Source organism: Actinomadura alba, from assembly GCF_014323705.1.
In the GTDB taxonomy this organism is placed as follows: Bacteria; Actinomycetota; Actinomycetes; order Streptosporangiales; family Streptosporangiaceae; genus Actinomadura_C; species Actinomadura_C alba.
In genome coordinates, this window is the sequence record NZ_JABVEC010000022.1 from 1 (window position 1) to 55,934 (window position 55,934).

The following is a 55,934-nucleotide window of genomic DNA, read 5'->3' on the forward strand; positions in this document are numbered from 1 at the left end:
GGCGAGGGCTACCCGGACGCCTGCGTCGCGGTGGTCGAGGACAACGGTCCCTACATCATCTTGACGAAGGGCCTGGCTCTCGTGCACGCCCGCCCGGAGGACGGCGGGCTGGACGTCGGCGTGGCCGTGACGCGGCTGGCCGCCCCGGTGGAGTTCGGCCACCCGGACAACGATCCGGTCGACCTCCTCCTCGCGTTCTGCACCCCCGGGCAGGACGCGCACGTCGGCACGCTCGGCACGCTCGCCCGCGCGCTGTCGTCAGGCCTGGCCGACCGGCTGCGCACGGCCCCCGACGGCGACGCCCTGTCCGTGACTCTGCACGACGCCCTGAAGGAGGCACTGCCCGATGACTGACCTCGGCGACCGGGTGCGATCCCTGCTCGACGACCTCGACGCGCGGTCGGCCCCGGCGATCCGAGCGGCGGCGGAACTGCTCCTCGACGCGATCGAGGCCGACGGAATCGTCCACGCCGCCGGTGCCGGCCACTCCCTCACGCTGGTCTGCGAGACCTTCTACCGCGCCGGCGGGGTGGCACCCGTCCGGCCGCTCTGGGACCCCTCCGTACTGCCCCTGGCCGACGCCCTCGGCAGCACCGAGGCGGAGCGGCGGCCGGGGCTGGGCCGTTCGGTCGTCCAGAACGCCGCACCCACGCCCCCGGACGTCGCGGTGGTGTTCTCCACCAGCGGGCGCAACCCGTACCCGGTCGAGATCGCCCAAGAGTGCGCCGCACGTGGCATGGCGGTGATCGCGGTGACCTCTCCGGACGCCTCAGTGCGCGCGGACGCGCGCGCCGAGACCAGGCTGGCCGACCATGCCACGGTCGTCATCGACACCGCGGTCCCGCCGGGCGATGTCGTGTACCCGCTCGGATCGCCGCACACCGCCGCGGTGTCCACGATCCTGGCCTCGTACGCCTGGTCGCGGCTGCTCGCCGAACTCGACGACCTCGCCACCGCGCGCGGCGTCGACCTGCCGCGCTGGGTGAGCGCCAACATCCCCGGTGGGGACGCGGTCAACGAGCGGCTGCTGGCCCGCTACCGCGATCGCATCCCCGAGCTCTCGCCCCGGCCCATGTAGAACGCCGAGGACAACCGTCCCGCTGCCGGGTCAGGTGACCACCAGCGTCGCGGACACCGGGCGGGGATCCTTCGGTGCGCAGGTCGCCGTATGGCTGCCGAAGCGTGAGATGTTCGCCCTGATCGTGACGTCGCCGCTCCTCAACCGGTGGACACCGCGTGCCCTCGGGGTCCAGACGCCCGTGAGGTCGGCGGTGATCGGCTGATGTGGGGGCACGGAACCGCCGGATCCCGTCAGCCGGAACGAGGAGGTCCGCGGACCCGTGACGTCGATCCCGGCGGTGGCGTTCCAGGAGTCGATGGGCACCGGTGACCGCAGGGTCAGGCTCGAGATGCGCAGTCGAAACCGGGTCGCGGTGTCGGTGGTCGGGCGGCTCGGCGACGCGGTCAGCGTGCCGTTGATGGTGACGGATTTCGCTCCCAGCACGGGAACGCGGCAGATGTAGCCCGCCGAGAAGGCAGCGGGCTGGGCGTGCGCCTGGACGGCACCGACGCCGCCCAAAGTGACCAGCGTCGCGGCCGCCAGGCCATGCGGGCCGAGGGACTCCATCATCTGCTGTTTCCTCCCCGTTCGGGCGGTGGCAGAGCACATCCTGTTCAGGAGCCCCCGTCGCCGCAGCCGCACTCACCCGACCGGCGACATGGCGGTGAGCTCCTCTCAGTGATGACGCCATCACGCGCGAGGGGTTGGACGGGGCCTTTGAACGACAGCGACAACGATCTCTACCTCGCGTTGAGGATCATTTCGCGATTCCGTTGATGTTGCTCTTGACCGCGAACCGACTCGACCCTAGCCTCCATTCTCAGGACATAGGACGTGGGACGTCCAAGTCTGGCCATCCACTGTCGGGAGTACGGCTCTACTTGGGAGACCCATGACCAGAGGCGGTCACACCCTCGAACGACGTCGGCGGTGGGTCGGCGCAGCGCTCGCCTTGCTGACCGTCAGCGGACTGCTCAATACCGGTCAGGCCCGAGCCGAGCCGGCGCCCGCCTCCGCGGCGGCGCCCCCCGCGAGGTGGGTCGCGTCGTGGACCACCGCGATGGCGGTTCCGGTCAGCGGACAGCCGCTGGAGGGCTTCACCGATACGACGCTGCGCCAACGGATCCACCTCTCCATCGGGGGTACCGAGGTGCGGCTCCGGCTGACGAACGTCTATGGCCGGACGCCGCTGGTCGTCCGGTCGGCGAGCCTGGCCCGACCGGGTGCCGAGCCCGGGGACGTCGACGTCGCGAGTCTGGTGCCGGTCACCTTCGCGGGCTCGACGACCGTCACCCTGCCGGCCGGTGCCGAGTTCGTTTCGGATCCGATCAGGATTTCGGTTCCGGACGACGGTGACCTGCTGGCCAGCCTCTACCTGCCCGGACCCACCGGGCCGGCCACGTTCCACCGGACCGCGCACAGTACCGGTTTCGTGGCGACCGGCGACCGGACCTCCGACCCGACGGTCGGCTCCTACCCGAATCGCACCACGTCGTTCTGGTTCCTCGACGGCCTCGATGTGCGGACCAGAGCCGACGGTGCGGTGGCGTTTCTCGGCGACTCGATCACCGACGGCGACAGGTCGACCCTCGACGCCGATCACCGCTGGACGGACTATCTCGCCGACCGGATGCTGGCCGGTCCGGCGCCACACCGGTTCGGTGTCGCCAATGCCGGCATCGCCGGGAATCGGCTGCTGCTCGATCACAGCAGTTTCGGGGGCGTGAACGCGCTCGCCCGACTGGAGCGCGATGTCCTCACCCAGACCGGCGTACACGCCGTGTTCGTGTTCGAGGGCGTTAACGACATCCAGAGCTCACCGTCACAGTACGACCCGGCTCAGATCGTCGGGGCGTACCGGCAGATCATCCAGCGGGCGCACGACCGTGGTCTCCGGGTGATCGGTGCCACCATCGGTCCCTTCCAAGGTTGGCCGACCTGGACGCCTGAACGCGAGGCGGTACGCGTCACGGTCAACGAGTGGATCCGGACGTCCGGCGAGTTCGACGGCCTCGTCGACTTCGACGCCGTACTGCGCGACCCGGCACAGCCGCAGCGGATGCGGGCGGCCTACGACTCCGGTGACCACCTGCACCCCAAGGACGCGGGCTATGCGGCCATGGCCGCCGCTGTGGACCTCAGGTTGCTCCGGCCGTAACGTTCGCTCGCGGCGTATGTGCGCGGTGGGGCGCAACTCGTCGAGTTGACCGGGCCCTCCAGACGAGTCTGTCCAATCGCCTGGGTTCACGGTTTCACCGTCGCGAGGTCGGTGCCAGTGGTTCGGAATCGTCTCGGGCCTCGTATTCGTCGTGCAGCCGCCACCACTCGTACGGCCGGGTCTGCGCCCGGCCCGCGGGCGAGTCCTCCCACGTCTCCTGCCGGCCGTACGGTGTCAGGTCGAGGAAGGTCCAGATGCTGCCGAGCCGTTCGACACCACGGCCCGAGGTGAAGTAGGTGCGGTGGACGTCGTCGCCGTCACGCACGAAGACGTTGAGCGCGAACCCGCCCCCGGCGCCCATGTCGTCGTTGAAGTCGTTGCCCAGCGACGAGTACCACGGGATCGGCCAGCCCATGCGCTGCTTGAACGGGGTGATCTCGGCGAGCGGACCGCGGGAGACCAGTGCCATGGAGGTGTCGCGGGCGCGCAGGTGGGCCAGGTGCCCGACGTTGTCGGTGAACATCGAACACCCCTCACAGAAGTGATCGGCACCGAGCCACATGAAGGTGTAGACGATGAGCTGGCGTCGCCCGTCGAACAGGTCGAGCAGGCTCGCCGGCCCGTCCGGGCCCTGGAACACGTACTCCTTGTCGATCCGGACCATCGGCAGCCGGCGGCGTTCGGCGGCGAGCGCATCCAGCGCACGGGTGAGTTCTTTCTCCTTCACCAGCAATGAGTCCCGCGCGGCCTGCCACTCCTGCGCCGAGACGACCTGGGGTCGGTTCATGACACGCTCCTCCTGAAGCTTCCCTTAAGAAAGGATGTCCCGGCACCATAGCAAGTAACTTCCCTAAGGGAAGGCTGTTGCCTAAGATGACCGCATGCAGCGAACCCGGTTCGGCGAGATGGCCTGCTCGATCGCCCGCACTTTGGACGTCATCGGAGAGCCGTGGTCACCGCTGATCCTGCGCGACGTCTACGTCGGCATCACCCGCTTCGAGCGACTCCAGGAGGACCTCGGCATCTCCAGCAAGGTGCTCACCGAGCGGCTGAAGTGGCTGGTCGACAACGACGTACTGCAGCGGGAGGAGTATTCGAGCCGGCCGCCGCGGCACGAGTACAGGCTGACCGCCAAGGGCCTGGAGCTGTGCGACCTGCTGCTGGTGATGGTGCGCTGGGGAGACCGGTGGACGGCGGGCGGGGCCGGCCCGCCAGTGCTCTACCGGCACCATGCCTGCGGCCAGATCGGGCACGTGGAGCTGCACTGCTCGGTATGTGATCGGCCCATGCGCGCCACGGACATCGACGTGCTGCCCGGCCCCGGGGCCGACACCGGGGCGACCTCGGTCTGAGCCCCCCGCGTGCGCCGGCGGTCGGCCCGCGGCCGAGCAGCGAGGTGCTCGGTGCGGGTGCCGACCGCCGTCTCGGTTCGGGCCTGACCGATCAGCGCTCGCTGCCGGTCGCCTTGGAACCGAGCCCGCCATCAAGTGGTGACGCGGTAGCCCTATCCGTCCTTGCCGGAACGGTCTCCGCCGTCGGTCTTGCTGCCGACGACCTTGAAGTCGCGGTCGAGTTGCACGTCGGTCTGGCGGCCGCCGGGGCGGGTGACCTCGACCTCGTAGTAGCTCTCCTCGTCGCCCACCTCGGTCCCGGTGACCTTGCCACCATGGGTGTAGGCCAGCGCCGCTGCGCCGGCCCTGGCGAGGGCTGGTCCGGTGATCGGCTTGTCGGCGCCGTCGTCGCCACCGCCGGATGCCATCGCGACCCCGGCGCCGCCGCCGGCGAAGGCGAGGGTGAGCGTTCCGATGGTGATCCACCGGGTCCTGCGGTTCATCGCGAACTCCTCTCGGTTGCCCGATGCAAAGGCCTGCTGATGCAAGGCCTGCTTGCTGCACAGGCTGCCGGGTGGTGGCTGAGCGGACGCTGAACGCTGCTGAAGATGGGTTCAGCCGGAGCCCGTACGGGGTAGGACGACCCTCGCCCGGGCGCCGCCGAGATCGCTGCCGGTCAGGGTGAACGTGCCGCCGTGTGCGGCGACCAGTTCGGCGACGATGGCCAGACCCAGACCGCTGCCCCCTTCGTCGCGGGTCCGAGCGTCATCGAGCCGTACGAACCGCTCGAGCACCCGCTGCCTCTCCTCCTCGGGAATGCCCGGCCCGTCGTCGTCCACGGTGAGCAGCACGCGCCCGTCCGCCTCGGTGAGCGTGAAGGCGACGCGGTGACGCGCGTGCCGGGCGGCGTTGTCCGCGAGGTTGCGCAGTACCCGCCGGAGCCCCATCGCGTCGCCGTCCACCCGGGCGGCGGACACGCCGCTGCTGTCGATCCGCAACGTGTTCGCGGCGCGTAGCCGGCGGGCCTCCTCGAACACCAGATCGTCGAGATCGACCGGCCGCCGGGCCACGCGCAGGGTGTGCTCGTCGGCCCTGGTCAGCAGGAGCAGATCGTCCACCAGCCGTTGCACCCGTAGCCCTTCGGCCAGCACCGTCTGCGCCAGCTCTCCCGTGATGGCCCGGCCGGGATGGGCGAGGGCGACCTCGGCGTGCTGGCGGATGGACGCGACCGGCGAGCGCAACTCGTGGGAGGCATCGGAGACGAAACGTCGCTGACTCGCCTGCGCACGTTCGAGCCGGTCGAGCATCCGGTTCATCGTCGTCGCCAGCCGGCCGATCTCGTCGGTCCGGGCCGGCTCGGGGACCCTGCGGTGCAGGGCGGCGGCGGAGATCTCGTCGACCTCGCGCCGGATCGCCTCGACCGGCGCGAGCGCCCGGCCGACCATCGTCCAGGCGGTGAAGGCCACCACCAGCAGCAGCGGTGGCACGCCGATCAGCAGCAGCCGGGTGACGATCTGGGTCGAATCCGCCACGCCGGTCAACGCCCGGCCCACGATCACCGTGAAGCGGCCGTCCTCGGTACCCGCCGCCACCGCGAGGAAGGCGTCGTCATCGACGGGTGTCTTCACGCGGGCCGACCGGCCCGGCCGCAGGCGCGTCACCGCCGCCGGCCCGGCGGCATCGGGGCTCGACACCACCACCCGGCCGCGGGCATCGAGGATCTGCACGAACTGCTCGTCATCGCGCTCGGCCCCTGCGGCGGCGGACTCCGGCTCGCCTCCGGAGTTCAGGAACGCCGCCACATCCCGCGCCCGCGAGCCGGCCGCCGAGTGAACCTCGTTGGTCAGCGTGCTCTCCAGCACGAAGACCAACCCGATGGCCCCGGCGACCAGCGCCAAGCCGACCACCGCCACCGCCGCCAGTGTCAGCCGCACCCGGACGGTGCCGGACCTGGCCGCCGACGTATCCGCCTTGTCATCCGCCATTGGCCGCCAGCCGATACCCCGCCCCCCGGACGGTCTCGATGGCCGCACGACCGAACGGGCGATCGAGCTTGTTGCGCAGATGCCGCACGTACACCTCCACGATGTTGGGATCGCCCTCGAAGTCGTAGTCCCACACGTGCGCCAGAATCTCCCGCTTGGCGACGACCTCCCCCCGACGGCGCAACAGGAACTCCAGCAACGCCAGCTCCCGCGGCGTGAGCTCGATCTCGACCCCGCCCCGCCAGGCGCGCCGGGCCGCCGGATCGAGCCGCAGGTCGCCCGCCTCCAAAATCGCCGGCCTCGGCTTCGCACCCCGGCGTAGCAGTGCCCGCAGCCGGGCGACCAGCACAGCGTACGAGAACGGCTTGGTCAGATAGTCGTCCGCGCCATTGTCGAGACCCTCCACCTCGTCCCACTCGCCCTCCTTGGCGGTGAGCATGAGGATCGGAGTCCAGACGCGCTCCGCGCGGAGCGTGGCGCAGATCTCGTAGCCGTCGACGCCCGGCAGCATGATGTCGAGAACGATCACGTCGTACGGGAACTCACGGGCCATCCACAGCCCGTCCGTGCCGTCCAGAGCGACGTCGACGGCGAATCCCTCGGCCTCCAGCCCGCTGCGGAGCCCGGCTGCGAGCCGTCTCTCGTCCTCGACGACCAGTACTCGCATGGTGCTCTTCTCTTCACGCATCCTGATCTTCACGTGTCGCAAGGCGCACGCCGAACCCATCATCGCGGGTGGCGACTGAAGACCGGCTGAACGCCATAGGCCGCTCGGGTCGTCGATGATCTCGGCCGGGCCGCTGTCAGCGATATAACGTCCGGTACGGGAGAATGCCGCCATGGCACGGCTTCTCGACGACGGCACGCTCGAGGCCTCGTCGGTGGTGGCCAACTGCGCCATGAACCGCGAACGGTCGCTGACCGGTTCCAACGGATACGGTCGTGAGCTCGGACTGGACGTCCTGGCGGAGATCACCGACCGGCTGGGGCGTACGGGTGAGCCCGTGCGATGGCTCGACCTGTGCTGCGGCAGTGGGCGGGCCCTGTCCGAGGCGGCGGCCCGGCTGCGCGACCGGGGCCTCGCGGACCAGGTCGAGATCACCGGCGTCGACCTGGTGGACCACTTCGTCGTGCCGCAGCGTCCACCGGGACTGCGGTTGGTGGTCGCGTCGGTGACGAGCTGGACGCCGTCCGACCGCTTCGACCTGATCACTTGCGTGCACGGCCTGCACTATGTCGGCGACAAACTCGGCGCGCTGGCGCGCGCCGCGTCCCGGCTCACCGCGGGCGGACTCCTGGTGGCCAACCTCGACCTGCGGGGGATCCGGCCGGCCGGTGGCGCGCCCGCCGGCCGCCGGCTCACGACCGCGCTGCGCGCGCAGGGCTTCGGTTACGATCCGGCTCGCCGCCGGATCTCGCTTCGCGGCGCGTGCACCGTACGTCTCCCGTATCGCTATCTCGGCGCCGATGACCGGGCGGGCCCGAACTACACGGGCCAGCCGGCGGTGGAATCGCACTATGAGTACACCGGTCGCTGAACCACTCGTCGGCGTTCTGGTGACGCAAAGTTCGTGGTCCAGCGCCGCAGCGGTCGCCGGTGGACGGGTGGCGTCACGGGGGAACGAGCCTCATCCATGCGGTGGTGCTCGTCTCCTTCGCGCTCACTCTCACACGTTCGAAGTCGGCCGCGGGCCCGACCACCGTTTCGTAGACGGACGCCGAGACGATGAGTCCCAGGTCGGCTCCGCCGGCGGCGAGCCGCCGCTTCAGTTCGAGCGAGTCCAGCAGCCGGGCGGCCTGGATGAGCGCCGATCCGGAGACCCCCAGCGTGTCGGCGACGACGGGGCCCACATGGACGGCGACTCTCACCTGGAAGCGCTGGGCCTCGCCGGCCTGGCGGTTGTGCCGTCCCATCCCAGCGGAGAACTGAGGAATCAGCGAGTCGAGCACGACGTTCGTCGAGATCCCGGGCGGAATGACGATGAGGACACCGTCGCCGCGGTCCTCCCGATGGCAGGCCGCCCAAGAGACGGCGGCATCGTCGAACGCCTGCTGAAGTACCTCGTAGAGAACCGTCCGGATGACGCGGCGGTCGGTCTCGGTGCGGGTCGGGGCCCCGAACCCGGCGATATCGAGGAACATGATGGTGCAGTTCTGCCCAGTCCAGAATGGCGAGGCGGCGGCGGTCTCCGACGGGATCGGCGGGTTGTCGGTGAGCCGCTCGAGCTGACCGGGGTCGAGGACGTCGATCGCGTCCGTGTTTGTGCGGACGATGCCCTGATCCCGCCATGAGGTGAGGACGCTTCCGACCACGGCGGGCGAGGAGGACGTCCAGCCCGCCAGCTCGTGGCCGGTGACCGGGAGGGTGGTGGGCTGCGCTCCGCCGAGAGCAGTGATCAATGCGGCCAGGCGCTGTTCGGTGTCGATCAGTTCGTTGGGCGTCGAGAGTGTCGGCTCCTCGGCGATCCGGTCGTGGACCTGCTTCTCCAGGACCGACAGCACGCCCGGATAGCGTGAAACGAGAGCCGAGAAGTCCTCGGCCGCGATGACGAGCGCGTCGACGGCGTCCAGCGCTATCACGGTGGCCGACCACGCGCCGTCCCTGAGTAGCGCCCGTTCGCCCACGAGATCACCTGGTCCGCGGACCGCGACGATCCGCTCCTCGCCCGCACGATCGACGCGGACCTTGGTCCAGCCGGACCGAATGATCACTACGTAGTCGGCGGGATAGCCCTGTCGCAGAAGTGGCACACCCGCGGCGAATACACGTTCCTGGGCGATCTCATGGAGATGGCGCCGCTCTGCGGGCTCGAGCGCGTTCCAGAAGCTCTCCCTGAACTCGTCGGGGTGCCGGGCCGGCGTTGTGCCGCGACTCCGCGGGCTCTGTGAGTGGCCGAGCAACCGCGCGAAGACGGCTGCGTCGCTCGCCTTCAGGGCCCGTACATCGTCGACCGTCCCCGCGAACGCGAGACCGGCGCGGGTCAAGGCCGCCTGGCCACGGGCGTATTGCACGATGGGCGTGAGAAACAGGGCCGGCACGGCGAAGGTCAGTGCGGCGACCACTCCCGCGCCGCCTGCGCTGGTCGCGATGGCGGCCCACGTCGTGCACGCGGCGCCGAGGACACTGAATCCGAGCAGCCCCGCCACCGTGCCACGCGTCAGGCTCGGAACCTGGACCTTGTCCCACTGAGCGGGCGTGGGAACCGTGACGACTCCGGCGGCCGCCGTCGGCTGCTTGGTGAGTACGCGGGTTCGGGTGTGGGAGCCGATGGAGCCGATGCCCGGCGTGGCACCGGAAAACGCCTCCAGAAGTCGCCGCACCGAACCCGCGCGGAGCGAAGGAGGGGCCGCCCGGCTCATTTCGAAAGCGGCGGACGCGTCGGAGAATGCGATCAGCAACCGGTGCAAGGCGTGGTTACGGTACGACATCTTGATTCCCGCCTCCGTTGCCCCGGCCAGATCCGTCTACATCGTTGTCATAGTCGTCATCCGCGGGGAGCGCCGCGAGCGCGTACCGGCCGACCTTGGCCATCGCGGTAGGCGCGGTCGCGCCGAGTCCCAGCGCGATCAGGGGCGTGGCGATGACCCCGGTCGCCGCCGCCGCGGACGTGAGCGCCGCGCCGATTCCGCAGTGGAGCAGGCAGGCGACGAGAAAGTATCCGCCGCCCGGCCCTTCGGGAAACCGCCAGGCCACACCCTTGACACGCCGGTTCGCCTCAAGAAAGACCAGTGCTCGGTTGGCAGCGGCCCCTAAAAGTCCCCACAAGGCGTACTCCCACATGACCGCACGGTAGGACATGTCGCGCAGGCGTTTAGTGCCGTGTCGTACATTCCCGCCACAGAGGCGCCGCTACGGCGGGAACCGGGGGCACCCCGGACCTCCTGACAGCGATGGTGACATGTGACAAGTAGCGCTGTCAGTATCTGCAATTTCTGACAAACCATCTTAAGCGGGTATTCGGGATTGGCGGCGGCCTCTAGCCTGACATCTGAGTGCCGTGTGGTGGATATGTCCCGAGGTTCGCCATGCGCGCAGGTCGCCATGGGTCGCAGGCACCGAATACCCCAGCCGATGCGCGCGCCACGGACTGGCAAGGGGACGAGTCGGCGGGCGGGGTGTGGCGTTGGGCGATGGAGTGATCGATCCGGGTGCGATTCCGATCCCTCAGGTGAAGCCGAATGCGGTGGAGGCGGCGGGGAGGGCGCTCAAAACCGATGGTGCGAACATCGCCGAGACCGGCTCTGACATCCATTCCGGCTGGCAGGGGCTGGCGGCGTTCTATCGGGCGCCGGAGGCCGCGCGGTTGTTCGCTGCGACCAGGCCGGTCCGCCAGGCAGGTGAGGACCTCGATAGAGCGGCGACGACGGCCGGGGACGCGCTGATCACGTTCGCTGACGAGGTGCGCCCGATCGTGCAGCGGCTGAACAACCTGCACGCCGATGCGACCCGATTCCGCGGCGAGATCGCCGGTGACGAGGATTGGCGCGGCGACGAGGACAAGATCGAGCGGCACAACATCCTCATCGGTGCCGTGGAACACGCGGTGGCGCAGTACCAGGCGGCCGAGCGGACGTGCGCCAACAAGATCACTGCGATTTTCGGGGGGACGCGATTCGTGGCGGCGGGTTCGGCTCCGCCCGGTGCCGGTGAGCTCGCCTACGGGGGCACCTACACCCCTGAGGACAACCCCACTCCATGGGGCAGCCCGCAACAGCACGACAAGCCCTGGTACCAGGACGCCTGGGACGGCGTGTACGACTTCGGCAGCGGCATCGTCACGGACCTGGGCGGACTGACCGGGCTGTACGGCGAGAACGGCTGGGTGTGGGCGGGCGGCGAGTGGGGCGATTGGTGGGGCAATGCCAAGGACTCCTGGGTCGGCATGGGCAAGGGCCTCGCCGGCCTCGCCGGTTTCTACGGCCCGGACGGCTGGGGCTGGCAGGGCTGGGGCAACACCTGGAACAACTGGAAAGAGGTCGGCCACGCCTTCGTCCCCTGGCGTGAGTACGGCGACCGGCCTGGTTACGTCTGGACCCAGAGCCTTCTCAACATCGGCAGCTGCTTCCTCGGCGGTGCCGGCCTCATCAAAGGCGGCGCGCAAGCCCTCAGCAGGATCGGCCGAAAGGCCGACGTGGACGCTCCCGAAATCGATCTCACCCGGCCCGATGCCGACCTGAACCTGCCCAACACGCCCGGCGACAGGATGCCCACCACCCAGGACATCCGGGATGCCTTCGATGACCTTGATTTCGACAACGTCTCGCTCGATCTCGACAGAGCCCTCGACGACGCCGACAGATTGGACGACCGGCAGCCCGTGCACGTCGGCGGCCGAGATGAGAACTCCGGCGGCAACGGACACGAGCCGGACACGGGCTCGTCCGGCTCGGATGGCCGCGACACCGAACCTTCGTCAGGACCGGACAAGACCCAGCGGAACCCACGGATCGATGAACAGCTCAACGACGGCAACTGGCGCGAGACCCACTACCGCGAGTCATCGGATCACGAGTTGTGGCGTCGGAGCGTCCACGCCGTGGACGAGGACGGCTACCGGATCCCCAAGGCGTACTACAACGAGACCACCCACCGGTACGAACCGGCTGGGGAGGACTACGAACCGGCCGAGTTCAAGGAAGACCCATCGCCGGATCGGCAGCGTCCCAGTCCGGAGGTGCGGAAGGATTATCAGGGTCTGGTCGACGAGCGCAAGCAGGCGATCGAGGACGTCAAGCTGGCCAATCAGCGGTACGACTCCGAGGCTCCCGACCCGAGTGCCGAGGCCATCGAAGAGCGCCGGAGGGCATACGAGGAGCAGACCAGGATCGGTGAAGAGCTCGGCGAACGTGCAGCCGCCGATGCGGTTCGCGATCACTTTGGCAAGGACGGCCACATCGTCGAGCAGATTCCGCTCCCGCCCACCAAGAACGGCTCAGGGTGCTTCGACCAGATCTGGACGGTGAAGGATCCCGCCACCGGCGAGAAGCGGTACGTTGTCGTCGAGGCCAAAAGCCCCAACGCCGACCTCGGGCTCCGCCGCGGTCCAGACGCCAAGCTTCTCGAACAGGGCCACCCTGACTACTTCAAGAGCATCTTGCGGGAAATGCGTCGGCGAGGTGGCGACGAACGCGCGTTGGCAGATGACCTGCAGGAGGCTCTTGAAGATCGTAAGCTCGACTATGTAATGTCCCGGGCGCACGTAAAAATAGACCCTAAGACTGGTAATCATGCGTACGACGGTTATACGCTCAAGCACTTCGATATCAGCGATAAGGACTGAGGATTGTGCGCGTCGTTGCACGACATTCGGTTGACTCTAACTTTGCGAAAGAGCAAGTCGCAGGGCTTGGTGAAAGTATCGAGAAGGCGCTTGGCCGACTCGAACGATTCCCTCAGAGGCTGAGCTCTTTGCTGGATACGATTTTGATGGAGACTGGCTACCGCTGCGCTCTGGACGCTAAGGCGCAGTATCTGGAGACGTGGGAGAGCGTTGTCTCGACGATGCAGGTCGGATCGGCGATCTTCGAGACGGGCTCGCGGTCAGAAGGTGTGGTGGAGTGCCGTATCGCTCACAAGATCTGGCAGGTTCCGGCTACCGGCCCGCAGTACTGGACCAACGTTCACAACTGGCTGACCGCGTTGTGGTTGGCGATGATCTGCCGCGAACGTGGCCGGGCTCGTAGGCTGGCGGAGATGCCGCTGGAACTGTTGCGTGCCTCGAGTGAGCAATTCGACGACTTCGAATTTCCCTGGGTTGAATCACTGCAGATGTTCTGGCGTAACGAACAGGGTCTGTTCGACAAGCTCATGCCGGCGATGAAGGCCACCGCTCCCGAACAGATCCGAGTGACGACGACGGAATACGCGCTGTTGCAAGTGTGGCCCACTATGCGGACCTTCTATCATCTGGTCCAGGGCGAGAACGAGCAGTTCAACGACGTCCTCGCTGAGGCGGTGCAGTTGCACAAGGACTACTGGACCGCCGATGAGGAACGCGCGAAGGATCCCGACGGGTTCATCGCCCTTGGTCCGTTGGCCATGGCATGCCTGGCCCGTGACTGGGACGTCGCCGTAGAGGTCGAATCCGAATACCTGCCTGAACACCTCATCAATGGGGCCTGGGTCGGAGAGTTCCGCACCTGACCGGCCTCCTCACGGAGTGGGCGGACTCGGCCGCGAGCCGCCGCGCCGCACGTTGGCGGACCCGGGCGATCGTTCCTTGTCCGGTGGACGTAGCGGCAGGCCCCAGCGGCCAAGACGGTAGGCACAGGTCGCGTGGCGACTCGATTGGGTCAGAGTTCCCGCCTTCGGGCACGGCGCTGGCCGATGACCACCCAGGCCGCGGCCATCACACCGCCGGCGAGGAGGCCGATCAAGAACCAGTTCTTGAGAGCGTCACCGCCGAGGGCAAGCCGTCCGAGGGCGATGGCGCCCAGGAACGCCGCGTAACCAGCGAAGAACACGTAGAACCGTTTGCTCCAGAAGATGCGCCGTCCCGGACCGTCCGGAGCCTCGTCGAGTTCTCCGGCCGGCCCCAGGCTGGCGGACTTCGGGCGCTTGAAGTACTCGAAGACGACCCAGGTGCCGCAGGGCTCCCAGCCGTCCGGAGCGAGCCGGTCGGCGGTCTTCGCGCGGCCCCCGACGACCACTGTCTCGCGCCGGTACTCCCAGCGCTGCGGTCGCGCGGGGTCGCGGTGGCTGACGAAGTGCCCGAGTGCGTCGACGCGCTCGACCTCCCAGCCCTGGTCACCGAACTCGTTGAGCCGTTTCCTCTCATGGAAGGCGTCGGCCGTCCACCGCCAGGTCTCCGGGGCCGGGTCGATCTCCGGGCTCGGTGCGCTGTCGGCTCCCTGTGCATGTCCGGCCGTGAGCTGTTCGGCGAAGTCGGCGGCCGGCCCGAACTCCTCCTCCGGGGCGGCGCCCGACTCGGTGACATAGGTCGCGAGGTCGTCGATGGTGCTCGCGATCTGCTCGTCGGAGAGTCCGCTCTCGCGCAGCCGCTCGGCCAGCGTGTCGAAGTAGGAGGTCATCCAGCCGCTCCCTTGTCGAGTACGGAACGTACGGATTGATCGAAGGCCAGCCACAGTCTGGTCTGTTCGGCGAGGGTCTCGCGGCCCTGCTGCGTGAGCCGGTAGTACCGGCGGCCGGGTCCCCGGTCGGCGACGCGGAACTCGGCGGCCACCAGGCCTGCCTCTTCCAGCCGGTTGAGCACGGGATAGAGCGTGCCGCCCTTGATCTGACCGAGCCCGGAGCCGGCCAGTGTCTTGGCGATCTCGTAGCCGTAGCTCTCGCCCTCGGTCAGGCCGGCGAGCACCAGCAGATCGAGTACGCCCTTGAGCCAGCTCGCGCGGCGGTCAGTAGCCATGCCTCAAGGGTAGCCATGCGACCTAGACGCCATGACGAACTATGGCTGGGTCGCTGCGGTGACGGTGAAGCCGCACCAGGCGCTCCAGGCCGAGGCACCCTCGTTGTTCTCCGCGCGCATGCGGAACTGGTAAGAGCCGGGAGTGAAGGTCCCGGCGCTGACGCCGAAGCCCCACACGTAACCGCTCGGCCAGGTCGCCTCCGTCCGGCGAAGGAACGGCTCTTCGCCCGCGCGAGCGATCTCGAGCGTCGCTTTCAACCCTGGTTGCGGCTTGGTGCCGGCCGGTGACGCCGAGAACTGCGGGCCGGACTCCGCGCTCAAGGTCGGAGTGGTCCCGGTGAAGCAGTGCTGGAATCCGGCGTACGGGGACTCGGAGATCCGCAACGCCTGGGGGACACCGGGGGTGGCGGCCCAAGCGGCGGAGGGACCGCTGAGCACGGCTGCGGCTGATGCGGCTACCACGATCGCTGAACGCACCAATTTCATGCTGACTCCTGCTCATGATCCATATTCGTCATCAGGAGTGCACACCATCGACAGTCCGGACGTCAGCCCCGGGGGCAATGACGTAAGGATTCGGTCATATCTGGCAGAGCCACGGCACGGCGGATCGGATCACCGACGGCGGATACAGATCCCCTACTTGTCAGATCTCCGCGTGCCCGCTCGCCGACGCGGGTATCGGGTCGTCATTCACCCGGTCATGTTGCCATGTCGGCAATTCCGTTTGTCGCCGCTGTCGTTGAGGATGCATAGTCCTGCGAACAGGTGGTCGTCGTGACCTCACGGCGGCCGCGCGGACGAGCGGAGGGGAGCGCACGTGGCGGGCCTGTGCACAACTACCTGGCCGTGACGGCTTGACCACCGGCGCCCCGCTGGCCGCCGCTCGCGTTGACGACAAGGAGCGCAGTGAGCATGTTCGACGAGCAGTCCTGGGAGGAGCGCTACCGCTCCCACTCAGCGGTCTGGAGTGGGCGGCCCAACCCGCAACTCGTGGCAGAGGCTTCCCATCTTGCCACCGGCGTAGCGCTCGACGTGGGCTGCGGCGAAGGCGCCGACGCCCTCTGGCTCGCCTCACGCGGCTGGCAGGTCACCGCAGTGGACTTCTCCACCACCGCCCTGCAGCGCGGCGCCGAACACGCCGACGCCCTCGGCGCCGAGGTGGCCGGGAACATCCGCTGGGTGCACGCCGACCTGATTGCCTGGGTACCTGCCGAGGGGTACTTCGACCTGGTCTCCGCCCAGTTCATGCACCTGCCGGAGGTTCCGCGCAAGGCGCTTTTCGCCCGGCTGGCCACCGCGGTGGCCCCCGGCGGAACCTTGCTCATCGTCGGTCATCACCCCAGTGACATGCAGACCACGATGCCCAGGCCACCGATGCCCGAGCTCTTCTTCACCGCGGAGGAGGTCGCGGACTCGCTCGACCTCGGCCAGTGGGACATCCTCGTCGCCGCCGCCAGACCACGCCCCGCCACGGACCCGGAGGGTCAGGAGGTCACCATCCATGACACCGTCCTACGAGCCGGCAAGCGTCGGTGACGATGTGTCCGCGAGCCGCGTTCGTGAACATGCCCACGCAGATGGCTGGGTGCATCGGCCGCTCACTCACGTCGCTTCACTGAGCCTGAGCGAGAATCCTTAAGCTCGATCATTCAGCTTCTCGGATCGTTTACGCCCGGTCCCCCGGTACTCCCCGTCGCAGCATCGGGATCAGTACGGCGGCGACGGCGAGGTGAATCAAGGACAGCATGGTCTTTGTGCCAGAGGCGGCCCCAACACTGAGAATCGGCACGAAGGAAATCAGCAGTACCGAGCCGGCGAGCAAGCTCCAGATGATTCTGGCCCGGCGGATGTACCGCTCCAGTACGGCGAGCGCACCCCAGCCGAGCAGGGACAAGGCAAGTGTGAAGCCAATGATGAGCGGCAGGCCGACGGTCATTGGTGGTTGCCCGTCGCCCGGCTGGTCGACCCGCAGATCGATGTCCAGGATCTGGGCGGCGAGCCACAGCAGGCTGGTGGCCAGCACCGCGCCACCGACCGCGAGGGCTCTGAAACGCCGAGTGGTGGTGTTGGTTGTGACGGATCGGTTCGTCTGGGAGGGAGTGGTCATGGTCTCTTCCGCTGATGAGGTGTGGTGTCGGAAACGATTACTTGCGGAGTGGCCGCAGCGCCTCGCCCCAGGCGACGACCTGGTCCAGCACGGCGGTGGCCGCGTCCTCCTGCTGGGCCGCCGGATTGAGGACGCTGAGGTTCTCGAAGTCGGTGAACAGCGACAGCGCGACCTCTCCTGATATGGCAAGAAGGGGGTCGCACCCTGCAGGAGAGGTGATTACCTCTCTCGCACATGACCGTATGGCGATCAGCGGAGATGCTCCATGCTTTGACATCTTGGATTCATACGCCATCGTCTCTGTGGCTGGATGATGGCGATACGCTCCTCTCATGGATGTGCTCAGTGACGTGATCGCGGCCATGCGCGTCGGACGCCCCGCTTCCGCGCGCGTGCGACGACACGCCCCCTGGGGGCGGCGCTATCCGCCCGTGCCTGGGGCCGCCTTCCATGTGATCCTCCAAGGGGCGTGCTGGCTGCTCCGGCCGGACGGCGCCCCCATCGCGCTGGGCCCAGGGGACGTGGTGTTCCTTCCCCGGCCGGCCGATCACGGGCTGGCGGACACGCCCTCCACCCCCTTGACCGAGCCCTTCTGCGTCCCCGGCGAGGACGGCCTCCACTTCGGGCAACGCGAGGAATTCCCGCCGGACGTGGCGGGACAGGGCTCGGGGGTCCCTAGTGTGACCCTGTGCGGCGCCTACCAGTTCGACGCCTCCCGGGCGCACCCGCTGCTGAACGACCTTCCCGAGATCGTTCACCTGCCGGCCCGGCTTGGCCACCACCCCGAGCTTCGCGCCGCCGTCGATCTCCTCGGCGGCGAGCTGGAAAACTCCCGCCTCGGCGCGGACGCCGTCGTGCCCGCCCTCCTCGATGTGCTCCTGCTGTTCATCCTGCGCGCCTGGTTCGCTGAGCAGCCCGAGCAGCGCACGGCTACCGGATGGGCGGCGGCGCTGGGCGACCCGGCGATCATCGCGGCGCTGAGCGGCATCCATCGCGATCCCGCCCGGCAGTGGACGGTCGAGGAACTCGGGGCGCAGGGCGGACTGTCCCGGGCGGCCTTCTCCCGCCGGTTCACCGCACTGATCGGCCAACCACCGCTCACCTATCTCACTTGGTGGCGGATGACCACCGCGCTCCGGCTCCTACGCGACTCAGACGCGCCCCTGAACACTGTGGCCCAGCAGATCGGCTACACCTCGGAGTTCGCCTTCGCCACCGCCTTCAAACGGCAGTACGGGACCGCACCCGGCAAATACCGGCGACAAGCCCGAACAGCGACAACGTAAGAGCGGCGTGACGACCCCCCTGCGCTGGGCGAACCTCACGAGGGGACCGGCGAACCCCACAATGCCCGACAAGGCCGCATCGCAGGCACGCTACGCAAGGATGATTCCGTCCGGATTACATGGCTGAACCTCGAGGTCAGCCGGTAGATGGCCCCAGACGACGCCTCGGGGGCGGGAGGCGTTTCCGCGGAAACGTTCTGTCGCGAATCTAGAATCCAGGCGCCACAAGGGACATCCCTAAGAGCGCGCCGTAGGTTGTTCAGTCTTGGCCTGGTGTGCCCGAAGTGAGCCGGCGTGCGCCTTGGCTGAGGGATCACGCCGCGTCTTGATCAAACTCGCAGCGGTCACGATCACCAACACGATGACGATCACCCCGAGGCTCAGGGGTGTGGGGATCTCGGGGACGCGCTCGTCGATGTCGACGTGCGCCCAGTGCAGGATCAGCTTGACCCCGATGAACGCAAGGATCAGTGAGAGGCCGGTGGAGAGGTACACCAGTCGGTCCAGAAGTCCCTTCACCAGGAAGAAGAGTGCACGCAAGCCGAGCAACGCGAAGGCGTTGGCCGCGAAGACGATATAGGGCTCCTCGGTGACGCCGAAGACCGCGGGGATGGAGTCGAGTGCGAACAGCAGATCGATCCCGCCGATCGCGAGCAGTACGACGAACAGCGGCGTGACCATTCTGCGGCCCACAACGCGAGTGACGAGCTTTCCGCCCACGAAGTCGTCGGTGATCGGAAGGACGCGGCGCGCGGCCTTGACCACGACGTTGTCCTCGACATCGGGGTCCTCGTCACGGTGGCGGAACAGTTGCACCGCCGTATAGATCAGCAACAGGCCGAACAGGAGGAACGCGAACGAGAACAGCGACAGCAGCGTGGCACCGACTGCGATGAAGATCGCGCGCATGACCAGCGCGAGCACGATGCCGAACGTCAGGACCTTGTGCTGATGCTCCTCCGGCACGGCGAACGTGGTGATGATGATGACGAAGACGAACAGGTTGTCGACCGAGAGACTCTTCTCGACGAGGTAACCGGCGAAGTACTCGGTGCCGAACTCACCACCGTGCCGGATCGCGAACCACACGCCGAAGGCGATCGCCACAAGGATGTAGAACACCGACCACGCGGTGGCCTCGCGGAACCCGACCCGATGCGGACGCGCGGCCGCCAGAATCAGATCCACTGCGAGCAGACAGGCGACCAGGCCGACCGTCGCGCCCCACATCAGCCCGCTGACTTCGAGCACTGATACCTCCGACTCCGTTTCGGCACGGCTGTGTCAACCGTCGCGATCAACCCGGATCATCGGTCCAGAGTCATCCATCCCAATGGGGGCAACCGGATGCCAGCGTAGTTGATCTCGTCTAGGTCGTGTCCCGTGGATCTTCGGCTTGTTCTAGGTCGGTGCGGTGCCGGTCGATGATGTGCCGAACGGGGTCTCGATGCCGATGTTGCAGGGGTCTTCTCTGGTCTTTACCACGACCGTCATGAGGACTCGTGCTCGGAGAGGTCGGCCATCAGCAGCGCGGCCTGATCCAATGAGGGCTCTCCGCGGCCGGTGTCGCGGGGGCCGCGCCGGTCCGGTGGAGTCGCCACAGGAACAGGCCGCCGGCCTGGTCGCCCGCGGCGGCCAGGCCGAGTCCGGCATCGACGGCCCAGACCGTGCGTCCGGCCGGTTCGTCGCCGCCGATCAGCTCGGCCAGCGGCACCGGGGCCGGGTCCGTAATGGGCAGGGGATCATCCGAGGCCGTCAGGACGGTCCACCGGCTCTGATGGGTCGGACTCTCCGGCCCGGAGCGACAGCGGCTCGGGGCCCGCCCGTTCCTGCTCGGCCGCGGGTTCCTCGAGCTGGTCGGTCCAGTCCACGCCGAGCGTGCCGGCGACCCGCTCCAGGGCCGCGCGGGTACGGGCGTGCACGATGAACGGGAAGTCGCTGAACTCCCGCACGTCGTGATAGATGATCGCGTCCGGTGCGCCGTAGGTGACCGTCTCGGTGCCCAGTTCCCTCCAGGGCAGCAGACCCAGCTCCGGGAAGGTCCGGCGGACCCGCTCGACGAGCTCCGGCTCCGCCTCGTACAGGTGCACCGACCACCCATAGTGCGCGGGCAGCCGTTCCACGGCGAGCTGCAGGAAGAACTCCGTGACCGATCGGGACTGCGTCACCCAGCCGTCCTCGATGCTGACCAGCACCTTCGGGTCGGCGAGCGCGGATTCCGCGGCGAGGTAGCCCCACTCGTTGCAGTACTGGTACTCGGCCTTGAACACGCAGACGCGGCGTTCATCACCGGGCCCGGCGAGCGGGCTGTCCTCGGGAATTCCGTCCGCGACGCCGTAGCCGGTCGGGTCCGGCCGGACCGTGGGCGGCCACTCCGGGTTGGTCCAGTAGAGGGAAGGCCGGTGGGTGAAGGAGTTGAAAGGCAGATCCCACCACTCGTCCAGCGCCCTGGGGATCGGGAGCGTCATGTCGACCGCGGCGAAGCGGTCGTCCTCCTCGCCGGTCGCCGCGGCCTTGAGCCGCCGCAGATACGCCTTGTGCTCGTCCTCGGACCAGCGTGGCCAGACCGGTCCACCGTCGGGCGTCTCGTATCCCCATTCCTCCTGGAACTCGCGCAGTAGCGTCCAGCGCGGGCTGGTGTCCGCCAAGTGCTCGGCGAACTCCTCCGGGGATGTGCGTTCGCGTACGTCCCAGCGGGGCATCACCCGTCGCAGCCGTTCCGCGAATCGCCCGTAGTCGATGATCTCGGTCATGGAGGAGATCGTATGGTGCAGATCACGAACTGGACGTCCAGGACGCCCGGCTGGACCCCTACCGCGACCACGTCGAGCTGCGCTGAGCCCGCCCCTGGCGGTTGGGGACGACGCGCCACCAGGTGAGGCAGCGCCATACCCATTCCATGGGGCCGTGCTGGAAACGGCGCAGCCAGAACGTGCCGAAGACGGCCTGCGCGGTGAGGACGGCGATGCCGAGGGCCATCACGGTTCCGTACCGCGGGTCGTGTTCGAGCCGCAGTACCTGATCCGCGGCGACCACCAGAAGCGTGGCCGTCAGGTAGTTGGTGAGCGCCATCCGGCCGAGCGGCTCCAGTACCGCCGACAGCGGCCGCCGCATGGCCGTGCGCAGCAGCGCCAGCAGGCCTGAGGTGTACGCGGCGGCCGTCACCACGCCGGCGGTCGCGGCGAGCGGGGAGCCGGACGGCTCGGTGCCCGAGCGGACCTGCCAGGTGTTCAACGCGGTGGCGAGCACCGTGCTGACACCGAACACCAGGGTGAGCGCGCGACCGCGCCGGTCCAGGCCGCGGTGCAGGTCGTACTGGGCGGCGGCCATGCCGAGCAGAAAGAGGCCCGGGATGAGCCGCGCACCGCCGCCCTGGACGAGGAGCGCGTAGACCGTCGCGGCGACCCCCGCGGTCAGCGTCGCCCACGGGGGCAGGAACGACGCCGGAAGCAGGACGGCGATGCCGACGATGGCGTAGACCAGCAGTACCTCACGCGGCTGGAGCGTCTGGTGGACCAGGCCGATGGGGATCAGAAAGCCGAACCGGGTCAGCAGCGCGAGCCTCGGCCGGTCGGTGCGGCCCGCCGCGGCCCGCAGGAAGAGCGCGGCGCTCAGCCCGAAGAGCAGCGAGAAGACCGGAAAGAACCGCTGGTGGAGCAGGGTCTCGTACGCGTGGTGGCGGAGCGAGGACGCCGCCCCCGAGCCGGTGGGCATCCCGGTGATCCCCACGATGTTGACGAACAGGATGCCGCACAGCGCGAGTCCCCGGACCGCGTCGATGTCGCGGACGCGCCCATCCCGCGCCGTGTCCGTCGGCTCCCGCGTCGTCCTCATCGCCTCTCCCGCCGGGCACCGCCGTACGCTCCCACGCCGGCTTCGGTGAGGATGTGTGAGTGCGGATACGGCCGATCTCCCCATCGCTGCTGGTCGACGAGCTCGCGGACCGGATCGCCCGGACGCCCCGGTCGTCCTGGGCGCGGGTGGCTGTCGACGGCGCGCCGGCGGCGGAGCCGGGTGGGCTCGCGGATGCGCTGGTGGGCCCCTTGCGCCTGCGCGGCCGTGAGGTTCTCCGGGTGTCCGCCGACGACTTCCTGCGCGCCGCGTCGCTTCGCTTGGAGTACGGGCGGACGGACCCGGACGCGCTCTATACCGGCTGGCTCGACGCCGGAGCGCTGGTGCGGGAGGTTCTCGGCCCGCTGGAACCCGGCGGCTCGGGCCGGGTGCTGCCGTCGCTGTGGGACAGTGTCGCCGATCGGGCCACCCGCGCTCCGTACGTCACCCTGTCGCCGGGCGGGGTGCTGCTGCTCGACGGGGCCCTGCTGCTGGGCCGCGGGCTGCCGCTCGACTTCGCCGTACATCTGTGGCTCTCGCCGGGGGCACTGCTCCGTAGGACCCCCGACGAGCTGCGGTGGACGCTGCCGGCGTACGAGCGGTACGAGCGGGAGACCGGGCCCGCGCAGGTGGCGGATGCCGTCGTGCGCGTCGACGACCCCAGGCATCCGGCGCTGGCCGAGGAGCCATGACGAGCGATCGGGGATCGCCACGCCGCCCACGCCCGGCCGGTCAGCCGACGATGCCTTCCACGCCCGGCCGGTCAGCCGACGATGCCTTCGGCGCGTGCGACGGCGAGCCACTGCGGAAATTCGCCCATGAGCCGCCCGTAGAACTCGGCGTCGCCGATCGCGCGCGGATCCTGGCCGGCCTCGACGAAACCGGCGTTGTCGACGGCACGCTTCTGCGGGACCGCGAGCTCGTCGAGCTTGCGAAGGAAGGTGAACTCGTCGTCCCCGAATCCGACGAACTGCCAGAAGATCGGCAGCTTGGCGGCATCGCAGAGGATCCTCTCCGCGGCGCTGCGCGAGTTCGGTGATCCGTCGGTCTGGAAGATGACGAAGGCCGGATCGGTGGCGCCGGACGCCGCGTAGTGGTCGATGACCCTCTGCATCGCCGCGGCGTAGTTGGTCGTGCCCATGTGCTTGAGACGCTTGTGCTCCCGGTTCACGCGGCCCTCGTAGTCGGTGAGACCCACGTCGACGGGCGGGTGCGCGACGGTGTCGAAGAAGATCACGGGTACCACGCCGTCGTCGTCCAGGTTCGCCGCGAGGGCGAGGGCCTGTTCGGCCAGGTGCTGCACGGTGCCGTCCTTGTAGTACCGGCGCATCGAGCCGGACCGGTCCAGCACCAGGTAGACGGCGGCGCGCTCGGCATCAAGCCCGTGCTTGCTCAGGTTGACCTTGGCGGCCTTGTACAGGTCGACCAGGCCGGGCGCGGAGGACTGGACCTTCTCCAGATTGACGGGCATCGAACCGAACTCCATGATCTGCGGGGTGGGGGAGGGGCAGATCACCCCATCGTCTTACCGCAGGGCCGCTGAAGTGGGCGAAACAGCTGATGTGCTCGATGTCGGACAGCGTCGGGTGCGCGGGCGTCCAGGTCCCACCGCGGCCCGGTCACGGCATCGCGGCGGCGCGTAGAAACGCCTCCGCGAAGATCTCGCATGTCTCGTCCACTGGAGGCAGTTCCGGGCCCAGCGCCGCATCGAGCGTGGGGCGCAGCAGCATGTGCGCTGCGATCGGGCCGAGCAACAGCTGTACGAGCAGCGGGAACGGCAGCGGGCGCAGGCGGCCGGCCGCCACCTGGGCGATGAGCAGTGCTCGCAGGCTGGTCACCATCCGGGGGAGGGTCGCCTGCATCATCCGGCTCGCCGGGCCGCCGGGCCGGCCGAAGAGGTCCGCGAAGACCGCCGGCAGCACGCGGGGTTCCTGCCCGAACGCCGCGACCATCGCACGGTAGATCGCCCGGACCGTGTCTTCGACGTCGCTCGGCGGGTCGGCGGCCAGGGCCTCCAGGTCGGGCACCGGGCCGAAGCGGTCGAAGACGGCGGCGAGCAGGCCGTCCCGGCCCTCGAACACCACATGCAGGCTGGGCAGCGAGCATTGGGCCGCGTCGGCCACGGCGTCCAGGGTGATCGCGCCGAGCCCCTGATCGGCGATGAGCCGGGCGGCCGCGGTGATCGCCCGTTCCCGTACCGGCGGCCGCCCGCCGGGGTCGACGCCCGCCTGCCGTACGGCCTCGTCCAGGGCGGCCCGGGTGCCGCCCAGTCGTCGCAGCAGGGTGCTGCGGGAGATGCCCGCGGCGGTCGCGATCGCCGTCAGCGGAACCTCGGCCACGTCCTGGCCGCGCTCTCGGGCGGCGGACAGCGCGGCCGCCACCAGATCGTTCTCCATGCCGCACATGGTACCGATATTTATCTGACATCGTATGAGGTACCGTCTCTATAAGAGTGTCATCGCTCGTTCCAAGGGAGGATTCATGTCAGAGACCACCACCGTCCTCGTCTCCGGCGGGGGACCCGCAGGCGTGATGCTCGGCCTGCTGCTTGCCCGGGCCGGGATAGCGGTCACCGTGCTGGAGAAGCACGGCGACTTCCTGCGTGACTTCCGCGGCGATACCGTGCACGCGTCGACCGTCCGGCTGCTGGACGAGCTCGGCCTCGGTGAGGGGTTCCGCGCCCTGCCGCAGAGCCGGATGGGGAACCTGGAGATCCCCGACGCCGAGGGGAACATGGTCACGCTGGGCGACTTCGCCGGCCTGCCGGAGCCGTACAACTACGTGGCGATGATCCCGCAATGGGACCTGCTCACCTTCCTCGCCGACGCGGCCGCGCGGGAGCCCTCCTTCACCCTCCGGATGAACACCGAGACGACCGGGCTGCTCAGGGACGGGGACAAAGTGGCCGGTGTCCGTTACCGCCCCCGCGACGGGCGTGAGGGCGAGATCCGCGCCGAGCTGACCGTCGCCTGCGAGGGCAGACACTCGATCCTGCGCAGGGAGGCGGGCCTTGCACCGCGTGAGTTCCCCGTGCCCTTCGACACCTGGTGGTTCCGGCTGCCCAGGCACCCCCACGAGCAGGGTGAGGTGGCCAGGCTCATCCCCAAGATCCAGGGCGACGAGGTCCTCATGACGTTGTTCCGGGAGGACTACTACCAACTCGCCTACCTGACCCACAAAGGCGCCGACGCCCGACTGCGCGCCGAGGGCGTGGAGCGCTTCCGCGAGCGGATCGCCCGGTTGCGTCCCCAGTTCGCCGACCGGCTCGACGCCATCTCGACGATGGACGACGTGCACATGCTGGATGTCCGGCTGAATCGGCTGCCCCGCTGGTTCACGGCCGGCCTGCTGTGCATCGGCGACGCCGCGCATGCCATGACCCCGATCGGCGGAATGGGCATCAACCTCGCCGTCCAGGACGCGGTGGCCACGGCGGGTCTGCTGGCCGAGCCGCTGTGCCAGGGCCGCGTCACCGTCGGCGATCTGGCCAAGGTGCAGAAGCGCCGGGAACGGCCGGCCGCGATCGTCCAGGCGGCCCAGCGCGTGATGCAGCGGGTCATGCTCGTCCCGGCCTTCGAGGGCAAGAGGTCCGGTCCCCCCGGGGCGGTCCTCTTCCTCGGCCGCCACGTCGCCCCGTTCCGCAGGCTCCCCGCCCGGCTCATCGCCTACGGACCGCGCCCCGAACACGCCCCCGACTTCGCACGCCGATGACCGGTGCCTCGGCCACTCGGGTCCGGCACCGGCACCGGTATCGGGTTGAGGCGTTTCGGCTCACGCTGCCAGGCGCGCGACCGCTCCGGTCTCCAGGGCCGCCCATACCGCCCCGTCGGGGCCGACCGCGATGCCGTGCGGCTCTGATGAGGGTGTCGGCAGGTCGTACTCGCTGATCCGGCCCTCGGCGGTGATGTGCCCGATCCGGTTCGCGCCCCATTCGGTGAACCAGCAGCCCCCGGCCGGATCGGCGACGATCGCATGGGGATGCGCCGTGCGGTCCGGAAGAGGGAACTCCTGAACGCGGCCGTCCGGTGTGATCCTGCCGACCTGGCCCGCCGCGATCTCGACGAACCAGAGGGCGTCGTCGGTCCCGAGAGCGATCCCGACCGGCGCGGCGTCGGCGGTCGGCAAGGGGTGGAGCGTCGCCTCGCCGTCGAGGGTGATGCGGCCGATGGCGTTCGCCTGGTTGAGGGTGAACCACAGGGCGTCGTCGGGGCCGGCGGCGATTATTGACGGCAGTGCGCCCTGCGTGGGCAGGGAGAACTCGGTGATCACGCCATCGGCGGTGACGCGTCCGATCCGGTCGGAGTTCATCTCGGTGAACCACAGGGCGCCGTCCGGGCCGGTGGTGATGCCGTACGGCCCGCCGTCCGGAGTCGGTACGGGAAAGGACGTGACCTCGCCGTCGGTCGTCATCCGGCCGACGCGGTGATCTCGAAGCCGGGTGAACCAGAGCGCGCCGTCCGGCCCGGGCGTGATGACGGCCGGTCCGGCCGTGGCGGATTCCAGTTCGTAATGGTCGACGCGACCGTCGATGGTCAGGCGGGCGACCTGGCCCGCGTGGACCATGGTGCACCACAGGGCGCCGTCCGGGCCGGTCGTGATGCCGTACGGGCCGGCCTCCGGTCCCGCCACCGGGATCTGCCGGATCGACGGCCGGGCAAGGTGCTGCATCGAGTTCTCCTCTGTGTCGCAGGCGGTGAGTACTGGTGGCGTCAGGTGCTCGCCGGAACCGGGCCGGTGACGGGAGTACCGGCGGTCATCGCCAGGCGTTCACCTCGCCAGCGCCGACGCAGGCGCCGGTCGTGGCTGACCACGATGAGCGCGCCCGGGTACCCCTCGAGGGCCGCCTCCAGCTCTTCGACCACGCCGAGGGACAGATGGTTGGTGGGCTCGTCGAGCAGCAGCAGGTCGGCGGGTTCGGTGAGCAGGCGTGCGAGCGCCAGGCGCTGCCGCTGACCCGTGGAGAGCCTGCCGACGGGGACCCCGAGCCGGTCAAGGTCGAACAGGCCCAGCGACAGCAGGCGCGAGATGTGGTCGTCCACCGATCCCGGTCGTCCGTGGGCGAAAGCGGCCAGGAGCGTCTGGCGCGGGCGGTCGGCGGCGACCTCCTGGGGCAGGTGGCCGATCCGGCCGCGTCGGGTGACCCGGCCGGTGTCCGGCTCCAGGTCACCGGCCAGGACGCGCAGCAGCGTGCTCTTGCCCGCCCCGTTCGGGCCGCTGATCAGCAGGCGATCTCCGGCCCTGATGGTGAGGGAGAGGAGGTGCAGACGGCCGCGGACCGTCACGTCAGCGGCGTCCAGCACAGTGCCGGGGGCTCCGGTCGTACTCAGTGACGGTGTGAAACGCAATGGCTCCGGCGGCTCTGGAACGGGGTGCTCCTGCAGGCGCCGCAGCCGCTGTTCGGCGTTGCGGACCCGGCCGGCGATGGACTGCTGTACTCGGCCGCCGGCACGGTCGTAGGCCATCTTGTTGCGGTCCTTCATGTCCCGGCCGGGAGCGACCTGACGTGCCGTGGTCGCCGCGACCTCGCGCAGGCGGTCGACCTCGGCCCGCCACTCCTGGTGGGCCTGTTCCCAGCGCCGTCGTGCCGCCGCCCTTTCGGCCAGGTAGCCGGCGTACCCGCCGCCGTAGCGGACGAGGTGACGGCGGTCGGCGTCCACCTCGATCAGGTTGGTCGCGACCCGTTCGAGGAAGACCCTGTCGTGCGAGACCACGAGGGTGGTGCCGCGCCTACCGCGCAGATGCTCCTCCAGCCAGGTGAGCGCGGCGTCGTCGAGATGGTTGGTCGGCTCGTCCAGCAGGAGCACCTCGGGGCCGGCGGCCAGGACCGATGCCAGATGCAGGCGCGCCTGCTCACCGCCGGAGAGACCGCCGAGCCGGCGGTCCCGGTCGAGACCGGCCAGGCCCAGGCCGTGCAGCGCCCGCTCGACCCGGGCGTCGGCGTCATAGCCGCCCCGGAGCTCGAAGACCGTCGCGAGGTCCCCGTACTCGGTCAGGTCGCGCTCATCACCGGCGGCGAGCATCGGCTCCAGCTCCCGCAACCGCGCTTCGATCGTCCGGAGCTCGGCCAGGGCGGCGTCGATGACCTGCCGCACGCTGAGGTGCGCCGGTAGCGCGGTGTCCTGCGCGAGATGACCGACGCCGCCGTCGGCCCTGACCGTGACACGGCCCTCGTCGGGCCGTTCGCGCCCGGCGAGCAGGCGCAGCACGGTGGATTTGCCCGAGCCGTTCTCGCCGATGATCCCGGTGCGGTCATTGATGGAGATCGCACAGGTGACCGAGTCGAGGACGATCCGGTCGCCATAGGACTTCGACACGGCGTGCATGCTGATCTGGGAAGGCATATCGGATGCTCCGAAGCGTCGGTGATCGGTTCCCGCCTGGCGGGGCCGGGGGACACGGCGAACGCTTCACAGGAGCATCTCGACCTCCTTAACGCGACGGATGTAGCGATAAGATGATGCCATGATCCCGACGCGATCCACAAGCGAGATTCCCGGCGCGCCGCTCCCGTCGCCGTCGCACCCGATCGACGCCGCCCCGGCCCGCCGACCCGGCGGGCGCAGCGCGCAGGTCCGCCGCCGGGTACTCGACGCGGTACGGGACCAACTGGTCGAGCAGGGCTACGACGCGCTCAGTGTGGACGTCGTGGCCGATCGCTCGGGCGTGCACCGCACGACGGTCTACCGGCGCTGGCGCGACGTCGGCGGGCTGCTCGCCGACGTCCTGGCCGAGGCCACCGGCGATGACTGGAGCCCGCCGGACACCGGCTCGCTCGAAGGCGACCTCGTCGCGGTCAATCGCGAGGTACACGCCGCACTGACCGGCGACCCCCCGATCACCACAGCGTTGATCGCGGCGTCATTCCGCTCGGAGCAGGCGGGGGAGGCCCTCCGGCTCTTCTGGGCCGACCGGTACGCCCGCTGCTCCGTCATCGTGCGGCGCGCAGTCGAACGCGGAGAGGTACCCGCGCGCACCGACGCGCGTCGGCTCCTCGTCGCGGCCACCGCGCCGCTCTACCACGAGATGGTGCTCCTCCGTACGCCTGCGGGTCCGGACCTCGTCGAGCGATGGGCCGGCGACGCGGCGACGGCGGCCCGAGCGGGCGCGTTCGCAGCCGCGGGCGCCGCCGACCCCATGACCGACCCTGGATGACCGGCCCTGTACGCGGCTAGAGAAAGATCGTTTTCGTGCCTGTTTCGGAAAGATTGCCGGGCGAGAATCACTCGCGGCACCGCTTGAATCGACTCGTGCCGCCTTCCGCCGGATCTGGCGCGGCATGAGGATGCCTGTCCGCCCGGCCCTGGGGCGGGCTGACAGGCATCCTCCGGATCGTCTGTACGGGCGTCCGCAGGCTGGTGGCGGGCCCTATCGGACGCCGTACGGTCTAGCGCTGTGTCTCGGGGATCTCGTTGTACCGGTTGGGATCGATGCGGTGCAGTGAGCCATCACCGAGCCCCTCCAGAATCCCGGTGAGGCCGCGTTCGACGGTCGAGATCAGCTGTCCACGCTTCTTCGCTCCCCAGCTCTGGGTCTGTCCTCGCACCTCGAACAGGGTCGTGCCCGAGCCGTTGAGCGCGAAGCTGCCGAGGCCGGTGCCGGGAAGGTCCTGGTTCTGCGGGTACAGCGTGATGTTGCCGAACGCCGAGTTGCCGTAGCTCCGCAGCGCGTCGTAGGCGGCCACGTTGATTTGGCGTGATAGGTCGAAGTCATAGCGGTCGGCGTACTCGGCGTACTTCGCGCCCGCAGGGCTGCGCGGGTCGGGCACGAACTGTCCCGAGATCGACATGGTCACCCAGTTCTCGCCGTGCTCGTCCAGGTAGCAGGGGGCCTGGTGGTGCAGGTCGACGTAAGCGTCCACGCCGCCCTTCTCAGCTGCGAGCCGCCGGTAGACGTCGCGCACCGTACGCGACTCGGGGTGGATGTACCAACCGGGCCGGCTCGAGGTACCGGGGAAGTCCCCGGCCTTGGGCACGTAGTCGAGGTCAGGGTTGTAGTCGCGGTTGACGTCGAATCCGGGCCGGGAGGCGTAGTCGTCGCCCTGAGTGCTCCCCGTGTAGTAGTTCCAGGCCGGCTGCGCGCCGGCCAGCTGGGGGAAATCTCGTACGACTTCGCCCCAAGTGCGGTCGTTGCCGCGCCTGTCGAGTTCCGCGCCGTCGGGGTTCATCTTCGGGATCGCGACGAGGGTGATGCGATCCCTGAGCTGACGTGCGTAGGGCGTGTTGGCCGACAGCGTGCGCAACAGGCTCACGACGGCGTCGGTGCCGGTCTTCTCGTTACCGTGGATCTCGCTGGTGACCAGGACGGTTTCGGGGCCGGTGCCGACCCGGGCCGACCAGATCGCGCGCCCGCGGTTGGACGTGCCCGCCTGTTCGACGGTCACGATCCCGGGGCGCTGGGCGGCGAGGTTACTGAGCGCAGCGCCGAGCTCGGCATGATCGGTCCAGGATTCAGCGCCGACATCGCCGGTGTTGGGGGAGCACTGGGCGGTTCCCGGCTCCGCGGCGGCCGGCGTGGCCAACGCCAAGGTGCCGCCGGCGAGCACCGCCGCCAATGCAGTGGACAACCATCGAGAACGCCTTGTGAGCATAGAGAGATCCATTCTTGGAGGGTCGTGTCCCGGGACGGGCCTATGGCTGTTCAGCCTTGAATGACGCAACTTCGAATATCTGGTCGATTGATCACGCAGGTACCCGGCCTTAATGCTCGGCCTTCGGGTGGAATCGCTCACGGCACTGCTTGAGATCGATCCGCTCGTGCTCACCACGGTCGACGCGCACCTTGGCGGTCTGCAGGACCGTCCCGTCCGGGCGGGCGCAGGTGAGGGTCCAGGACTCCTGTACGAAGCCGGGGTGCTCGGTGTGCACGCCGTCGGCCTGATAGGGCGGCACCGGGCGAAGCGATGGGTTGACGTCCCAGGTGAAGTGCCCACTGCGGTCGCTGACCTCCATGGTGGAGGTGAGGTGGTTGTCGAAGGCGAGCGGCCGGGTGGTCCCGTCGGGCTGGGCGACCGGGTTGGTCCACAGCGGGAAGTCCTTGGTGATGCGCAGCACCGCGCCGCGGGCCGCCTTTCCGGTGATGACGGAGTGCGCCTCGCGATCGGCCGCCTGCTGGAGCGCCGTGACGAAGGAGCCCCGGACGCCCTTGCCCTCGAACCCGTTCGTTCCGAGGTACTGGTCGACGACGAGGCTCTGGAAGGTCCGCGGAAGGGTGAGCGGGGTGGTGCAGACCTCGACGGTGACGCCCAGCCCGCGGGTGGCGTAGTAGGACCAGTCGATGACCTCGCCGGACGTCTCGTAGTCGTCCGCCGAGGTGGTGTGGTAGTAGCCGTTCTGCGTGCCCATCGCGTCGGCGAAGGACCGGAAGGCGCCGATGTCCTGAGGGAGCCCGGCCTTGTGCTGCAGTGGCGGGTAGAGCATGTTGGCCAGGCAGGTGTGCATGGTGAGGAACGTCGTGACCTGGCGCGTGGAGATCAGATCGCGTACGTTGCGCGTCTCCGGCTCCGACCACGGAGCGGCGCCCTGGTACGGAGGCGACTCGCCCCAGCCGAAGCCGTAGTTGCGGTTCATGTCGACGTTGTTGGCGTTACGCCGGGTGTTCTTCACGAACCCGTCGACGTTGACGATGGGCACGAGGACGATGCGCGTCTTGTCGAGCAGCCCGGTGATCTGGCGGTCCCGGCCGTAGTTCCGTACGAGGTCGAGGCCGAACTCCATGGTGACCTCGCCGGACGGCCATTCGTTGCCGTGGTGCATCCCGACGACGAGCAGCACGGGCTTGCCGTCGCGCCCGGCCGCGTTCTCGGTGATCTCGACGCCGCGTACGACGCGGCCCTCGTGGGTGCGCTCGGGCAGGGTGATCGGCTTCACCAGCCTCGGGTGGCGGCGGGCCAGCTCGGCCAGGTCGGTTTCGTAGTCGGCGAGGGAACGGTAGTCGGTGCGCCCGCTGGGCAGGGCGGACGCCTCGGCGCCCGTCTTCGTCCCGGGCGCCGCCTGGGCGCTCGCCGGGACCGTGGACATGAGCACGCTCGTCACCGTCATCGCGAGACCTGTACAGAGCGTCAGAACGGTACGAGCTATGGGCCGGCGGACAGAGACCTTCATCGGGGTCACCACCAGGGAGGTCGAAGGACGAGTCCTTGATCAACGACTCGAGAAGATCATGTTTGCCGCCGCACGGCGTGTCAATACTGCAAGATCATCACTCGCGCAAACATCGGCTCGGCGTGTCGAGGCCGGTCGAGGTCAGTGAGGGTGCGCCTGTTCGAGGGATGATCCGGCCTCACGCCGACCAGTTCGACCGCCGGCCGCCGATAACGCCGCCGGCCCGAGACCCGGGCAGGCGCCGGGAGCAGGCCGAGCTCCTCCCAGTAGCGAAAGGCGGAGGCGGCGACACCGGTGCGGTCCGCCAACTCGCCGAACCGATGCGCGCGAGCATGCTCCCGCTTCAGACCGGCCGGTGGCGGCGAAGGACGGCTGGCGGGCCGAGGGTCAGCCGTTCGTGGCCGCCCTGCTCACGATTTCGCTGATCTCGGTGACGGCGGTGAAGTCCATGGTGAGCCTGTTCTTGGTCAGCGCGAACGCGATGCCGGTGGCCGGGTTCCCGTAGGCGTAACTGCCGCCCGCCCCCGCCATTCCGAAGGCGTGCTCATCGCCGGCGCCGGTGGTGCCGGGCACGCCGAGGCTGTAGCCCAGCGCCCACGAGGAGGGGTTGCCGAAGACCTGGTCGATGCCGCTCGCCGCCACGGCCGTCGCCTCTCGCAGCCGGTCCCGGGAGATCAGCCGGACGTCCGCCAGATCGCCGAGCACGGCGGAGTACATGCGCGCGATGGCACGGGCCGAGGTCTTGCCGCCGGCCGGGATGTCGGCGGCGAGGATGTCGGGACGGTTGCCCAGCTCCGCCGTCGGGTAGAGCGAGGGCGGCGCGGCCCGGAACATCGGCAGATCCTGCGGCATCTCCGCCATCATCTGCGCGGCGCCCTCCACGTCCTCGAGTCGGGCCAACCTGCCGTGTTCGGAGACCGGTACCCCGAAGTAGAGCTCGTCGGCCACCCCCAGCGGCCCGGCGACCTCCTCGCGAAGGACCTCCGAGATCGGCTTGCCGGTCGCACGGCGGACGATCTCACCGACGAGGTAGCCGAAGGTGTAGGCGTGGTAGCCGACCTCGGTGCCCGGCTCCCACCACGGCTCCGCGTCGGCGATCGCCGCGCACATCTTCTCCCAGTCGCACAGATCCTCCGGCGTGGTGTCCGGCGGTACGCCCGGTACGCCGGCCGAGTGGGTGAGGACGTGCCGTACCGTCACGCCGTCCTTCCCGTGCGCGCCGAACTCGGGCCACAGCTCGACGACCCGGGTGTCGTACCCGAAGACCCCTCGCTCGACCAGCACGTGCGCCACCGTCGCGGTCGCTCCCTTGCCGATCGAGAAGTTGTAGAACACCGTCTCGGAGGTCACCGGCCGGCCGGTCTCGGGGTCGGCGACCCCGGCCACCGCGTCGACCACCGGCTCGCCGTGCCGGTAGACGGCGACCTGTATGCCCCGCTCGGCCCCCGACTCGACCAGCTCGCCGACGGCCTGTTGTACCTGCTTCTGCAGCTCGTTCAACGTCACTCCCGCACGAGGGCCCGGTCGCCACCGCGACCACGTAGGCGGGCTCGCCCACGACCAGCTCGAGCGGTGCGCACGTGGTCAACGTCGCACTGGAGCGCGATGTTGGCATCCAGTGCAAGCAGTGTAGTAAGGCGCACCTCACAACGTGAGTAAGCTTGACCTAACTACTGAGGTAAAATCGGACGTAAGTTGTACCCCGGGGCCAGGGGCTGGCACTCGGGGGCCACTCGTACCCGAGCGCGGGGTTCGAGCGCTGGAAAGCATCGAGCGCTGGAAAGCACCGGACGGTGAGGCCCGTGTTATCTGGACCGGGCCGTCGCCGATGACGGGGGAGGCGCGGTCCCATGAGGCTCTGTTTCATCGTCGAGGACTGCTACCGCCACGACAAGATGCCGTTGGCCGTGGCCCGCCGGCTGGCCGAATGGGGGCATCATGTCGATGTGTTCGAGCCGCGGGGATCGGTCACCAGGATCTCCGAGTTGGCGTACGAAAGCACCCACGATGCCTGGGTCCTGAAAACCGTTTCGGGCGGTCCGGGCATGAGCGTGCTGGATGCGGTGGCCGCCAGTGGGCTGACCACGATCAATGACGCCCGAGCGGTCCGGTTGGTCCGGGACAAGGCGGTGGCGGCGGCCGTCGCCCGGCGTACCAGCCTGCCGTTCCCGATCACCTACTTCGCAGCCGCTCCCGCGCTGCTGCCGCAGATCCCGGCCGAGCACTACCCGATCCTGGTCAAGCCCTCGGGCGGGAGCTCGGGACGCGCGGTCCATCTGGTGAGGGACCGCGCTGAGTTGGCCGACCTCGTGGATCCGTTGGCCGGTGAAGGCTTTCTGCTCGCCCAGCCGTATGTCCCCAACCCCGGCGTGGACTTCAAGGTCTACAGCATCGCAGGGGAACTGTACGCGACCGTCCAGCGCTCGCCGTTGCACCCGGAGGTCACGATAGAAGGCCATCCGGCGCCGCTGACGACCGAGGTTGCCGCGCTGACCGCAGCCGTGGGCGACGTGTTCGGGCTGGACTTATACGGGGTGGATCTGCTGCAGGGGCCGGACGGCTGGGTGGTGGTCGATATCAACGATTTCCCCAGCTTCCGGCATGTGCCCGACGCCGTCCTGCTGGTGGCTCGTTGCATCCTGCGGTTGGCCGCAGCGGGCAGTGCGCGGCGTACCAGGGGCGCGGCCGTCATCCCCCTCCGTGCCGGTCGCGAGACCGCTCACGAGGGCGCCGGGCTGGGCCGCGGGCTCCCGATGCCCGCTGCCGCGGCGGCGACCGGAGGATCCCGTGGGGTGCCCGGGCCCAGCGTGTCCCGGCCCGGCGTGTCCCGGCCCGGCGTGTCCCGGCCCGGCGTGTCCCGGCGCGGAGTGTCCACCCTCGCCCCTGTGGAGCGGCGCCAGGCGGCGACAGTACCGGTGGCCGCCCTCCATCAGGCGGTGGGCCGCCTGGTCGCGGCACTCGAAGACACCGGGGACGACGGCGGTAGGGGCGGCAGCGGGCCCGGCCCGGCGGCACTGCGGGTGGTGTCCGTGCGCCGCAAACCCGGACGGGGGCTGACGGTGTGCTATCGCCGGCAGGACCGGCGGCGATCCGGCGGGACGTCCCGCCCGCTGGTGACCGCCCGGCTGGCCGAACCGGCACTGGGAGACCCTTGTATCGATGAGCTGCTCGCCTCCGCCGCCCCGGCCGAGTTCCGCGGCTGTTGGCCCGGCATCGTGCGCTGCCCCCAGATCGGCCTCAGCGTGCAGGCCTTTCCCCACGACGTCGACCTCCCCGGACTTCCCGCCGCCTTCGCCACCAGCCCACCGGACGGCCGGCTGGCCACGGCGCTGACGGCCGCGGCCCACGCGGTCCTCGGCGATGTGGGCGTACCGGTGACCGAGATGCGGGTGAGCCCGGTCCGCTACCAGCCGGGCACCCGATGCGTACTCCGGTACCACGTGCGGTCGGCCACCGCCGAAGAGCTGGTCTTCTTCGGCAAGCTCTACAACGACCCCGCCGACGCCGCAGTGGTCCACGGGCTCACCCAGCGGCTGTGGGCGGCGCTCGACCGGCCGCTTGACCGGCTGCGCCCGCTCCGGCGACCGGATGACCCGGCGGCCCCGTCCGTACCCCCCGTTGTGCCGCGGCCGCTGGCGCTGGTGGAGGACCTGGGCCTGGTGCTGACCGAGGTCGCAGGCGGTGCCCACGGTGGCGGTCATGTGACGGGTTCGGCCCGCTTGGGACCGTCCAGGCGGCTGTGCTCCGCGGCGGACCCGCCTCGTGCCGCGCTGGCCGGCACCGCGGCGGCGCTGGCCTGGATGCACACCAGCCGGGTGACACCGGAGCGGTACGCGCCGTCCGGCCCCGCCTACGCGGCCCGGGTGAGCGAGTGGTCACAAGCTCTGGCCGGCGCGGTCCCTGAGCTCGCCGGTCAGCTGGGCCGGGTGACCCGGCGCCTCACTGAAACGCTGGCAAGGACCGAGGTCGAAAGCCCCGTCCTCGTCCACGGCGCGTTCAAACCCAGCCAGCTTGTCTTCTGCGGCACCGACCAGCCGGTCATCACCGACCTGGACGGCGCCGGCCTGGGCGATCCGGCGCTCGACGTCGGATACTTCCTCGCCTATCTGCGCCCACCCGCCCTGGACTGCGACCGGGGCGGCACCCGAACCTGGTACGCGGCGGCCAGGGACGCCTTCCTCGGCGCCTACCTGGCGGCGCTGGCATCCCGCGGCGTGCCGGACCTCCGCGCCGGCCTGCAGCGGCGCGCCAGCGCGTTCGAAGCCGCTGTGCTCCTCAAGATCGCGTCACGGCGGGTGCGCCGCGTGAGCAGCCCGCGCGTCGACGAGGTGCGGGCGGCCGTGGCCGGGATCGACCGGTGCCTGGAACGGTCCGCCGGAGGGCGGGACGGATGATCCGCTTTCTGTATCGGCACCTGCAGGGTCACCGTCTGCTGGTCCTGGTCGCAGCCCTTCTGTCCTTCGTCGCGGTGGCCAGCGACGTCCTGTCCGCGTTCCCCTTCAAAATCATCCTCGACAAGATCGTCAACCATCGGGATCCGGCGATCCCGTTCACCGGATGGCTGCTGAGCTACTTCGATCACTTCGGCGCCCGAGGGGGCCTGACCACCGGCGAGGTCCACACCGATCTCAGTGTCCTCCTCTTCGGCGGGCTGATGTTCCTCGTGCTCGGTCTGATCGGCGCGGTGGTCGCGTTCGTCCAGTTGTCGATCGCCGCTGTCGTCGGCCAGGACTTGGGGGCGAGGCTGCGCAAGCGGCTTTTCGCGCACGTCGAGGACCTCTCCCTCGACTGGCACGTGCGCCAGCAGGTCGGCGAGGTCGTGCAGCGGATCAGCGGCAACGTCACCGACATCGAGAAGCTGGTCGCCGACGGACTGGTCGACCTGCTGTCCGGGATTCTCACCCTGGCCGGGATCCTCATCGTCATGCTGATGATCAACTGGCAGTTCACCGTGCTGTCGATGTGCATCGCCCCGGCGTTGTTCCTGACCGTTCTGCTCTACACCCGGTGGGTCAAGCGCAACGCGAAGGAGGCCGCTCGCGCCGCCGGTCAAATCGCTCGCGTGGCCAACGCCGCGATCACCGCGATCGTCGAGCTCAAGGCGTTCACCCTAGAGCGCTGGGCCGCCCGCATCTTCGGCGGTCACGTCGCCCAGCAACGACGCTTCGGTCTGCGGGCCGGACGCCGCCAGGCCGAGTTCAACCCCCTGGTCATCCTCCTCATCACCGTGAACAACGTTGTGATCATCACTTTGGGTGGCTGGATCGCCGCCGGCCACAGCTACACACTGGGATTCCTCACCATCCCGGCAGCCAGCCTCACCGTCGGCACCCTGACCGTCTTCCTCACCTACTCCAAACTGCTGTACCGGCCCATGCGCGACCTGTCCAAGCTCACGGTGCTGGCCTCCACCGCCGCCGCCGCGGCCGGGCGCATCCAGGAGATCTTCGACCAACCCACGGAGGAACCCTCCCGACCCGAGCGCTACACCGGCCCGGCGCGCGTCCACGGTGCCATCGCCTACCACGACGTCGTGTTCGGCTATGAGCCGAACCGTCCGGTCCTCCACGGCGTCGACCTGGAGATCCGCGTCGGCAGCAGCTTCGCCCTGGTCGGTCTGTCCGGCAGCGGCAAGACCACCCTCACCCGCCTGCTGCCCCGCTTCTACCAGCCATGGCAGGGCACCGTCACCGTCGACGGTGTGGACGTCCGCGAGTACCCCCTTGGCATCCTCCGCAACAACATCGCCATCGTGCCGGAGGACGCGGTCCTGTTCGAGGGGACCTTCCGGGACAACATCGCCCTGGACCATTCGGACGCCACCGACGACCAGGTCATGGACGCCGCCCGGCAGGCCCACATCCACGACACGATCGCCCGGCTGCCCGGCGGCTACCACGCAGAGATCCGCGAGCAGGGCAAGAACCTCTCGCGTGGTCAGCGTCAGCGCATCGCCATCGCCCGTGCCATCCTCCGCGACGCCCCGATCCTCATCCTCGACGAGCCCACCACGAATCTCGATGTCGAGGCCGAGGCCGAGGTCCTGCGCGCGCTGGAACGCCTCACCCAGGGGCGCACCGTCATCGTCATCTCCCACCGGCTCAGCACCCTGGGTCACGTCGACGAGATCGCTGTCCTGCAGGCCGGCCGCATCGCGGAACGCGGTACCTACCGGCAGTTGCAGGCCCGAGACGGACCCTTCGCCCGCATGCTGGCCGACCAGGAAAGCTACGCCCCCGGCCCGATGTCGCTCCCGTCGTCGGACGGGACGGGCCCAGTGCAGTTCCTGCGAGATGAGACCTGACGCTCTGACCGAGATCGCCCAGCGACGCGACGTGATCGACGCCTAGAGCGGGTCAGTCACGCATCTCGCGCTCGCCGCCGTTGTCGTTCCTTCCCGCGCCGAACCCTTCGGACGAATCCCGCTGGAGGCGTTCGTCGCCGGAGCCGCCCCTGTCAGCGGTTCCTCCGGTCACCCGAGTCGCCGGCGTCGAGGACGCTCTTACGGTGCGCAGTGCCGGGGTGCCGGGGCGACGGCGCACTGGAAGAGCGTCGGGTTGATCTGCGACGGCGGCCGCCACGCGTGTGACGCCTGCTCGTAGTCGTAGGCGAAGCCGAGCAGCTTCGCCTCCGAGAAAGCCGTGCCGAGGAACGACAGTCCCACCGGGCGGCGATTCGCCGGCGAGTAACCGGCAGGGACGATCACGGTCGGGTAGCCCGCGCGGGCGCCGATGCCGGCGGAGCCGCTGCCCGGGAACAGGATCGACTGGACGTTGTTCTGCGAAAGCGCGTCATCGATACGCGCTCGGCTCTGCGTGAGTCCGGCCTCCCGGTCGGCCTCGTACTTCGCCTTCTCGGCCTCGAGATCGACCGCCTGCGACGCGGTGAGCTGTGTCTGCCCGAACTTCGTGGCCGCGGTCGCGTTCGCGTCGTTGTGGGCGACGATGTCCGCCAGCGTGTCCATGGGCGCGCTGTCCGGCAGCCGGTCGAGATAGGCGTTGAGGTCGCGCTTGAACTCATAGGTCAGGATGCTCGGCGGCAGCCCGGACGTGCTCAGCGTGACGGGGACCAGCGTCGCGCCCTCCCGGCGCAGGACGTTCAGCGCCTCGGCGTAGACGGGATCGGCCGACTCGACGTAGCCGAGCCGGGTCCCCTGCAGCGCCGACGTGGACAGCGACCTGGTGTAGTCGGTGGAGGCGTACGGGGCACCGGCCTCGGTCGCCGGATCCTCGGGGTCGACGCCCTTCATCCAGGTCATCATCGCGGCGGCGTCGTACACGCTGCGGGTCATGGGGCCGGCGGTGTCCTGCGTCGCCGAGATGGGAACGACGCCCGTACGGCTGATGAGGCCGATCGTGGGCTTGACGCCCACCAGGGAGTTGGCGTTGGACGGGCTGAGGATCGAGCCCGAGGTCTCGGTTCCGACCGTCAGCGCCGCCAGCGCGCCGGCTGCTGCCGAGCCCGAACCCGAACTCGAACCGCTCGGAGTCTGGCTGACGTCATAGGGATTGAGCACCTGCCCGCCGAGGGAGCTGTATCCCGACGGCATCCCCGAGGTCATGAAGTTGGCGAACTCGGTGAGGTTGGTCTTGCCGAGGATCACCGCGCCCGCCCCCCGCAGCCGCTTGACCAGGGGCGCGTCGTCCTTCGGGTAGGAGCTCTTCAGCGCGACCGAGCCGGCCGTGGTCGGCATCCCCTCGACGTCGATGTTGTCCTTCACGAGCACGGGTATGCCGTGCAGCGGGCCACGGACACGGTGCCGCTTGCGTTCGGCGTCGAGCCCGGAGGCCTCTTTTACGGCGTTCGGGTTGAGGGCCCGCACCGCGTTGAGGCCGGGACCGTGCGAGTTGAGCTGCGCGATGCGGGCGAGGTAGGCCTCGGCCAGGCCCTTGGACGTGATCTTGCCGCTGTCGAGCAGCTTCTCGAGCAGGCCCCCGGTCGCCGTCGAGAGGTCGACCGGGAGCGGCTTGTCGGTGGAGTCGGCATGGGCGCCGGACACCAGTCCTGCGCCGAGCCCGATGGCCAGGAGGGTGGTCGAGGTGACTGCGGCCGCGATGACGCGACTCCGGACGCGGGTGAGGATGGGGGGCACGACGAGACTCCTTCACCGGGGGCGGGGCATCCAGATCAAAGCAGTATCGATCACACCGTGCGAGAGGCGGCCGGTTGAATTAACAAGATCTTTAAGGGCTGGGATCAGTGGGGTGACACTGTTTCCGGGGGATTAACGGAGAGACGCTGCCGGAGCATTTCGTACGAGACCTGACCCGCACGTGATGACCGGCGGTAGGCGGCCGCATCCCATTAGCTACTCTCGTCCGAGGAGATTCCACCATGCGCATCGGGCTGGCCGTTCCGCAGTACGGCGCGTTCACGAATCCGGACGACATCGTCCAGGTGAGCAGGGCCGCCGAGGCCATGGGATTCGACGGCCTGTGGGCGGGCGACCGCATTCTCGCCCCGCTCGATCCCGCCGACCGCTACCCGGGCGGAGACGGCACGCTGCCGCCTGAGTACCTGAGCTTCCTCGATCCGATCGGCGTGCTGACGCTGGCGGCCGCCGTCACCGACCGGGTCCGCCTGGGCACCAGCACCCTCAACGTGTTGTGGTACCCGCCGGTGCTCCTCGCCCGCACCCTGACCACCCTCGATCTGATCAGTCACGGCCGCCTGGACGCCGGCTTCGGCCTGGGGTGGTCGCGCGACGAGTACGAGGCCGTGAACGTGTCCTGGGCAGGCAGGGGTGCCCGGCTCGACGAGACCCTCGACGTACTCGAGAAGATCTGGTCCGACGCCGTGGTGGAGCACGACGGGCCGCGTTTCTCGATCCCCCCGTCGACGATCGGCGCCAAGCCCGTGCAGCGTCCTCGCCCACCCATCCTGCTCGCCGGCTTCACGCCCGCCGGCCTGAGCCGGGTCGGCCGGCGGGCCGACGGCTGGCTGGGGGTCGGCATGCCCCTGCCCTACCTCACCGGCATGTGGGAGAGCATCCTGCGGGAGGCCGACGCCGCCGGCCGCGACCGGTCCGCTCTGCGGCTCGTGCAGCGGCTCAACCCCCGGCTCACCGGGGAGAAGGCCGAGCCCGACCAGATCCCCTTCAGAGGCACGGTCGGCCAGCTCATCGACTACGCGCGGTCGGCCGCCGGGGCGGGCGTCCACGAGATCTTCATCGACCTGCAGCAGACCACGACGACCACCGGCGAGATGCTCGACATCGCCGCCGCCTTCATCGAAGGCGTCCGCGCCGGATAGCCGGGTGTCGGTGACCACCCCAGGCTGTACGACGACCGCCTCGTGGCAGGGGCGACACAGCGACCGCCGGCGTTGGCCGTGCAGGTGACCGGCGTCAGGCCGGTTGCGGGTTCCGGTGGGATGGCGCACAGTTCACCGCCGTCCGTCTCCGTCCGGGCGCGCCACCCGCGGGCTCAGGCGACCCGGGCGACAGGGCGAGCCGGTTGCAGGTGGGCTAGAACGGCGTTGGCGAGGTCGAGTGGGGTGCCGTCCCAGGCGGGCACGGTGGTGTCGGGCGTGATGACGGCCAGATGCTGATCTTGGATGTCGCCGGTGACTGCTTCTGGGACCGGTACGGCCGGGATGGGGACTCCGGCCGGCGTCGCGAAGCGCAGTTCGCCGTCCAGGGTGAGCCACATGCGGAAGCCGCCTTCGTGTACGAGCCAATGGTGGGCGGTGCACAGCGAGGTGAGATTGTCCAGGTTGGTCGGGCCTCCCCGGCTCCAGTGCACGACATGGTGAGCGTGCAGGTGCGCTCGTCTCTGGCACCCGGGGAAGCGGCATCGCCCCTGGTCGCGGGTGCGTAGGGCGCGACGGAGTCGTACTCCGATCCGGCGGGTTCTGCGCCCCGCGTCGAGGAGGCTGCCGTCGGCCCGGTGGATCAGTGTGACCGTGGTGGAGTCACAGGCGAGCCGTCGTGCGGTGTCGGGATGCAGGGCGGGCCCGTCGTCGAGGTGGCCGCCGGGTGCGCCAGTGTCGTCTTCCGGTACGAGGCCGCTGTCCGGAGCGAGGCCGCTGTCCGGTATGAGGTTGCCGTCCGGAGCGAGGTTGCCGTCCGGAGTGAGGTGGCTGTCCGGCGCATGGTTGCTGTCCAGTGTGGGGTCGCCGTCCGATGTGGAGGTCCTTGTTCGCGTGGCGTTTCCCTCCCGGGTGGGGGCCTTCTCCGGCGCGGGTGCCGTCCTGGGCGTGGGGCGCTTCTGTGGTGCGGAGCCGCCGGGCGGTGTGGCCGGTGCGGGGTGGCTCTCGGCGGCCATGGTCTCGGCGTCGGTGTGGATGATGACCTGGAATGCCTCCGGATCGCTCGCGTCGCGCACCTTCCCGCTGACGTAGGCGGTGAAGATGGCGGTGAGGGCGTCCGGAAGCGCGAGGGGCTCACCCTTGACGATGGAAGGCGTTTCCGTGGAAACGTTGTCTGTGTCGACGGCCTGGGGGGACGCCTTCCCAGAGCCGGAAACAGAGGGAGAGTCCGAGTCAGTGCCAGAGGCCGAGCGGGAGCCGGCGGCCGAGCCAGAGCTGGAATCGGAGCCGGAACTTTGGGCGGCGCGCAGGGCCGCCAGGGCGACCGCGCCCTCCTCGGGGTCGAGGCGGATCGACATGACGAACGAGCCGTCGTCGTCGTGGCGCCAGGTGACCTTTCGGCGGGCGTGGCGTTCGGCGACGTCGTCGCGGGTGGCGTTGCGCATGCCGACGACGATCCGTTCGAGCTGCGCGGCGGTGGTGACCAGGGCGGTCTCGACCAGTGCCGCCTCGTTGTCGGATGTCGCGACCCGGGTGAGCGCACGGACCTTCGAGTACGACAGCCGACCGGATGAGAACGCTTCCGTGGTGACCGGCAACTCCTCGAGGGCACGCGCCACGCGTACCTGCTCACGAGCGGTCGCCGGGCTGATGCCGCACTTCCAGGACAACCACTGCGCGCACGAGCGGATGCCCCAGCCACCCCACGCCTCACGACGGTCGAACTCCGCCAGAAGTAATAAGAAGCGACATGTCGCCGCCGCGAGATGACCTGCCAATTCGCAGATCTCGGCCTCCAGGCGCTCGGCCGCCACGACCGCCTCGTGCTTGATCGGATTGAGCATCGTCATCACCGGCCACTCTCCAGTCATAGAACCTATGTTCGAATCGTATCGAGGGGTGCTGACGGACGAGGCCGCATCGCTGGAGGCGTTTCCGCGGAAACGCCCGGCCGATTCACGGACCGATTCCGAACTGCAGCGGCCGTGTGGACGGCGAGGTGGCCAGGCTGCGGCGGGTGCGCGGCGCCGAAGGTGAGGCGATATCGTGGAAATGTGCGTACGGGTTCACCACAGCTCTGGTGGGCCGCCTGAGGGCGGTCCCACCGACGTGCGCACAGCAGACTGACGTTGACGGCCGCTCCGGCGAGGGCGGCCGTTTCGCGTGGGCCGATCCCGTCGGGCGGTGCGTCCGTACCCGAGGAGCGAGCCATGACCCAGCCCACCGAGCCGGCCCAGCCCACCGAGGCTCAGCGAACCGAGGATCAGCGGACCGAGGATCAGCGCACTGAGGCGGAACGCCTCGTCGTCTCCGGTATCAAGCCCACCGGACGCCTGACCCTGGGGAACTACCTGGGTGCTCTGTGCCGGTTCGTCGACGTACAGCATGAGGTTCGATGCCTGTTCTCGGTCGTCGACCTGCACGCCCTCACCGTCGATCACGACCCGGCCAGGCTGCGCGCGCTGACCCGGGAGGCCGCGACGCTCTACCTGGCGGCCGGGCTCGACCCGTCCGTGTGCGTGCTGTTCCGACAGGGTGACGTCCCTGCGCACGCCGAACTCTCCTACCTGCTGGAGTGCACGGCGTACGTCGGTGAACTGGGCCGGATGATCCAGTACAAGGAGAAGGGCCGCGACCGGCCGCAGACGCGGGTCTCGCTGTTCACCTATCCCGTCCTGATGGCGGCCGACATCCTGGCCTACCGCGCGACCGAGGTCCCGGTCGGAGACGACCAGCGCCAGCACCTGGAACTGGCCCGTGACCTCGCGGTGCGCTTCAACCAGCTGTACGGCCCGGTGCTCGTGGTGCCGGAGATGACACCGGCGCCGGTGGCCGCCCGGGTCATGGACCTGCAGGACCCGACCCGCAAGATGAGCAAGGAGGACCCTGACGACGCGCCTGGCGCGATCCGGCTGCTCGACCCGCCCGACGTCGTGCGCCGCAAGGTGATGCGGGCGGTCACGGACTCGGGCACGCACGTACGGCACGACGTCCAGGCGCAGCCCGGTGTCGCCAACCTGCTCGACATCCTCGGCGGCTGCACCGGTGAGACCGACCTGAACGCGCTGGCACAGCGGTACGCGTCCTACGGCTCGCTGAAGCGGGACGTCGTCGACGCCGTGGTCGCCCTGCTCACGCCCTTGCAGAAGCGGTACGCCGACCTGGCCGCCAACGCCGGTGAGGTGGACGCGGTGCTGCGGCGGGGTGCGGAGCGGGCGACCGAGATCGCCGCTCCCACCATCACCGCCGCCAAGCGCGCCCTGGGCCTGGGCGGCTGAAACGGCGGTCAGGGACACCAGGCGAAACCGGCCAGGAGGTCGGTGACGCGGGCGAGCGGCAGGCGGGTTCCGGCGTGCGTCCGGAGGCTTTTGCATGCCTTCTGACACGTCCGCGCCCACTGGGAGGGTCCCGTGAAAAGCGAGTCATGCGCCGACCTCGGGCTTTCAGGAATCTGGGAGCGCTCCCATGGACTTGTGCCGAAGCCTGTGCCACCGTGACGGGACGTGCCGCCCACCCCGCGGAGGACACCCATGACGTGGCAGGTCTACCGGGCTCTGAGAGTGCCGCTCGCGGCTATGGCGGCGATGGCGCTCACGATGTCGACGACGGCCCTCGCCTCGGCCGAGCCGGACCCGCCGGAACAGGTGCGCAACGGGGACTTCTCCCAGGGCACGACGGCGTGGACCTCGTACGGCACCACGTCGACCGGGGTGACCGGCGGCGAGCTGTGCTCGGTCGTGCCGGGCGGCCTGGCGAACCTCTGGGACGCCGGCGTGCTGCAGAACCTGCCGCTCGTCGCCGGTTCGGACTACACCCTGTCCTTCCGGGCGACGGCGAGCGCACCCGTCTCGATCCGGGTCGCCGTGCAGCTCGCCGACCCGCCGTACACGACCGCGACCGACCAGCGCGTCGCGCTCACGGCGGAGCGCCGGGCGTTCTCGTTCTCCTTCAAGGGGCACGCCGACACCGACCAGGCGCAGCTCGCCTTCCAGCTCGGCGGGCCGGCCGAGCCGTACACCTTCTGCCTGGACGACGTGTCGCTCACCGGCGGCGTCGAGCAGCCGCCGTACACGCCGGACACCGGGCCGAGGGTGCGCGTCAACCAGGTCGGCTACCTGCCCGGCGGTCCCAAGGACGCGACGGTCGTCACCAGCGCCACGGAGCCGCTCGACTGGCAGGTCAAGGACACGGCCGGCGAGGTCGCCGCCTCGGGCCGGTCCACGCCGCGAGGGGTCGACGAGGCGTCGGGGCAGAACGTGCACACGATCGACTTCGGCGCGCTGAAGCGGACGGGCACGGGGTACACGCTCGTGGCGGACGGCGAGACCAGCCACCCCTTCGACATCTCCGCCGGCCTGTACGAGCGGCTGCGCTCGGACTCACTGCGGTTCTTCTACATCCAGCGCAGCGGGATCGCCATCGACGGCGGCCTGGCGGGGGAGGAGTACGCGCGGCCGGCGGGCCACGTCGGCGTGCCGCCGAACACCGGTGACACGGACGTGCCGTGCCAGCAGGGCGTGTGCGACCACCGGCTGGACGTGCGCGGCGGCTGGTACGACGCCGGCGACCACGGCAAGTACGTCGTCAACGGCGGCATCGCCACGTACCAGCTCCTCAACATCGCGGAGCGGGTCAAGACGGCCGTCAGCGGCGACTTCGGCACGGCGCTCCGCGACGGGTCGCTGCGCGTGCCCGAGCGGGGCAACGATGTCCCCGACGTGCTCGACGAGGCCCGATGGAGCATGGAGTTCCTGCTCCGCATGCAGGTCCCGGCGGGTGAGCCGCTCGCCGGAATGGCGCACCACAAGATCCACGACCGGAACTGGACCGGACTGCCGATGGCGCCGCACGAGGATCCGGAGCCACGCGAACTGCACCCGGCGAGCACCGCGGCGACGCTCAACCTCGCCGCGACCGCGGCCCAGTGCGCTCGCGTCTTCGCGCCCTACGACGCGGCGTTCGCCCGCCGGTGCCTGACCTCGGCGAGGACGGCCTACCTCGCCGCCAAGGCGCACCCCGCGATGTACGCGTCGGAGTCGGACGGGAACGGCGGCGGCGCGTACTCCGATGGCGATGTCTCCGACGAGTTCTACTGGGCCGCGGCCGAGCTGTACCTCACGACCGGCGAGAGCCGTTACCTCACCGACCTCAGCGGGTCGCCGCACCACACCGGCGAGGTCTTCGCGGCCACCGGCTTCGGCTGGCCGAGCACCGCCGCCCTCGGCCGCCTCGATCTGGCGACCGTTCCGAGCGGACTGCCCGCGGACGACCGGCAGCGCGTGCGCCGGTCGGTCGTCACCGCAGCCGACGCCCACCTGCGGACGGCGCGCGGTCAGGCGTACGGGCTGCCGCTGCCGGGCGGCGCCGGGTCGTACTTCTGGGGCTCCAACAGCAACATCATCAACAACGTGGTCGTGATCGCCACCGCCTACGACCTGACCGGTGACCCCGTCTACCGAGACGGCGCCCTGCGCGGGATGGACTACGTCTTCGGGCGCAACGCGCTGAACCAGTCCTACGTCACAGGGTGGGGCGAGAAGAGCTCACGGCACCAGCACAGCCGGATGTACGCCCACGACCTCGACCCCTCGCTGCCGGAGCCGCCGGTCGGCTCCCTCGCCGGGGGAGCCAACGCCGGCCTGAACGACCCGTACGCCGCGGAGCTCCTGGCCGGATGCCGGCCGCAGTTCTGCTACGTCGACCACATCGACTCGTACGCGACGAACGAAGTGGCGATCAACTGGAACTCGGCACTGGCCTGGGCGGCGTCGTTCCTCGCCGACCAGGGCGACGGTGCCGACCGGCGGCCGGGCGCCTGCCGGGTACGGTACTCCGACTACGGCACCTGGTCCGGCGGCGGCGGCTTCACCGCGCAGGTGGAGGTCACCAACACCGGCGGCACCCCGGTCGACGGCTGGGCGCTGCGCTTCGCGTTCGTCGGCGACCAGAAGGTCCGCGAGGCGTGGATGGGCAAGGTCACGCAGGCCGGAGCCGTCGTGACCGCCCGCAACGAGACCTACAACGCCAAGATCATGCCGGGTGCCACCGTGCGGGTGGGGTTCAACGCGATCACCTCGGGCGGAGCCAACCCGGCACCGGGCCTCTTCACCCTCAACGGCGCCGCCTGCGGTCTGCAGCCGTAGGCGGACGGGCGGCGTGCTCTCAGGCCGGGACGGTGCGCCGCTTCGTGCTCGCGTAGACGTCGTCGATGAGACCGTAGGCCTTGGCCTCCTCGGCAGTGAGGATCTTGTCGCGTTCGATGTCCCGGCTGACCTCCTCGGCGCTCTTGCCACTGTGCCGCGCCAGGATCTCCTCCATCTGTTCCCGGATCCGCATGATCTCGCGTGCCTGGATCTCCAGATCGCTGCCCGTGCCACGGCCGCCCTCGACGGCCGGCTGGTCGATCAGGATCCGCGCGCTCGGCAACGCCGCCCGCTTGCCCGGGCTCCCGGCGGCGAGCAGTACGGCCGCGGCCGACGCGGCCTGGCCGATGCACACCGTCTGGATGTCGGGCTTGACGAACTGCATCGTGTCGTAGATCGCCGTCATGGCGGTGAACGAGCCGCCCGGCGAGTTGATGTAGATGCTGATGCCACGGTCCGGGTCGATCGACTCCAGCGTCAGCAGTTGGGCCATCACGTCGTTGGCGGACGTGTCGTCGATCTGGACTCCGAGGAAGATGATCCGTTCCTCGAAGAGCTTGTTGTACGGGTTCATCTCCTTGATCCCGTACGACGTCCGCTCGACGAAGGACGGAAGGATGTAGCGGCTGTCGATCGGCTGAGTGGTCATTGCCCCTCGGTTCGGGTAGCGGCGGACGGGGCTTCGGCGGGAACCTGCGCGGCGGTGCGCACAACGTGGTCAATGAAACCGTAGTCCCTGGCCTCCTCCGCCGTGTACCAGCGGTCGCGGTCGGAGTCGGCCTCGATGCGCTCCACCGGCTGGCCGGTGTGGTGGGCGATGCGCTCCTGCATGATGTGCTTGGTGAACAGCATCTGCTCTGCCTGGATCTTGATGTCGGAGGCCGAGCCGCCGATACCGCCGGACGGCTGGTGCATCAGGATCCGCGCGTGCGGCAGGGCATAGCGCTTGCCCGGGGCGCCGGCGCACAGCAGGAACTGCCCCATCGAGGCGGTGAAGCCCATGGAGAGCGTCGCGACGTCGTTCGGGACGAACTGCATGATGTCGTAGATGGCCATACCGGCCGTCACCGAACCGCCGGGCGAGTTGATGTACAGGTGGATGTCGCGCTTCTGATCTTCGGCCGACAGCAGCAATAGCTCGCCGCAGATTCTGGCGGCGATGTCGTCATCGACCTCCTGGCCGAGGACGATGATGCGCTTGCGCAGCAGCCGCTGGAACACCTGCTCGCCCTGGGACGCGATCGACGGGTCGATGGCCGAAGCGTACGGGTCCGCGCTGAGGACATTCGGGTCGGGGTCGGTCAGAGGGTGGAGCCTCTTCATCGTATTACCTGCCTCAGGTGGATGGGACGGCCGCAGCCTGGATTCACCATGACGTTAGCCTTCCCCACCTTGGGTTCCACCGGTTTACGCCGCCAGCACATTTCGCTGTCGGCGCACTTGGTCGGCATTTTTCAACTCCACTTGTCAACCTTTTCCGCTTTAAGCGCATTTGTTTTTCGCTATTGACAACTGTTTTCTGGAGGTCAGGGGACATGGTGACCCGGTGCGCGACTCGGCGTGCGCGCCTCCCGGTGGTGGCGCGGCGCGCGCCGGCGGCCGGGGGCCGGTCGGCCGTGGGGCGGTGGCCCGAGCCGCCGGCTCGGCCCATGCGCGAGAGAAGGGAGGCCGGTGAGATCGTTAGCAGGGTTAAAGGTTCCGAGTGGACACCGGGAAGGGCTCGTTCGAGCCTGCGGCAGGACTCGTCAATGGCGAAATTCAGTCGAACCGGGACCATAGCGACATGGTGAGCATCTTCGCGGGTCAGAGGGGGTGCCGTCATCGGGACCCCCCCGGGCGGAACGCCACGGCCGGCTGTTATTGAGTACAAGTAACGGTGCATGAGTTTGCGTTCGTGACCTGTGTGGCATGTGAAGTGTGACGTCCACGGCGGTTCGCCATTAAGTGATCATTGCCGGTACGTCGGGGAAAGCCGGGCCGGCACTCCGCGGCCTCTTCACCGCGAGCGGTTCATGGCCGTGCCGCGGTAGGTGGCGGAGAAACGAGCCCGACTTCACATAGGAGCCCAACGGGAGACGCACCATGCCTTTATCGCGCTTCACCCACGCCATTCAGGCGACGGCATTGGCCGTTCTCATCGCCGGTTGCGCCGGCACTTCCACCTCGGCGCCGGGGGCGATGGGGTCGGCTCAGGGCGAAGGCGTGTTCCCTCGCACGGTGACCCACTTCCTCGGCCGGACGGAGATCCCCGCCGCGCCGAAGCGCATCGTGGCGTTGAGCTCCGGGCAGCTCGACGGGGTCCTGGCCCTGGGCGTGGTGCCGGTGGCCGCCACGATGGCGATCCGGTCCGAACTGGTGCCGGTCTACCTCGCCAGGGCGTTCCCGCAGCACAGCGGCGCGCTCGCGGGCATGGTGAACCTCGGAACCCGGTTCGAGCCCAACCTCGAGGCGGTGATCGCCGCGCGGCCCGACCTGATTCTCATGAACAACATGCTCGCCGAGCTGTACCCCAAGCTCTCCCGGATCGCCCCGACCGTCGTCGCACAGGGCACCGGCGACCACTGGAAACGAGATCTGCTCATCATCGGCGCGGCGCTCGGGCGCCATCAGCAGGCGACCGCCATGGTGGCCGCTTTCCAGCGGGACGCCGCGGCGCTGGCACGACGCGTCGGCGACGACGCGACCGTGTCGATAGTGCGCTTCGCGCCCGGCCGGAGCCGCATGTTCGGCAGCTCCTCTTTTCCCGGCAGCATCGTGGCGGACATAGGGCTCGCCCGGCCGGCGTCACAACGCTTCTCGATGATGTCGCGTGATCTCAGCGACGAGCAGGTGAACAAGGTGGACGCGACCTGGATCTTCTACTCGGCGGCGGGCCGCCGCAATATCAGGACCGGTGCCCAGACGATACAGGCCGGCGAACTGTGGCAACGGCTGAGAGCCGTGCACGCGGGCAACGCCGTCCAGGTCGACGAGGACCCGTGGTACTACAACGCCGGACCCATCGCAGCCCGAGTGGTGCTCAATGACATCGCCGCAGCCACCCGCGCTTGAGCGGGCCGCCCGCCCGGTGAGCCGCGCCGGTGCCCGCCGCGCCGGGTGGCTGATCGGCGGAGCGGCACTCCTGCTCCTCGCCGTCCTGCTGAGCCTCGCCGTCGGCAGCCGGGCGATCAGCCCGCTGACGGTCGTCGACACGCTCCTGCACGGCGGGCACTCCGACGACGCGGTGGTCGTACGTACCCTGCGGATGCCTCGCACGGTCGTGGGGCTGGCGGTGGGCGCGGCGCTGGGCCTCGCCGGGACCGTGATGCAGGGCGTCACCCGCAATCCGCTCGCCGATCCCGGCATCCTCGGCGTGAGCCAGGGCGCCGCGATGGCGGTCGTCGTCGCGATCTCGGTGTTCGGCGTGTCCAGCCTGGAGCAGTACGTGTGGTTCGCGTTCGCGGGCGCGGTCCTCGCCGTGGTCATCGTGTACGCCATCGCGGGCCGCGGTCGCTCCGGGGTCAGCCCCGTCAAGCTCGCGCTGGCGGGTGCCGCGTTCTCGGCGCTGATGGCCTCGGTCACCAGCGCGGTGCTCACGACGAACGCCGCGACCCTCGACCAGTTCAGGTTCTGGCAGGTGGGGGCGCTCGGGGGGCGGTCACTGGAGATGGCCGCGCAGATGCTTCCCTTCCTGGCCGCCGGGGCGCTCCTGGTGTTCGGCGTGGCCAGAGGGATGGACGCGCTGGCGCTGGGGGAGGACACCGCGCACGGGCTGGGCCAGCGGGTCGCGCTCATCCGCGTGCTCGGTGCGCTCGGCGCGACGCTGCTGACGGCGGTGGCGGTCTCGGCCGCCGGGCCGGTGGCCTTCGCCGGGCTGGCCGCGCCCCATCTCGCCCGGCTGCTCGTCGGTGCCGGCCACCGGTGGGTCCTGTGCCTGTCCGCGCTGCTCGGATCGAGCCTGGTGCTGGTCGCCGACGTCATGGGACGGGTGATCTTCCCACCTGAGGAGGTCCCCGCGGGCGCGATGACCGCGCTGATCGGCGTACCCGCCCTGATCCTCCTGGTGCGCAGCCGAAGGGTGGTGGCGGGATGACGCACACGGCGGTCAAAGCGCCGGATGGGCTGCGGCCCCCGGGCCGGGCCCTCGTCCGCCGCGGCACGCTCTCGGTGCTGCTGCACAGGCGGTCCGCCCTGGTCGCCGCCGCGCTCACGCTCGTGCTCGCCGTGGCGGTCGTCGCGGCGATCTGCGTCGGGGAGCGGACGCTGTCGCCGGTGGAGGTGCTGAAGGTGGCGTTCGGCCACCCCAGCCCCGACCGGCTCACCATAGAACTGCTGCGGCTGCCCCGAGCCGCCGTCGGCGTGGTGGTGGGGTTCGCGTTCGGTGTCGCCGGCGCGCTGATCCAGACGGTCGGGCGGAACCCGCTGGCCAGCCCGGATGTCATAGGCGTCTCGCAGGGCGCGGCGGCGCTCACCGTCGGCCTGCTGGTCTTCGGCGCCATATCGTCCCCGTTCGCCATCCCGCTGGTCTCGGTGACCGGCGGCATGCTCACCGCCGCCTTCGTGTACGTCGTCGCGTGGCGACGCGGGCTGCACGCGCAGCGCTTCGTACTGATCGGCATCGGCATCAGCATCGCGCTCGGTTCCCTGACCCACCTGTTCCTCATCGGAGCCGACATCTTCCAGGCGCTGCACGCCAAGGTGTGGCTGACCGGCAGCCTCAAGGGCCGCGGCTGGGACGAGGTGAAACCGGTCTTGGTGGTCCTGCTGGCGGCCGTACCCTGCCTGCTGTGGGCCTCGCGCGCGCAACGGGGGCTGTCGCTCGATGACTCCACCGCCGTTGCGCTCGGCAACCGGCTCGACCGGCAGCGGCTCGGGCTCGCCGCGCTCGGGGTCGTACTGGCCTCGGTCGCGACCGGCGCGGCGGGGTCGGTGAACTTCGTCGCGCTCGTGGCGCCGCAGGTGGCCGCCCGGCTGACGCGCGACGCGCACATCCCGCTGCTGAGCGCGGGACTGGCCGGAGCGGTGATCGTCGTCGTGGCCGACATCGTGGCGAGGGTCGCTCTCGCCCCCATTCAGCTCCCCGTGGGCGTGATCACCGCCATGATCGGCGCCCCCTACCTGATGTGGCTGCTCATCCGAGCCCGAGCCGAGAGGCCATCATGACCGTGCGAACAGACATGACCGTGCGAACAGACGTCGTACGAACGGAATCGACGTCGACCGCTCACCTGGGAGCCGAGGGTTTGACGCTCGGCTACGCCGAGCACACCGTCGTCACCGACCTGGACCTGCAATTACCGCCGGGGCGGGTGACCGTGATCGTCGGGCCGAACGCCTGTGGCAAGTCGACCCTGCTCCGGGCGCTTGGCCGCCTGCTCAAGCCGGCGCGTGGCCTGGTGCTGCTGGACGGCGAGGACCTGCATCACCGGCCCACCCGGTGGGTGGCGCAGCAGATCGGTGTGCTGGCGCAGACGCCGACGGCGCCCGAGGGCATGACGGTGTTCGATCTGGTGGCCCGGGGACGGCAGCCGCACCAGCGCTGGTGGCGCCAGTGGTCGGCGGAGGACGAGGCACGGGTCACCGAGGCGCTTCACCAGACCGGCATCACCGACCTGGCCGATCGGCACGTTGACGAACTGTCCGGTGGCCAGCGGCAGCGCGCCTGGATCGCCATGACGATCGCCCAGGACACCCGCACGCTCCTGCTCGACGAGCCCACCACGTATCTGGACATCGCCCACCAGATCGAGGTCCTCGACCTGTTGCGCCGGCTCAACCACGACCTCGGCCGCACCATCGTCGCCGTGCTGCACGACCTCAACCAGGCGGCGCGCTACGCCGACCACCTGATCATGATGCGGGACGGCCGTATCGTCGCGCACGGCGATCCCGCGGACGTCGTCACCGACCGGCGGGTCCACGACGTGTTCGGCCTCGAGGCGATCGTGGTCCCCGACCCCGTCACGGCGACACCGCTCATCGTTCCGGCCGTACCGCGGTACGCGCGAGCGCGGGGGAACGGTGAGCTCGTGCCGGCGGAGCCCGCCGACCGGATCGGCTGAGGCCGCTCAGGCGAGACACCTCAGGCGAGACACCTCAGCGGCCGGCCGCCGTTGTAGGCCACCATGTCGGTGAGCGCGGTGAAGAGGTCGACCTCTCCGCCGCGTTCCAGGCCGCCGAGTTCGGCGTAGGCGCGGTGCAGGTTGCCGACGGTACGTTCACCGTCGCTGAGGTGGGCGAACTCGCCGAGGTCGGCCTCCCGGGTCAGCTCCAGCGGGGTCAGCCCGGCGGCGCGGCCCTCCTCGGCGAGGCGCAGGACGAAGGTCAGGTAGCGCGCGACCTCGTCGATGATCTCGGGTCCGGCGATGTCGCCGTGGCCGGGGACGATGGTCTCGGCGCCGAGCCCGCGAACCTGCTCGAGCGCCTCGAGCGCCCCGGTGACCGATCCCATCAACACGAACGGCGTCCCGCCGTTGAAGAGCAGGTCACCCGAGAACAGCACCTTGCGGTCGGGGATCCACACCAGGCTGTCGTTGTCCGTGTGCGCGGGGACGCCCACGTGACGCACCTCGACCCGCAGGTCGTCGACGTACAGGGTGACGGAGTCGGCGAAGGTGAGGAACGGCGGCTCGAGCACGACCTCGCCCCATTCGACGTGCTCCCAGATCGGCTCTGAGAACGGCATCCCGAAGGCGAGCGCGTTCTGCCGGGTGCGCTCGTGCCCGACCACCGTGGCCGAGGCGAACAGATGGTTGCCGAACGTGTGGTCGCCGTGGTGGTGGGTGTTGACGAGCGTACGGATCGGCAGGCTCGACACGCCGCCGATCGCGGCGAGGTAGTCACGGGTCCGGCGTTCGGTCGAGCATGAGTCGATGCTCGCGACGCCGCGCCGGCCGACGAGGAATCCGGTGTTGTTGATCCACCAGCTTCCGTCCGGCTGAACATAGCCGTACACGCGGTCACTGACCTCGATCACGCGCGGAGGCGGGAGGTTCGGGCGGTCGTGGTGGTCGGAACTCAAGGTCGCCTCCGGAGGTGTACGTGACGTCCGGTCCCGGCCGCCCGCGCAACATTGTCCTCCGCTGTCAGGGGGAGTCCGCGCGCCGGAGCGACAGCGCCGTGGCCAGCGTGGCGACGAGCCCGCCGGTGCCCGCGACGAGGAAGGCGACGGGCGGTGTCGTGACGTCGAGGAGCAGCCCGCCGCAGACGTACGAGAGGGCGGCGGCGACGCCGATGGCCCCGTAGAGGCTTCCGAAGACGCGCCCGAGCATGTCCTCGGGCACGGTCCGCTGGATGAGCGTGCCGGCGGCGACGTCCATGGCGGCTATGCCCAGCCCGCGGCCGACCTGGACGATGAATGCGGCCGCCACGGCCCATGCGAGTCCGGTCAGCAGGTTGCCGGCGCTGCTGACGGCGAAGCCCGCGATCAGCAGCGGGATCATCGACATCCGCCGCCCCGGCCGGGACAGCAGCCCGTAGCCGAGGAACAGGCCTATCCCTACCGCCGCGAGCAGCATGCCCACCGCCGACTCGGCGCCGCCCAGCGTGTCCCGGGCGAGGAAGACCAGCGCGACGTCGTCGATGCCGTTGAAGGCCACGACGGCGAAGTAGCCGAGGCCGATCGCGCGCAGCACCCGGCTCGACGCGATGTGGCGCAGCCCCGCCGCAGCGGCGGCCGGCAGGGATTCCGGCCGGTCGTGCTCAGGTGGACGCCGGCGCGTCGCGGGGAGGAACGTGAGCAGCGCTGCCGAGACGAGGAAGGTGGCCGCGTCGAGGAGAAGAACGCCGCGGATGCCCAGGACGGGCAGCAGCAGCGCGGCGAGCAGGGGCCCGAGCGCTTCGCCGCCGTTGGTGCCGATGCCCACCGCCGCGTTGGCACTCTGCAGGTCGCGGTCACGGACCAGGGCCGGCACCGCGGCCCGGGACGCCGGCTGGAAGATCTGTCCCGCCATCGCCCGTACCCCTACCAGGACCAGCAACAGCGGTGTCGACGGCAGCCAGAGCGCGATCACGACCAGCACGCCGCCCTGGACCAGCTCGCTGGCCACCATGACCCGCTTGCGGTCGAACCGGTCGCTGACCGCGCCGGTCAGCGGGCCGAGCAGGGCGGGCGCGAAGTCGCCGACCAGCAGCAGCAGGGCGACCGCCAGGGCCTGGCCAGTGGTGTCCGCGACGTACAGCATGAGGGCGACCAGGCTGAGCGAGTCGCCGAGGAAGGACACGGCCCGGGCGCTCCACAGCAGGCGGAACGGCCGGTTCGCGGCGATCAGGCGAAGCGGCCCGGCAGAGCGGGGCGCCGCCTCGGGTTCCACGCCGCAGATCCTCTCCTGGAGGCC

At 69.6% G+C, this 55,934-nt stretch carries 51 protein-coding genes; 21 read left to right on the plus strand and 30 right to left on the minus strand.

Going from position 1 to position 55,934, the window contains the following annotated elements; translation table 11 throughout:
• Both HKK74_RS25610 and HKK74_RS25615 read left to right on the plus strand, forming a co-directional pair.
• Positions 1-354 (plus strand): PTS sugar transporter subunit IIA (locus HKK74_RS25610; RefSeq protein WP_187245903.1); only part of this gene is annotated, 354 nt, incomplete at its 5' end.
• Entirely contained in the window at positions 347-1,078 is a 732-nt protein-coding gene (locus HKK74_RS25615) for an SIS domain-containing protein (protein ID WP_187245904.1), read from the plus strand. The genes HKK74_RS25610 and HKK74_RS25615, both read left to right, overlap by 8 nt.
• Positions 1,079-1,108: 30 nt before the next feature.
• Here HKK74_RS25615 and HKK74_RS25620 read toward each other — a convergent pair whose 3' ends face one another.
• Positions 1,109-1,630 (minus strand): hypothetical protein, encoded by a 522-nt coding sequence (locus HKK74_RS25620; protein ID WP_187245905.1) that lies wholly within the window; start codon positions 1,628-1,630, stop codon positions 1,109-1,111.
• Between the two features lie 322 nt (positions 1,631-1,952).
• Between HKK74_RS25620 and HKK74_RS25625 the strand changes: the two genes are divergently transcribed.
• A complete protein-coding gene (locus HKK74_RS25625; protein WP_187245906.1) occupies positions 1,953-3,218 on the plus strand; it encodes an SGNH/GDSL hydrolase family protein in 1,266 nt (421 codons plus the stop codon).
• 94 nt (positions 3,219-3,312) lie between these two features.
• Here the strand turns inward: HKK74_RS25625 and HKK74_RS25630 are convergent, their stop codons facing one another.
• Positions 3,313-4,005, minus strand: a complete 693-nt coding sequence (locus tag HKK74_RS25630) for a DUF899 domain-containing protein (RefSeq protein ID WP_187245907.1) — start codon at positions 4,003-4,005, stop codon at positions 3,313-3,315.
• A gap of 94 nt (positions 4,006-4,099) precedes the next feature.
• On the opposite strand from HKK74_RS25630, the gene HKK74_RS25635 reads away from it, so the two are divergent.
• Positions 4,100-4,570: a winged helix-turn-helix transcriptional regulator gene (locus tag HKK74_RS25635; RefSeq protein ID WP_187245908.1), complete on the plus strand. Its 471-nt coding sequence runs from the start codon at positions 4,100-4,102 to the stop codon at positions 4,568-4,570.
• 152 nt (positions 4,571-4,722) lie between these two features.
• Here the strand turns inward: HKK74_RS25635 and HKK74_RS25640 are convergent, their stop codons facing one another.
• The 3 genes from HKK74_RS25640 to HKK74_RS25650 form a co-directional block, all read right to left on the minus strand.
• Positions 4,723-5,052: a PepSY domain-containing protein gene (locus HKK74_RS25640; RefSeq protein ID WP_187245909.1), complete on the minus strand. Its 330-nt coding sequence runs from the start codon at positions 5,050-5,052 to the stop codon at positions 4,723-4,725.
• Between the two features lie 111 nt (positions 5,053-5,163).
• Positions 5,164-6,534, minus strand: coding sequence for a sensor histidine kinase (locus tag HKK74_RS25645; protein ID WP_187245910.1), 1,371 nt, complete (start codon positions 6,532-6,534; stop codon positions 5,164-5,166).
• Complete coding sequence (locus HKK74_RS25650; RefSeq protein ID WP_425544347.1) at positions 6,524-7,222, minus strand: response regulator transcription factor; 699 nt, start codon at positions 7,220-7,222, stop codon at positions 6,524-6,526. The genes HKK74_RS25645 and HKK74_RS25650 overlap by 11 nt, the downstream gene beginning before the upstream one ends.
• 151 nt (positions 7,223-7,373) lie before the next feature.
• Here HKK74_RS25650 and HKK74_RS25655 point away from each other — a divergent pair, with 151 nt between their 5' ends.
• A complete protein-coding gene (locus tag HKK74_RS25655) occupies positions 7,374-8,072 on the plus strand; it encodes a class I SAM-dependent methyltransferase (protein ID WP_187245911.1) in 699 nt (232 codons plus the stop codon).
• Between the two features lie 73 nt (positions 8,073-8,145).
• Here the strand turns inward: HKK74_RS25655 and HKK74_RS25660 are convergent, their stop codons facing one another.
• Complete coding sequence (locus HKK74_RS25660; RefSeq protein ID WP_187245912.1) at positions 8,146-9,963, minus strand: cyclic nucleotide-binding domain-containing protein; 1,818 nt, start codon at positions 9,961-9,963, stop codon at positions 8,146-8,148.
• Positions 9,950-10,315 carry a hypothetical protein gene (locus tag HKK74_RS25665; protein WP_187245913.1) on the minus strand — a complete coding sequence of 122 codons (366 nt, stop codon included), beginning with the start codon at positions 10,313-10,315 and terminating at the stop codon, positions 9,950-9,952. The genes HKK74_RS25660 and HKK74_RS25665 overlap by 14 nt, the downstream gene beginning before the upstream one ends.
• Positions 10,316-10,703: 388 nt before the next feature.
• On the opposite strand from HKK74_RS25665, the gene HKK74_RS25670 reads away from it, so the two are divergent.
• Both HKK74_RS25670 and HKK74_RS25675 read left to right on the plus strand, forming a co-directional pair.
• The gene (locus HKK74_RS25670; protein ID WP_187245914.1) at positions 10,704-12,815 is read left to right on the plus strand and encodes a hypothetical protein; all 2,112 of its coding nucleotides are present in this window, start codon (positions 10,704-10,706) and stop codon (positions 12,813-12,815) included.
• A gap of 5 nt (positions 12,816-12,820) precedes the next feature.
• Positions 12,821-13,678 (plus strand): immunity 49 family protein, encoded by an 858-nt coding sequence (locus tag HKK74_RS25675; protein WP_187245915.1) that lies wholly within the window; start codon positions 12,821-12,823, stop codon positions 13,676-13,678.
• A gap of 149 nt (positions 13,679-13,827) precedes the next feature.
• On the opposite strand, the gene HKK74_RS25680 is transcribed toward HKK74_RS25675, so the two are convergent.
• Genes HKK74_RS25680 through HKK74_RS25690 form a run of 3 tightly spaced genes read right to left on the minus strand, consistent with a single transcriptional unit; the run spans position 13,828 to position 15,386 of the window.
• Complete coding sequence (locus HKK74_RS25680; RefSeq protein ID WP_187245916.1) at positions 13,828-14,565, minus strand: hypothetical protein; 738 nt, start codon at positions 14,563-14,565, stop codon at positions 13,828-13,830.
• Positions 14,562-14,900, minus strand: a complete 339-nt coding sequence (locus HKK74_RS25685; protein ID WP_187245917.1) for a PadR family transcriptional regulator — start codon at positions 14,898-14,900, stop codon at positions 14,562-14,564. The genes HKK74_RS25680 and HKK74_RS25685 overlap by 4 nt, the downstream gene beginning before the upstream one ends.
• A 39-nt stretch (positions 14,901-14,939) precedes the next feature.
• Positions 14,940-15,386 carry a hypothetical protein gene (locus HKK74_RS25690; protein ID WP_187245918.1) on the minus strand — a complete coding sequence of 149 codons (447 nt, stop codon included), beginning with the start codon at positions 15,384-15,386 and terminating at the stop codon, positions 14,940-14,942.
• A gap of 429 nt (positions 15,387-15,815) precedes the next feature.
• On the opposite strand from HKK74_RS25690, the gene HKK74_RS25695 reads away from it, so the two are divergent.
• Complete coding sequence (locus HKK74_RS25695) at positions 15,816-16,439, plus strand: class I SAM-dependent methyltransferase (protein WP_187246020.1); 624 nt, start codon at positions 15,816-15,818, stop codon at positions 16,437-16,439.
• 130 nt (positions 16,440-16,569) lie between these two features.
• Here HKK74_RS25695 and HKK74_RS25700 read toward each other — a convergent pair whose 3' ends face one another.
• Both HKK74_RS25700 and HKK74_RS25705 read right to left on the minus strand, forming a co-directional pair.
• Positions 16,570-17,010 (minus strand): DUF6069 family protein, encoded by a 441-nt coding sequence (locus tag HKK74_RS25700; protein ID WP_222722730.1) that lies wholly within the window; start codon positions 17,008-17,010, stop codon positions 16,570-16,572.
• A 37-nt stretch (positions 17,011-17,047) separates the two neighbouring features.
• Positions 17,048-17,287 carry a hypothetical protein gene (locus tag HKK74_RS25705; RefSeq protein WP_187245920.1) on the minus strand — a complete coding sequence of 80 codons (240 nt, stop codon included), beginning with the start codon at positions 17,285-17,287 and terminating at the stop codon, positions 17,048-17,050.
• Positions 17,288-17,342: 55 nt separating this feature from the next.
• Between HKK74_RS25705 and HKK74_RS25710 the strand changes: the two genes are divergently transcribed.
• Positions 17,343-18,296, plus strand: coding sequence for an AraC family transcriptional regulator (locus tag HKK74_RS25710; protein WP_187245921.1), 954 nt, complete (start codon positions 17,343-17,345; stop codon positions 18,294-18,296).
• Between the two features lie 237 nt (positions 18,297-18,533).
• Here the strand turns inward: HKK74_RS25710 and HKK74_RS25715 are convergent, their stop codons facing one another.
• The 4 genes from HKK74_RS25715 to HKK74_RS25730 form a co-directional block, all read right to left on the minus strand.
• Entirely contained in the window at positions 18,534-19,547 is a 1,014-nt protein-coding gene (locus HKK74_RS25715) for a TerC family protein (protein ID WP_187245922.1), read from the minus strand.
• Positions 19,548-19,818: 271 nt separating this feature from the next.
• Positions 19,819-20,010, minus strand: a complete 192-nt coding sequence (locus tag HKK74_RS25720) for a hypothetical protein (RefSeq protein ID WP_187245923.1) — start codon at positions 20,008-20,010, stop codon at positions 19,819-19,821.
• Between the two features lie 28 nt (positions 20,011-20,038).
• Complete coding sequence (locus HKK74_RS25725) at positions 20,039-21,049, minus strand: hypothetical protein (protein ID WP_187245924.1); 1,011 nt, start codon at positions 21,047-21,049, stop codon at positions 20,039-20,041.
• Positions 21,050-21,107: 58 nt separating this feature from the next.
• The gene (locus tag HKK74_RS25730) at positions 21,108-22,130 is read right to left on the minus strand and encodes a DUF418 domain-containing protein (RefSeq protein WP_187245925.1); all 1,023 of its coding nucleotides are present in this window, start codon (positions 22,128-22,130) and stop codon (positions 21,108-21,110) included.
• A gap of 59 nt (positions 22,131-22,189) precedes the next feature.
• On the opposite strand from HKK74_RS25730, the gene HKK74_RS25735 reads away from it, so the two are divergent.
• On the plus strand, positions 22,190-22,819 hold the full coding sequence (locus HKK74_RS25735) for a nucleoside/nucleotide kinase family protein (RefSeq protein ID WP_187245926.1): 630 nt from the start codon (positions 22,190-22,192) through the stop codon (positions 22,817-22,819).
• A 71-nt stretch (positions 22,820-22,890) separates the two neighbouring features.
• On the opposite strand, the gene HKK74_RS25740 is transcribed toward HKK74_RS25735, so the two are convergent.
• Together HKK74_RS25740 and HKK74_RS25745 are read right to left on the minus strand one after the other, a co-directional pair.
• On the minus strand, positions 22,891-23,598 hold the full coding sequence (locus HKK74_RS25740; RefSeq protein ID WP_187246021.1) for a VWA domain-containing protein: 708 nt from the start codon (positions 23,596-23,598) through the stop codon (positions 22,891-22,893).
• A 148-nt stretch (positions 23,599-23,746) separates the two neighbouring features.
• Positions 23,747-24,523: a TetR/AcrR family transcriptional regulator gene (locus HKK74_RS25745; RefSeq protein ID WP_187245927.1), complete on the minus strand. Its 777-nt coding sequence runs from the start codon at positions 24,521-24,523 to the stop codon at positions 23,747-23,749.
• Between the two features lie 85 nt (positions 24,524-24,608).
• Between HKK74_RS25745 and HKK74_RS25750 the strand changes: the two genes are divergently transcribed.
• Positions 24,609-25,838 carry an FAD-dependent oxidoreductase gene (locus HKK74_RS25750; RefSeq protein ID WP_187245928.1) on the plus strand — a complete coding sequence of 410 codons (1,230 nt, stop codon included), beginning with the start codon at positions 24,609-24,611 and terminating at the stop codon, positions 25,836-25,838.
• Positions 25,839-25,898: 60 nt separating this feature from the next.
• On the opposite strand, the gene HKK74_RS25755 is transcribed toward HKK74_RS25750, so the two are convergent.
• Together HKK74_RS25755 and abc-f are read right to left on the minus strand one after the other, a co-directional pair.
• On the minus strand, positions 25,899-26,795 hold the full coding sequence (locus HKK74_RS25755) for a Vgb family protein (RefSeq protein WP_187245929.1): 897 nt from the start codon (positions 26,793-26,795) through the stop codon (positions 25,899-25,901).
• Between the two features lie 41 nt (positions 26,796-26,836).
• Entirely contained in the window at positions 26,837-28,468 is a 1,632-nt protein-coding gene (gene abc-f, locus HKK74_RS25760; RefSeq protein WP_187245930.1) for a ribosomal protection-like ABC-F family protein, read from the minus strand.
• A 121-nt stretch (positions 28,469-28,589) separates the two neighbouring features.
• Here abc-f and HKK74_RS25765 point away from each other — a divergent pair, with 121 nt between their 5' ends.
• Positions 28,590-29,279 (plus strand): TetR/AcrR family transcriptional regulator, encoded by a 690-nt coding sequence (locus HKK74_RS25765; RefSeq protein ID WP_187245931.1) that lies wholly within the window; start codon positions 28,590-28,592, stop codon positions 29,277-29,279.
• 232 nt (positions 29,280-29,511) lie between these two features.
• Here the strand turns inward: HKK74_RS25765 and HKK74_RS25770 are convergent, their stop codons facing one another.
• The 4 genes from HKK74_RS25770 to HKK74_RS25785 form a co-directional block, all read right to left on the minus strand.
• A complete protein-coding gene (locus tag HKK74_RS25770) occupies positions 29,512-30,690 on the minus strand; it encodes a M14 family zinc carboxypeptidase (RefSeq protein ID WP_246491988.1) in 1,179 nt (392 codons plus the stop codon).
• A 133-nt stretch (positions 30,691-30,823) separates the two neighbouring features.
• On the minus strand, positions 30,824-32,164 hold the full coding sequence (locus HKK74_RS25775; RefSeq protein WP_187245933.1) for a M14 family zinc carboxypeptidase: 1,341 nt from the start codon (positions 32,162-32,164) through the stop codon (positions 30,824-30,826).
• Positions 32,165-32,307: 143 nt separating this feature from the next.
• Positions 32,308-32,535, minus strand: coding sequence for a MerR family DNA-binding transcriptional regulator (locus tag HKK74_RS41575; protein WP_222722732.1), 228 nt, complete (start codon positions 32,533-32,535; stop codon positions 32,308-32,310).
• A gap of 79 nt (positions 32,536-32,614) precedes the next feature.
• Positions 32,615-33,727 (minus strand): serine hydrolase domain-containing protein, encoded by a 1,113-nt coding sequence (locus tag HKK74_RS25785; RefSeq protein ID WP_187245934.1) that lies wholly within the window; start codon positions 33,725-33,727, stop codon positions 32,615-32,617.
• Positions 33,728-34,077: 350 nt separating this feature from the next.
• Between HKK74_RS25785 and HKK74_RS25790 the strand changes: the two genes are divergently transcribed.
• Positions 34,078-36,621, plus strand: coding sequence for a phosphotransferase (locus tag HKK74_RS25790; protein WP_187245935.1), 2,544 nt, complete (start codon positions 34,078-34,080; stop codon positions 36,619-36,621).
• Entirely contained in the window at positions 36,618-38,531 is a 1,914-nt protein-coding gene (locus HKK74_RS25795; protein ID WP_187245936.1) for an ABC transporter ATP-binding protein, read from the plus strand. Before HKK74_RS25790 ends, HKK74_RS25795 begins: the two co-directional genes overlap by 4 nt.
• Before the next feature lie 198 nt (positions 38,532-38,729).
• Here HKK74_RS25795 and HKK74_RS25800 read toward each other — a convergent pair whose 3' ends face one another.
• A complete protein-coding gene (locus tag HKK74_RS25800) occupies positions 38,730-40,319 on the minus strand; it encodes an amidase family protein (protein ID WP_187245937.1) in 1,590 nt (529 codons plus the stop codon).
• 242 nt (positions 40,320-40,561) lie between these two features.
• Here HKK74_RS25800 and HKK74_RS25805 point away from each other — a divergent pair, with 242 nt between their 5' ends.
• Positions 40,562-41,479 (plus strand): TIGR03619 family F420-dependent LLM class oxidoreductase, encoded by a 918-nt coding sequence (locus tag HKK74_RS25805; protein ID WP_187245938.1) that lies wholly within the window; start codon positions 40,562-40,564, stop codon positions 41,477-41,479.
• Between the two features lie 173 nt (positions 41,480-41,652).
• Here HKK74_RS25805 and HKK74_RS25810 read toward each other — a convergent pair whose 3' ends face one another.
• Positions 41,653-43,347, minus strand: a complete 1,695-nt coding sequence (locus tag HKK74_RS25810) for an HNH endonuclease (protein WP_187245939.1) — start codon at positions 43,345-43,347, stop codon at positions 41,653-41,655.
• Positions 43,348-43,686: 339 nt separating this feature from the next.
• Here HKK74_RS25810 and trpS point away from each other — a divergent pair, with 339 nt between their 5' ends.
• Both trpS and HKK74_RS25820 read left to right on the plus strand, forming a co-directional pair.
• Positions 43,687-44,754, plus strand: coding sequence for a tryptophan--tRNA ligase (gene trpS, locus HKK74_RS25815; protein WP_187245940.1), 1,068 nt, complete (start codon positions 43,687-43,689; stop codon positions 44,752-44,754).
• A 252-nt stretch (positions 44,755-45,006) separates the two neighbouring features.
• Positions 45,007-47,619, plus strand: coding sequence for a glycoside hydrolase family 9 protein (locus HKK74_RS25820; protein ID WP_187245941.1), 2,613 nt, complete (start codon positions 45,007-45,009; stop codon positions 47,617-47,619).
• A gap of 19 nt (positions 47,620-47,638) precedes the next feature.
• Here the strand turns inward: HKK74_RS25820 and HKK74_RS25825 are convergent, their stop codons facing one another.
• The gene (locus tag HKK74_RS25825) at positions 47,639-48,268 is read right to left on the minus strand and encodes an ATP-dependent Clp protease proteolytic subunit (RefSeq protein WP_187245942.1); all 630 of its coding nucleotides are present in this window, start codon (positions 48,266-48,268) and stop codon (positions 47,639-47,641) included.
• Positions 48,265-48,942 carry an ATP-dependent Clp protease proteolytic subunit gene (locus HKK74_RS25830; RefSeq protein WP_187245943.1) on the minus strand — a complete coding sequence of 226 codons (678 nt, stop codon included), beginning with the start codon at positions 48,940-48,942 and terminating at the stop codon, positions 48,265-48,267. Before HKK74_RS25830 ends, HKK74_RS25825 begins: the two co-directional genes overlap by 4 nt.
• A 759-nt stretch (positions 48,943-49,701) precedes the next feature.
• On the opposite strand from HKK74_RS25830, the gene HKK74_RS25835 reads away from it, so the two are divergent.
• Genes HKK74_RS25835 through HKK74_RS25850 form a run of 4 tightly spaced genes read left to right on the plus strand, consistent with a single transcriptional unit; the run spans position 49,702 to position 53,660 of the window.
• Complete coding sequence (locus tag HKK74_RS25835; protein ID WP_187245944.1) at positions 49,702-50,670, plus strand: ABC transporter substrate-binding protein; 969 nt, start codon at positions 49,702-49,704, stop codon at positions 50,668-50,670.
• Positions 50,642-51,691: a FecCD family ABC transporter permease gene (locus HKK74_RS25840; protein WP_187245945.1), complete on the plus strand. Its 1,050-nt coding sequence runs from the start codon at positions 50,642-50,644 to the stop codon at positions 51,689-51,691. The genes HKK74_RS25835 and HKK74_RS25840 overlap by 29 nt, the downstream gene beginning before the upstream one ends.
• Positions 51,688-52,761: a FecCD family ABC transporter permease gene (locus HKK74_RS25845; protein ID WP_187245946.1), complete on the plus strand. Its 1,074-nt coding sequence runs from the start codon at positions 51,688-51,690 to the stop codon at positions 52,759-52,761. The genes HKK74_RS25840 and HKK74_RS25845 overlap by 4 nt, the downstream gene beginning before the upstream one ends.
• The gene (locus HKK74_RS25850) at positions 52,758-53,660 is read left to right on the plus strand and encodes an ABC transporter ATP-binding protein (protein WP_281398017.1); all 903 of its coding nucleotides are present in this window, start codon (positions 52,758-52,760) and stop codon (positions 53,658-53,660) included. Before HKK74_RS25845 ends, HKK74_RS25850 begins: the two co-directional genes overlap by 4 nt.
• A gap of 20 nt (positions 53,661-53,680) precedes the next feature.
• Here HKK74_RS25850 and HKK74_RS25855 read toward each other — a convergent pair whose 3' ends face one another.
• Together HKK74_RS25855 and HKK74_RS25860 are read right to left on the minus strand one after the other, a co-directional pair.
• Entirely contained in the window at positions 53,681-54,619 is a 939-nt protein-coding gene (locus HKK74_RS25855; RefSeq protein WP_187245947.1) for an MBL fold metallo-hydrolase, read from the minus strand.
• Positions 54,620-54,683: 64 nt separating this feature from the next.
• On the minus strand, positions 54,684-55,910 hold the full coding sequence (locus tag HKK74_RS25860) for an MFS transporter (protein WP_222722733.1): 1,227 nt from the start codon (positions 55,908-55,910) through the stop codon (positions 54,684-54,686).
• Between the last annotated feature and the right edge of the window lie 24 nt (positions 55,911-55,934).

What these genes read in the sequence shown, in the direction of transcription:
- HKK74_RS25740 (WP_187246021.1), bottom strand. Translation starts at nt 23,598, where the DNA reads ATGCCCGTCAATCTGGAGAAGGTCCAGTCCTCCGCGCCCGGCCTGGTC.
- HKK74_RS25650 (WP_425544347.1), bottom strand. Translation starts at nt 7,222, where the DNA reads ATGCGTGAAGAGAAGAGCACCATGCGAGTACTGGTCGTCGAGGACGAG.
- HKK74_RS25700 (WP_222722730.1), bottom strand. Translation starts at nt 17,010, where the DNA reads ATGACCACTCCCTCCCAGACGAACCGATCCGTCACAACCAACACCACC.
- HKK74_RS25660 (WP_187245912.1), bottom strand. Translation starts at nt 9,963, where the DNA reads ATGTCGTACCGTAACCACGCCTTGCACCGGTTGCTGATCGCATTCTCC.
- trpS (WP_187245940.1), top strand. Translation starts at nt 43,687, where the DNA reads ATGACCCAGCCCACCGAGCCGGCCCAGCCCACCGAGGCTCAGCGAACC.
- HKK74_RS25645 (WP_187245910.1), bottom strand. Translation starts at nt 6,534, where the DNA reads ATGGCGGATGACAAGGCGGATACGTCGGCGGCCAGGTCCGGCACCGTC.
- HKK74_RS25630 (WP_187245907.1), bottom strand. Translation starts at nt 4,005, where the DNA reads ATGAACCGACCCCAGGTCGTCTCGGCGCAGGAGTGGCAGGCCGCGCGG.
- HKK74_RS25755 (WP_187245929.1), bottom strand. Translation starts at nt 26,795, where the DNA reads ATGCAGCACCTTGCCCGGCCGTCGATCCGGCAGATCCCGGTGGCGGGA.
- HKK74_RS25795 (WP_187245936.1), top strand. Translation starts at nt 36,618, where the DNA reads ATGATCCGCTTTCTGTATCGGCACCTGCAGGGTCACCGTCTGCTGGTC.
- HKK74_RS25710 (WP_187245921.1), top strand. Translation starts at nt 17,343, where the DNA reads ATGGATGTGCTCAGTGACGTGATCGCGGCCATGCGCGTCGGACGCCCC.
- HKK74_RS25765 (WP_187245931.1), top strand. Translation starts at nt 28,590, where the DNA reads ATGATCCCGACGCGATCCACAAGCGAGATTCCCGGCGCGCCGCTCCCG.
- HKK74_RS25830 (WP_187245943.1), bottom strand. Translation starts at nt 48,942, where the DNA reads ATGAAGAGGCTCCACCCTCTGACCGACCCCGACCCGAATGTCCTCAGC.
- HKK74_RS25685 (WP_187245917.1), bottom strand. Translation starts at nt 14,900, where the DNA reads ATGGCTACTGACCGCCGCGCGAGCTGGCTCAAGGGCGTACTCGATCTG.
- HKK74_RS25775 (WP_187245933.1), bottom strand. Translation starts at nt 32,164, where the DNA reads ATGACGGTGACGAGCGTGCTCATGTCCACGGTCCCGGCGAGCGCCCAG.
- HKK74_RS25845 (WP_187245946.1), top strand. Translation starts at nt 51,688, where the DNA reads ATGACGCACACGGCGGTCAAAGCGCCGGATGGGCTGCGGCCCCCGGGC.
- HKK74_RS25805 (WP_187245938.1), top strand. Translation starts at nt 40,562, where the DNA reads ATGCGCATCGGGCTGGCCGTTCCGCAGTACGGCGCGTTCACGAATCCG.
- HKK74_RS25635 (WP_187245908.1), top strand. Translation starts at nt 4,100, where the DNA reads ATGCAGCGAACCCGGTTCGGCGAGATGGCCTGCTCGATCGCCCGCACT.
- HKK74_RS25825 (WP_187245942.1), bottom strand. Translation starts at nt 48,268, where the DNA reads ATGACCACTCAGCCGATCGACAGCCGCTACATCCTTCCGTCCTTCGTC.
- HKK74_RS25750 (WP_187245928.1), top strand. Translation starts at nt 24,609, where the DNA reads ATGTCAGAGACCACCACCGTCCTCGTCTCCGGCGGGGGACCCGCAGGC.
- HKK74_RS25620 (WP_187245905.1), bottom strand. Translation starts at nt 1,630, where the DNA reads ATGATGGAGTCCCTCGGCCCGCATGGCCTGGCGGCCGCGACGCTGGTC.
- abc-f (WP_187245930.1), bottom strand. Translation starts at nt 28,468, where the DNA reads ATGCCTTCCCAGATCAGCATGCACGCCGTGTCGAAGTCCTATGGCGAC.
- HKK74_RS25850 (WP_281398017.1), top strand. Translation starts at nt 52,758, where the DNA reads ATGACCGTGCGAACAGACATGACCGTGCGAACAGACGTCGTACGAACG.
- HKK74_RS25615 (WP_187245904.1), top strand. Translation starts at nt 347, where the DNA reads ATGACTGACCTCGGCGACCGGGTGCGATCCCTGCTCGACGACCTCGAC.
- HKK74_RS25840 (WP_187245945.1), top strand. Translation starts at nt 50,642, where the DNA reads ATGACATCGCCGCAGCCACCCGCGCTTGAGCGGGCCGCCCGCCCGGTG.
- HKK74_RS25705 (WP_187245920.1), bottom strand. Translation starts at nt 17,287, where the DNA reads ATGTCAAAGCATGGAGCATCTCCGCTGATCGCCATACGGTCATGTGCG.
- HKK74_RS25655 (WP_187245911.1), top strand. Translation starts at nt 7,374, where the DNA reads ATGGCACGGCTTCTCGACGACGGCACGCTCGAGGCCTCGTCGGTGGTG.
- HKK74_RS25695 (WP_187246020.1), top strand. Translation starts at nt 15,816, where the DNA reads ATGTTCGACGAGCAGTCCTGGGAGGAGCGCTACCGCTCCCACTCAGCG.
- HKK74_RS25835 (WP_187245944.1), top strand. Translation starts at nt 49,702, where the DNA reads ATGCCTTTATCGCGCTTCACCCACGCCATTCAGGCGACGGCATTGGCC.
- HKK74_RS25790 (WP_187245935.1), top strand. Translation starts at nt 34,078, where the DNA reads ATGAGGCTCTGTTTCATCGTCGAGGACTGCTACCGCCACGACAAGATG.
- HKK74_RS25730 (WP_187245925.1), bottom strand. Translation starts at nt 22,130, where the DNA reads ATGAGGACGACGCGGGAGCCGACGGACACGGCGCGGGATGGGCGCGTC.
- HKK74_RS25725 (WP_187245924.1), bottom strand. Translation starts at nt 21,049, where the DNA reads ATGACCGAGATCATCGACTACGGGCGATTCGCGGAACGGCTGCGACGG.
- HKK74_RS25625 (WP_187245906.1), top strand. Translation starts at nt 1,953, where the DNA reads ATGACCAGAGGCGGTCACACCCTCGAACGACGTCGGCGGTGGGTCGGC.
- HKK74_RS25810 (WP_187245939.1), bottom strand. Translation starts at nt 43,347, where the DNA reads ATGACTGGAGAGTGGCCGGTGATGACGATGCTCAATCCGATCAAGCAC.
- HKK74_RS25640 (WP_187245909.1), bottom strand. Translation starts at nt 5,052, where the DNA reads ATGAACCGCAGGACCCGGTGGATCACCATCGGAACGCTCACCCTCGCC.
- HKK74_RS25680 (WP_187245916.1), bottom strand. Translation starts at nt 14,565, where the DNA reads ATGACCTCCTACTTCGACACGCTGGCCGAGCGGCTGCGCGAGAGCGGA.
- HKK74_RS25820 (WP_187245941.1), top strand. Translation starts at nt 45,007, where the DNA reads ATGACGTGGCAGGTCTACCGGGCTCTGAGAGTGCCGCTCGCGGCTATG.
- HKK74_RS25690 (WP_187245918.1), bottom strand. Translation starts at nt 15,386, where the DNA reads ATGAAATTGGTGCGTTCAGCGATCGTGGTAGCCGCATCAGCCGCAGCC.
- HKK74_RS25745 (WP_187245927.1), bottom strand. Translation starts at nt 24,523, where the DNA reads ATGGAGAACGATCTGGTGGCGGCCGCGCTGTCCGCCGCCCGAGAGCGC.
- HKK74_RS25665 (WP_187245913.1), bottom strand. Translation starts at nt 10,315, where the DNA reads ATGTGGGAGTACGCCTTGTGGGGACTTTTAGGGGCCGCTGCCAACCGA.